General features: G+C 34.8%; 45 protein-coding genes, 2 pseudogenes and 1 riboswitch (1 of these 48 running past the window's edge). Of the genes and pseudogenes, 8 read left to right on the top strand and 39 right to left on the bottom strand.

The window, feature by feature from the left end:
- A pseudogene (locus ACQKMR_RS19385) lies at nucleotides 1–67 on the bottom strand (L-serine ammonia-lyase, iron-sulfur-dependent subunit beta); the annotation flags it as partial.
- A gap of 46 nt (nucleotides 68–113) precedes the next feature.
- Nucleotides 114–1,151: a PTS sugar transporter subunit IIC gene (locus ACQKMR_RS19390; RefSeq protein WP_427698777.1), complete on the bottom strand. Its 1,038-nt coding sequence runs from the start codon at nucleotides 1,149–1,151 to the stop codon at nucleotides 114–116.
- 674 nt (nucleotides 1,152–1,825) lie between these two features.
- Between ACQKMR_RS19390 and ACQKMR_RS19395 the strand changes: the two genes are divergently transcribed.
- Nucleotides 1,826–2,479, top strand: a complete 654-nt coding sequence (locus tag ACQKMR_RS19395) for a hypothetical protein (protein ID WP_427698778.1) — start codon at nucleotides 1,826–1,828, stop codon at nucleotides 2,477–2,479.
- Between the two features lie 46 nt (nucleotides 2,480–2,525).
- Here the strand turns inward: ACQKMR_RS19395 and ACQKMR_RS19400 are convergent, their stop codons facing one another.
- The 3 genes from ACQKMR_RS19400 to ACQKMR_RS19410 form a co-directional block, all read right to left on the bottom strand.
- On the bottom strand, nucleotides 2,526–2,780 hold the full coding sequence (locus ACQKMR_RS19400; protein ID WP_427698779.1) for a sporulation protein: 255 nt from the start codon (nucleotides 2,778–2,780) through the stop codon (nucleotides 2,526–2,528).
- A 135-nt stretch (nucleotides 2,781–2,915) separates the two neighbouring features.
- Nucleotides 2,916–3,122 (bottom strand): helix-turn-helix transcriptional regulator, encoded by a 207-nt coding sequence (locus ACQKMR_RS19405; RefSeq protein ID WP_427698780.1) that lies wholly within the window; start codon nucleotides 3,120–3,122, stop codon nucleotides 2,916–2,918.
- 10 nt (nucleotides 3,123–3,132) lie between these two features.
- Nucleotides 3,133–3,645, bottom strand: coding sequence for a DUF6773 family protein (locus tag ACQKMR_RS19410; protein ID WP_427698781.1), 513 nt, complete (start codon nucleotides 3,643–3,645; stop codon nucleotides 3,133–3,135).
- Nucleotides 3,646–4,197: 552 nt separating this feature from the next.
- Nucleotides 4,198–4,301: riboswitch (purine riboswitch) on the top strand.
- A gap of 292 nt (nucleotides 4,302–4,593) precedes the next feature.
- On the opposite strand from ACQKMR_RS19410, the gene ACQKMR_RS19415 reads away from it, so the two are divergent.
- Complete coding sequence (locus ACQKMR_RS19415; protein ID WP_427698782.1) at nucleotides 4,594–5,481, top strand: 5'-methylthioadenosine/S-adenosylhomocysteine nucleosidase; 888 nt, start codon at nucleotides 4,594–4,596, stop codon at nucleotides 5,479–5,481.
- Between the two features lie 373 nt (nucleotides 5,482–5,854).
- Here the strand turns inward: ACQKMR_RS19415 and ACQKMR_RS19420 are convergent, their stop codons facing one another.
- The 8 genes from ACQKMR_RS19420 to ACQKMR_RS19455 all read right to left on the bottom strand — a co-directional run bounded on the left by ACQKMR_RS19420 (nucleotide 5,855) and on the right by ACQKMR_RS19455 (nucleotide 13,026).
- Nucleotides 5,855–6,232, bottom strand: coding sequence for a hypothetical protein (locus ACQKMR_RS19420; protein WP_427698783.1), 378 nt, complete (start codon nucleotides 6,230–6,232; stop codon nucleotides 5,855–5,857).
- A gap of 146 nt (nucleotides 6,233–6,378) precedes the next feature.
- Entirely contained in the window at nucleotides 6,379–6,753 is a 375-nt protein-coding gene (locus ACQKMR_RS19425; RefSeq protein ID WP_427698784.1) for a hypothetical protein, read from the bottom strand.
- Nucleotides 6,754–7,075: 322 nt separating this feature from the next.
- On the bottom strand, nucleotides 7,076–7,216 hold the full coding sequence (locus ACQKMR_RS19430) for a hypothetical protein (protein WP_157444582.1): 141 nt from the start codon (nucleotides 7,214–7,216) through the stop codon (nucleotides 7,076–7,078).
- A 404-nt stretch (nucleotides 7,217–7,620) separates the two neighbouring features.
- Nucleotides 7,621–8,022: a VOC family protein gene (locus ACQKMR_RS19435; protein WP_427698785.1), complete on the bottom strand. Its 402-nt coding sequence runs from the start codon at nucleotides 8,020–8,022 to the stop codon at nucleotides 7,621–7,623.
- A 593-nt stretch (nucleotides 8,023–8,615) separates the two neighbouring features.
- Nucleotides 8,616–8,924, bottom strand: coding sequence for a S8 family serine peptidase (locus tag ACQKMR_RS19440; protein ID WP_427698786.1), 309 nt, complete (start codon nucleotides 8,922–8,924; stop codon nucleotides 8,616–8,618).
- 488 nt (nucleotides 8,925–9,412) lie between these two features.
- Nucleotides 9,413–11,014: a sodium:solute symporter family protein gene (locus ACQKMR_RS19445; RefSeq protein WP_427698787.1), complete on the bottom strand. Its 1,602-nt coding sequence runs from the start codon at nucleotides 11,012–11,014 to the stop codon at nucleotides 9,413–9,415.
- Nucleotides 11,015–11,155, bottom strand: coding sequence for a hypothetical protein (locus ACQKMR_RS19450; protein WP_157444062.1), 141 nt, complete (start codon nucleotides 11,153–11,155; stop codon nucleotides 11,015–11,017).
- 101 nt (nucleotides 11,156–11,256) lie between these two features.
- Nucleotides 11,257–13,026 carry a sigma-54 interaction domain-containing protein gene (locus ACQKMR_RS19455; RefSeq protein WP_427698788.1) on the bottom strand — a complete coding sequence of 590 codons (1,770 nt, stop codon included), beginning with the start codon at nucleotides 13,024–13,026 and terminating at the stop codon, nucleotides 11,257–11,259.
- 344 nt (nucleotides 13,027–13,370) lie between these two features.
- Here ACQKMR_RS19455 and ACQKMR_RS19460 point away from each other — a divergent pair, with 344 nt between their 5' ends.
- Nucleotides 13,371–15,329, top strand: a complete 1,959-nt coding sequence (locus tag ACQKMR_RS19460; RefSeq protein WP_427698789.1) for an FAD-dependent oxidoreductase — start codon at nucleotides 13,371–13,373, stop codon at nucleotides 15,327–15,329.
- Between the two features lie 452 nt (nucleotides 15,330–15,781).
- On the opposite strand, the gene ACQKMR_RS19465 is transcribed toward ACQKMR_RS19460, so the two are convergent.
- From ACQKMR_RS19465 to ACQKMR_RS19505, 9 genes are all read right to left on the bottom strand, one after another.
- Nucleotides 15,782–18,235, bottom strand: a complete 2,454-nt coding sequence (locus ACQKMR_RS19465) for a DUF2357 domain-containing protein (protein ID WP_427698849.1) — start codon at nucleotides 18,233–18,235, stop codon at nucleotides 15,782–15,784.
- Nucleotides 18,207–20,750 (bottom strand): MrcB family domain-containing protein, encoded by a 2,544-nt coding sequence (locus ACQKMR_RS19470; RefSeq protein WP_427698790.1) that lies wholly within the window; start codon nucleotides 20,748–20,750, stop codon nucleotides 18,207–18,209. The genes ACQKMR_RS19465 and ACQKMR_RS19470 overlap by 29 nt, the downstream gene beginning before the upstream one ends.
- Nucleotides 20,751–20,929: 179 nt before the next feature.
- The gene (locus ACQKMR_RS19475) at nucleotides 20,930–21,310 is read right to left on the bottom strand and encodes a hypothetical protein (RefSeq protein WP_427698791.1); all 381 of its coding nucleotides are present in this window, start codon (nucleotides 21,308–21,310) and stop codon (nucleotides 20,930–20,932) included.
- A 157-nt stretch (nucleotides 21,311–21,467) separates the two neighbouring features.
- Nucleotides 21,468–22,271: a hypothetical protein gene (locus ACQKMR_RS19480; RefSeq protein ID WP_375563582.1), complete on the bottom strand. Its 804-nt coding sequence runs from the start codon at nucleotides 22,269–22,271 to the stop codon at nucleotides 21,468–21,470.
- Nucleotides 22,272–22,283: 12 nt separating this feature from the next.
- A complete protein-coding gene (locus tag ACQKMR_RS19485) occupies nucleotides 22,284–25,724 on the bottom strand; it encodes a hypothetical protein (protein ID WP_427698792.1) in 3,441 nt (1,146 codons plus the stop codon).
- Nucleotides 25,721–26,599 (bottom strand): DUF4007 family protein, encoded by an 879-nt coding sequence (locus tag ACQKMR_RS19490; RefSeq protein ID WP_427698793.1) that lies wholly within the window; start codon nucleotides 26,597–26,599, stop codon nucleotides 25,721–25,723. Before ACQKMR_RS19490 ends, ACQKMR_RS19485 begins: the two co-directional genes overlap by 4 nt.
- Nucleotides 26,600–26,700: 101 nt before the next feature.
- Nucleotides 26,701–31,737 (bottom strand): FtsK/SpoIIIE domain-containing protein, encoded by a 5,037-nt coding sequence (locus ACQKMR_RS19495; protein WP_427698794.1) that lies wholly within the window; start codon nucleotides 31,735–31,737, stop codon nucleotides 26,701–26,703.
- Nucleotides 31,730–33,313, bottom strand: coding sequence for a hypothetical protein (locus tag ACQKMR_RS19500; RefSeq protein ID WP_427698795.1), 1,584 nt, complete (start codon nucleotides 33,311–33,313; stop codon nucleotides 31,730–31,732). Before ACQKMR_RS19500 ends, ACQKMR_RS19495 begins: the two co-directional genes overlap by 8 nt.
- Before the next feature lie 11 nt (nucleotides 33,314–33,324).
- The gene (locus tag ACQKMR_RS19505; protein WP_427698796.1) at nucleotides 33,325–35,007 is read right to left on the bottom strand and encodes a hypothetical protein; all 1,683 of its coding nucleotides are present in this window, start codon (nucleotides 35,005–35,007) and stop codon (nucleotides 33,325–33,327) included.
- A 1,492-nt stretch (nucleotides 35,008–36,499) separates the two neighbouring features.
- Here ACQKMR_RS19505 and ACQKMR_RS19510 point away from each other — a divergent pair.
- Nucleotides 36,500–36,658 (top strand): annotated as a pseudogene (locus ACQKMR_RS19510) (hypothetical protein); the annotation flags it as partial.
- A gap of 531 nt (nucleotides 36,659–37,189) precedes the next feature.
- Here ACQKMR_RS19510 and ACQKMR_RS19515 read toward each other — a convergent pair.
- The 7 genes from ACQKMR_RS19515 to ACQKMR_RS19545 form a co-directional block, all read right to left on the bottom strand.
- The gene (locus ACQKMR_RS19515) at nucleotides 37,190–37,624 is read right to left on the bottom strand and encodes an SMI1/KNR4 family protein (RefSeq protein WP_427698797.1); all 435 of its coding nucleotides are present in this window, start codon (nucleotides 37,622–37,624) and stop codon (nucleotides 37,190–37,192) included.
- A gap of 128 nt (nucleotides 37,625–37,752) precedes the next feature.
- A complete protein-coding gene (locus ACQKMR_RS19520) occupies nucleotides 37,753–38,367 on the bottom strand; it encodes an SMI1/KNR4 family protein (protein WP_427698798.1) in 615 nt (204 codons plus the stop codon).
- A gap of 106 nt (nucleotides 38,368–38,473) precedes the next feature.
- On the bottom strand, nucleotides 38,474–38,992 hold the full coding sequence (locus ACQKMR_RS19525) for an ankyrin repeat domain-containing protein (RefSeq protein ID WP_427698799.1): 519 nt from the start codon (nucleotides 38,990–38,992) through the stop codon (nucleotides 38,474–38,476).
- 194 nt (nucleotides 38,993–39,186) lie between these two features.
- The gene (locus tag ACQKMR_RS19530) at nucleotides 39,187–39,705 is read right to left on the bottom strand and encodes a SecY-interacting protein Syd (RefSeq protein WP_427698850.1); all 519 of its coding nucleotides are present in this window, start codon (nucleotides 39,703–39,705) and stop codon (nucleotides 39,187–39,189) included.
- A 182-nt stretch (nucleotides 39,706–39,887) separates the two neighbouring features.
- Complete coding sequence (locus ACQKMR_RS19535; RefSeq protein WP_427698800.1) at nucleotides 39,888–40,274, bottom strand: immunity 22 family protein; 387 nt, start codon at nucleotides 40,272–40,274, stop codon at nucleotides 39,888–39,890.
- 3 nt (nucleotides 40,275–40,277) lie between these two features.
- A complete protein-coding gene (locus tag ACQKMR_RS19540; RefSeq protein ID WP_427698801.1) occupies nucleotides 40,278–42,068 on the bottom strand; it encodes a ribonuclease YeeF family protein in 1,791 nt (596 codons plus the stop codon).
- 719 nt (nucleotides 42,069–42,787) lie between these two features.
- Nucleotides 42,788–42,937 carry an SDR family oxidoreductase gene (locus ACQKMR_RS19545; RefSeq protein ID WP_427698802.1) on the bottom strand — a complete coding sequence of 50 codons (150 nt, stop codon included), beginning with the start codon at nucleotides 42,935–42,937 and terminating at the stop codon, nucleotides 42,788–42,790.
- 68 nt (nucleotides 42,938–43,005) lie between these two features.
- Here ACQKMR_RS19545 and ACQKMR_RS19550 point away from each other — a divergent pair, with 68 nt between their 5' ends.
- The 3 genes from ACQKMR_RS19550 (at nucleotide 43,006) to ACQKMR_RS19560 (ending at nucleotide 43,987) form a co-directional block, all read left to right on the top strand.
- Nucleotides 43,006–43,233 (top strand): helix-turn-helix transcriptional regulator, encoded by a 228-nt coding sequence (locus tag ACQKMR_RS19550; RefSeq protein ID WP_427698803.1) that lies wholly within the window; start codon nucleotides 43,006–43,008, stop codon nucleotides 43,231–43,233.
- 17 nt (nucleotides 43,234–43,250) lie between these two features.
- The gene (locus ACQKMR_RS19555; protein WP_427698804.1) at nucleotides 43,251–43,649 is read left to right on the top strand and encodes a hypothetical protein; all 399 of its coding nucleotides are present in this window, start codon (nucleotides 43,251–43,253) and stop codon (nucleotides 43,647–43,649) included.
- A gap of 89 nt (nucleotides 43,650–43,738) precedes the next feature.
- A complete protein-coding gene (locus ACQKMR_RS19560) occupies nucleotides 43,739–43,987 on the top strand; it encodes a hypothetical protein (protein ID WP_427698805.1) in 249 nt (82 codons plus the stop codon).
- A 291-nt stretch (nucleotides 43,988–44,278) separates the two neighbouring features.
- On the opposite strand, the gene ACQKMR_RS19565 is transcribed toward ACQKMR_RS19560, so the two are convergent.
- The 7 genes from ACQKMR_RS19565 to ACQKMR_RS19595 all read right to left on the bottom strand — a co-directional run bounded on the left by ACQKMR_RS19565 (nucleotide 44,279) and on the right by ACQKMR_RS19595 (nucleotide 51,992).
- Nucleotides 44,279–44,611 carry a DUF1093 domain-containing protein gene (locus ACQKMR_RS19565; RefSeq protein WP_427698806.1) on the bottom strand — a complete coding sequence of 111 codons (333 nt, stop codon included), beginning with the start codon at nucleotides 44,609–44,611 and terminating at the stop codon, nucleotides 44,279–44,281.
- Nucleotides 44,612–44,756: 145 nt separating this feature from the next.
- Complete coding sequence (locus ACQKMR_RS19570) at nucleotides 44,757–45,716, bottom strand: DUF418 domain-containing protein (protein WP_427698807.1); 960 nt, start codon at nucleotides 45,714–45,716, stop codon at nucleotides 44,757–44,759.
- Between the two features lie 77 nt (nucleotides 45,717–45,793).
- A complete protein-coding gene (locus tag ACQKMR_RS19575) occupies nucleotides 45,794–47,641 on the bottom strand; it encodes an ABC transporter permease (protein WP_427698808.1) in 1,848 nt (615 codons plus the stop codon).
- Nucleotides 47,631–48,392 carry an ABC transporter ATP-binding protein gene (locus tag ACQKMR_RS19580; RefSeq protein WP_427698809.1) on the bottom strand — a complete coding sequence of 254 codons (762 nt, stop codon included), beginning with the start codon at nucleotides 48,390–48,392 and terminating at the stop codon, nucleotides 47,631–47,633. The genes ACQKMR_RS19575 and ACQKMR_RS19580 overlap by 11 nt, the downstream gene beginning before the upstream one ends.
- Nucleotides 48,393–48,504: 112 nt before the next feature.
- Nucleotides 48,505–49,503: a sensor histidine kinase gene (locus ACQKMR_RS19585; RefSeq protein ID WP_427698810.1), complete on the bottom strand. Its 999-nt coding sequence runs from the start codon at nucleotides 49,501–49,503 to the stop codon at nucleotides 48,505–48,507.
- Nucleotides 49,500–50,192: a response regulator transcription factor gene (locus tag ACQKMR_RS19590; RefSeq protein ID WP_328151556.1), complete on the bottom strand. Its 693-nt coding sequence runs from the start codon at nucleotides 50,190–50,192 to the stop codon at nucleotides 49,500–49,502. Before ACQKMR_RS19590 ends, ACQKMR_RS19585 begins: the two co-directional genes overlap by 4 nt.
- 843 nt (nucleotides 50,193–51,035) lie before the next feature.
- Entirely contained in the window at nucleotides 51,036–51,992 is a 957-nt protein-coding gene (locus ACQKMR_RS19595) for a patatin-like phospholipase family protein (protein ID WP_427698811.1), read from the bottom strand.
- An 816-nt stretch (nucleotides 51,993–52,808) separates the two neighbouring features.
- On the opposite strand from ACQKMR_RS19595, the gene ACQKMR_RS19600 reads away from it, so the two are divergent.
- Entirely contained in the window at nucleotides 52,809–52,925 is a 117-nt protein-coding gene (locus ACQKMR_RS19600; protein ID WP_427698851.1) for a biofilm-forming protein, read from the top strand.
- Nucleotides 52,926–53,158: 233 nt separating this feature from the next.
- Here ACQKMR_RS19600 and ACQKMR_RS19605 read toward each other — a convergent pair whose 3' ends face one another.
- The 3 genes from ACQKMR_RS19605 to helD form a co-directional block, all read right to left on the bottom strand.
- Nucleotides 53,159–56,329, bottom strand: coding sequence for an ATP-binding cassette domain-containing protein (locus ACQKMR_RS19605; RefSeq protein WP_427698812.1), 3,171 nt, complete (start codon nucleotides 56,327–56,329; stop codon nucleotides 53,159–53,161).
- 282 nt (nucleotides 56,330–56,611) lie between these two features.
- Nucleotides 56,612–56,746: a small, acid-soluble spore protein L gene (sspL, locus tag ACQKMR_RS19610; RefSeq protein ID WP_201186571.1), complete on the bottom strand. Its 135-nt coding sequence runs from the start codon at nucleotides 56,744–56,746 to the stop codon at nucleotides 56,612–56,614.
- Between the two features lie 145 nt (nucleotides 56,747–56,891).
- On the bottom strand, nucleotides 56,892–57,671 hold the 3' end of the coding sequence (gene helD / locus ACQKMR_RS19615) for an RNA polymerase recycling motor HelD (RefSeq protein WP_427698813.1). 1,560 nt of this gene lie beyond the right edge of the window; 780 of the gene's 2,340 nt are visible here — the last part of the coding sequence; its start codon lies off the right edge, out of view; the stop codon is at nucleotides 56,892–56,894.

The following is a 57,671-nucleotide window of genomic DNA, read 5'->3' on the forward strand; positions in this document are numbered from 1 at the left end:
CTGTATGTGAACTAGAAGGTCCAATCATAACCGGACCGATTATATCAAATGCAGATCTGTATTTCATTGTATAATGCCCCTTTTCCCGGCAAAAATTTTTCAACCGTCTTTCATTATGCTGCCTTTTGTTCTTCTTCTTTCACCCTTATTTGTGAAACGGTTCTAATTTTAAAATTCTTGAACACAATCGATCCAAGGAAACCGGCTGTTGCTCCTACAACTGCACATATCCCAGCAGTAATCGTCACTTTTATAGGATCATTGAAACCGTACATAACTGCTAATCCTGCGATTGGTGTTGCCGTACCGGTTGCATTATTCACCAAACCAAACATGGCTACAACTACGCCAGCAGCCGCTCCGCCAATGAAATTAGTTGAATATACCGGAATAGGATTGGCAGATATTATATCTGCTTGTGTCAAAGGTTCAATCGCAACCGCAATTGTAGTACTTCTATCTCCAAATTTCAAACGATCAAACAACACAAAATTCATAAAAGATGATCCAAATACAGCAAGTGCACCAATTGCCATAGGAAGTCCAGTCAATCCAAGCATTGCTGTCAAAGCCATTGAACTTAATGGTGCAGTAGCGACGACTGTGATGACTCCTCCAAGGATAATTCCCATTAAGATCGGATTACTGTTTGCCGTTTCCGTAATAATTCCACCAATATTCAAAAGTGTTGCATTGACCAAAGGTGTTAAATTTTCACCAATAAAACGAACAAGTGGTGCTGCAATAATGATGGTAACAATTAAATCTAATCCGGCTGGAACTTTTTTCTCAATGACTTTCACAAGAAAAGCAACAAGATATCCTGCGAAAAATCCAGGTAGCAAACCTAAACCAGCACATGAAACACCAAGTAATAGGGCATATACAGGAGAAACCCCTAACGCTAGCGCAACAAGCGAAGCCGCAGCGACGCCACCCATACTACCTGCAGCATCTCCAACTTCTCCAAGAAATTTAATATTAAATAAATCCCCACCAACATATCGTTGAAATGCTTCTACTAGAAAAGCTGCAACAGCAGCATTTGCAAGTGCACCCATTGCTTTCATCCCTTTTGGGGCTTTAAAACTAAATAATGAAAATAAACCAAGTACCAATAATAATAAGGCTGTTCCTTTTAAAATTTCCATTTACATCTCTCCTCTTGGTGATTAGTAAGTATACTTCATGACTTAATATATAAAGCGAGCTACTACTTCTTCTGCAAGTTCCCGATTAAAAATTTCATACTCTAATCGATTATCCGCTTCTGTTTCATAGTTTGCGTGTCTACAAGTTCTTCAATCAATTAAGAATTTAAACGAAAAATGAGGAATAGAATCATTTGCTTAAAACGAATTCACCCACAACCATTATACTAAAATATCATTATTTCCCCGGAAATGTAAACCCTTTCATTTGATACCCTATCTTAACACATATCATAGAGCATACCATACAAAAATTTAATTTTATGATAATCAGATTTTTCAGTATATTGAAATAACTATTCACAATTCTTTTCAATAGCTAATAATGAAAAATTTAATCGGTAGTACATGAGCTAAATTTTATCTCACATTCATAAGTGTAAATTTTTTACAAAAATGCACTAGCAAGAGATCTAACATCATCGGTTCCCCAACAGGAAATGTCCCCGGTAGCACCAGCCCTTAAGAATATTTTTTATATCTTATTTTCCCTTTAAAACATTTTTTTATGAGTTACATACTTTAGAAACCCCAATTAATGCATCTGGTTTTAAATGGAACGACAGGTTCGCTTTTTCTGGGAAATAATAATCATGAAAGGATGTGGATGTTGGATGTCTTTAGAATGGTTCGACAGAGTAAGCGGGGAATTACAGGATCATCTTAAATCAATTTGTGAAAAATACGATCGAAATGGCAGTTTGATCGTGGAGCGAGGAGCTAAACATCCACGTATCGAATTTTATACAGAGTTGGATGACAATGAGAGGGACTATTTTTCCACTTTGTTTTTCGATCCGTATAATGAAGAATTTTATATGGAATCCTTTGATCCGGATTTAGGGCAAGTTAGCAAGGTGATCCTATCTGATATTGAAGATATCGTTGATGCTGTCCATGAAAGCTTCCATAACTACTTGGAAGAGGACGGCATCGAATATGAATATGATCTCGACGATGAAAATGATGAATTGAATGAACTGTATGATTCAAACGGAAGCGAAGAGACTGAGATATACGAAATCGATGTGGAATGGGAAACACCTGAAGTAACAGCCTATATTCAAGAAAATGAAGTGGAGGTTACCTATCAATTCGGAATTGTTCAAGAAACCGGTGATGGAGTGCTAAAACGGATTAACCGCATTCGTACAGCAGATGATGATCTGATAAAGGATGAAACAAACTTTATATTTAGTAAGGAAGAAGCTAGCACGATCATCGCTATGATAGCAAGCCATATGGATTCCCTCAGCGAAATGGATTAAAAAAACCCACAAAACCTTGTCCATGATCAACATGGACAAGGTTTTATTAAATAAGAATAAGTTCGTATACCTCCGATAATTGAGTGACCCGCTCTGTATCACTAGCTACCTTTGCATGTTCAATTTCCCTAGGAAGAACTCGATTAAGGAGTCTCGCTTCTTTGTTGGTAAGCTTATTAACAAGTTCTTCTTCAGAATGAAAATGTCCATCCTTGATTTTATTATAAATTTCCTGCGCTTCAGGATATTGATCTGTATAGTTAGACAATATCTCACGTAAGTAACCAATCGTACGATCCATCAAAACATCCCTCTCATTCGGTTTAGGCTATACATACTCCATTTATACCTTCCCCCATTTAGTGATAATAAATTCCATGTTTTTAGCCTGTAATAAAAAAGGGATTTCCAATTGATGGATACCCCTTTACTAGCATTAATTTTTTATTTCTTCATCCCAAAACAAATCATTTAACGTCCTTGATAATGCCTTACAAATACCAATGCATAAACTTAATGAGGGATTGTACTTTCCAGATTCAATCAATCCTATCGTTTGTCTGGAAACACCGACAATCTTGGCTAGCTCATCTTGTGACAAATCCTTTTCCACTCTTGCAAGCTTCAGTTTTATATTTTTCAAAGGAACGCACCTACAATTTCTTATTATCTTCGCTATTTTTCATTCCAATTTTCTTCGCTAGCAAGTATATACCACCAAAAAACAGAAGTAAAATCGGCAAATAGATAATAACTGAAACAAGCCATACCATCACAAAATACCACAAGCCTTGTGAACTGCTATCCGCATAGGATACAGCACTATTCACTCCCATGATCGTAGCGATGATGAGAGCTAAAGCACCCGTACCAAAAATGGTCTTCCTGCTCATCGGTGTTTTACTAGTACGATCATGCATTTCAACTTCATCCCAGAATACCCCTAAGAAAATGGAACGAGCCAAGTAATACAGCCCTCCTGCAAAAAGGATCACTAATTCCAGATATAATTCCCCGCTGCCTACACCATATTTATATATCTTAACAAGTACGCTCACTAGACAAATTGCCATAATGACATAATACATTTCTTTATAAATTTTATTTCTTACATTCTCGATCCGTTCATCCTTGATTTTTTTCGTTCGTTTAAATACATTCATCATTGATTGCCCTCCATTTTATCCTACCGCTTACTCTTATTATATGATTTATTTAACTTTTTGCAATATATATATTACATTTAATAACGTATAAATTACAAAATGTATAAAAAAGGTGTCCATATTTTCAGTATGGATACCTTTTTAGGGGTTTACTCGTGAGTTTTTGGGGTTTACTCGTGAGTTTTTGGGGTTTACTCGTGAGTTTGCGCCATTTACTCGTGAGTTTGCTCCATTTACTCGTGAGTTCCAGTTTTTATACAATACCAAACCAAGTGCAGCTTATATCATAAAATTAAAAGATTGAATCAAAAAGCTAAGGAGACTCGCTATGAAAGCAATGGTATGTACAAAATACACCCGATGTACTGGAACTCAAAGAGGTAGCAAAACCTTCTCCCAAATACTACTTCCCTATAAACCCTTATAACATGAAAGAAATTAACGATTATAAAGAATTACATCCCCTTAAACACGAACATTAAATAATATTCCTAATTTAATATTCATCTTTTCATTGATTATGTTTTATAAGTTTGCTATATTATCAAAGTAATAATCTTAAATATCATTACTCGTATATCCTCAGTAATATGGTCTGAGTGTCTCTACCTGGTTCCCATTGAAAGAACTAGACTACGAGTTAAAGTATTCGGCTGTTCGGCTTTTTTAGCAGCTAATGATTTAGCATTATCTTCAATTTTTGCTAAATTATCTTTACTTTGACTTTTGTAGGTCTAGAAGGTAGAAATCACTCTACAGTTTCTAGACTTTTTTCTTTTGACCAAAACAAACAACAAGGAGGATACATAAAGCAACAGTTTTTATTAAGGAAAGAAGCAAAGGAATATGCAGCAGCATTAAACCAATTTTTAATATTATTGTTAAATAATTAAAATAATGATAGCAGTATTAATATGTAGGAAAATCAGATTATTGGAGAGATTATTTATGAAAAACAACATGTTAAAAAAATATTCTTTATTAGGAATTATTACTTTGCTGTTATTATCAGTAGTTGCAGGTTGTAATTCTACTTCAAAAAATGCAAATGCAACTGAACAAAAAACTGTTCAAAGGCCTATTATAGTTCAAGGTCCAATGCCAATCGAAGCTGAAAATTTTGCAAAAAAGCTAGAAAATGTTAAAGAAGAAAAATCAGGAGATTTTGTATTTTACATTGGAACTTTAGACAATTATCCTGTAATAGTTGCAAAAACAGGTAAGGGAATGGAAAACACAGCAGCCGCTACAGCAGTGGCAATTGAAAAATATAACCCTATAGCAATAATCAATCAAGGAACATCAGGTGGGCATGATCCAAGTTTAAACGTTTTTGATATTGTTTTAGGAGAAAGAACGGTAAACATTGGTTCATTAAAAACAGCTGAAAAGGCTGAAAAACAAGGAATTGATCCAACTATATGGAAACCTATGGACCTAATGGCTTCTGAAGGAAGTGCAGGAGAAGATCCTAATGCTGAAAAACCTCGTTTCTTTGAGGGAGATAAGAATTTACTCGCAGCTGCTAATGCCGTAAAAGATAAATATACTAAGGGTAAGGTTGTCGAGGGTACTATAGGTTCTGCAGACGTTTGGAATAATGAAGTTGATAGAATAAAATGGTTCCATACTAACTTTGGTACATCTGTAGAAGAAATGGAAGGTGCCTCCGCAGCACAAATTGCCAAAGCTTATGATGTACCATTCTTGGGTATTAGAGTACTATCTAATAATAAAGCGAATGGTGGTAAATACAACCCAAATACAGCAGCGGCAAATCAAGAATATGTTTATGAAGTAGTTAAAAAATATATTTCTACACTGCCAAGCAAATAATTTAAACGAATGCTTTAATTGAAAAAAAGAAGAGCACATATTATATATGACTAATATGTGCTCTTCTTTATTTAAGGATGTTTATAATTTAGATCTTTACAGAGGTCGAGTTGTTAAAACCCATTTCTAAAAAGGCTATCAGATCTATGTTAAAATACGCTTTGTATTGATGCTAGAAGGCTTTTTCAACCTATCCCAAAAGCAAAGGATTAGGATATCATCGTTAAAAATTGCCGAAAAAAGAACAGGTAAGAGTAAGAGGGTTGTATCATATACAACATGGAAATAATTATAAAGCAAAGCAAAAACATCATAAATTTTAGAATGGCTTGTCCGCTAGAACGGATTGAGTCTATACAATGCTAAACAATTCCTATATTACTGATACATGAGGTTTTCCTTCCTCTTTTTCACTAACCTTTTCAATTTTCTCAACAAACATTTGGAAAACTTTTCTCTTTTCTTCCAGTTCTTTTATTAATCCTTTTAATTCGTTCACTTTTTGTTCAAAAGGCTTATGATAGAGCTCGCGAATGTTTCGAATGATTTCATCATTAATCGTGGATTGTACAACTTGTTTGGTGATATTGAATTTGTAGGAATAAACCTTAAGTTCAAGTTTAACTTCTTCATATTCTTTTTCTATCGCATTTAATAAATCACTAATTTCTTCTTTCCATTCACCTAAAGACTTTTTCACATGTTCCTCCAACTTTACTCCCCCACTTTCACTGTAAAAAAACTTCTCCATAAAAACTCATTTTACCAATTGTTCATTTCGGTTTCTTTTCTGGTTAGTTACTTAACAAATAAATTTTTATTAAAAACAGATAACAACATACCGCAGTCTTCAAGAAAATGTTGAAATCCTTCTTATTTAAAATAGTACCTGCCATCTCATTGGTTAACATTTTGGGGGGATTTTTTAATAAATGTTAAGCTGAGGCTATTTAATGTGTAAAGTCTAGCGGTAAAAATGAATAAATCATTGTAGTTATTTTCTATGTATTCATCAATAATGCTCATTCCGTTTCTAAATCTATCAACTAATAAATGAGTGTAGTTTTCATCCCAAGTAAACCGATTAATTCTCAGAAGTTCATCTGCTAATACTTGAAACTTAAACTCCTCAACAAGAAGTTTTAATTGATACAATTTATCTGTATTTAAACAAAAGACGTTGTTTTTATTTTCATGATTTTTATTAACAAATTGTATAAAACCATTTATATTTTCAGCCAACATATTCGCTATTTGCATCTCGAAGTTCATTTCTTCATCTCCTCAATGTCTAAAATCTAATACATTATTATGAAGAGTGTATGTTTTGAGACGATATATTAACACCAACACTAGGAATAATGATGACAACTTACACTATAGTTTTTGATTACCAAGAAGGAGATTTTGAAATCTCAATAGAAACAAACCATACTTTTTTATGATGAAACAAGATAGCATACTAAATAAAAATAAACTCTTAAAACGCATGACAAAACCCCACCTGTTTCCATTAGCAACTGGTGGGGTTTCTATTTGGCTTCTACATCTACATCAACCGGGAGGTCCATCTTGTGCAATCACGTCCTTTCATTTAAACGGCTAATTTACTGTATTCATCCAACTGATCTTTGGTTAAATTTTTGATGAAGTGGTCGAAGTTGATTGACTCCATTTCATACCTTTCACAAATCTTTAAATAACTTTCATAGGCTTTATCATACATGTTCATCATCTTGATTCCTCCTTCTGTTATATAACAATAAATTTAACTTATTAATAATATATAACAACACAATTTTATTGTCAATATAATTTTCTGAAAATTCACAATAACCACCATTCCCATTAGTATTTCCCCCATTGTTCTTCGCTAACCGTCTCACTTAAAAAAAAGCCTGTTACAATGGGTAAAGTAATTTTTTGAATGGACACCCCTCTTGTGTAGCTTTAGATTAATTTAACGCTTTTAACCTGAATATAAAAGCAAATATGAAGAGCATGTTTTGAAAAAAGATTGATCAAAACATGCTCTTATACTATTTAATTGGATTATTCTTTTATAAAAAGGCGATGCTTTTAAAGAATGTTGCTTTATTACAAAGTTAAAGGACCCCTATATGAGGTCCTTTGGTTGATTTATAATGATTCAGTTAGCCCTAAAATGGTTTTGATACGTTCATTTTGTTCATTCTTATCCAGATATTCAAAGAAACCAAGACGATTCCCCCAAGGGTCTGTGAAAGTGCCCCATTTTACAGGCACTTCATCACGAGAAAATATCTCAAATTTTTCAACATTCAATTCTTCAACCACTCTTTTTTGTTCTGCTTCAATATCGTTTACTGCTAGACGAAAAGGTCCACTGTCTTCTGAAGGTGTCCCTTCTGCTACTTGTAGCCAACAAGCTGGTATAAGCTCCCACTCTATAAATCCTTCGTGCGGTATAAAGTCAGGTTCCCTATTTAGTAAAGATTTATACCAGCTATGCCCTTCTTTAATAGTAGGAACACGAATTTGTACCGTCATCTCAAAAAACAAATAAATCCCCCCTTAGAATAATTTATTATGTATATAAGTAAAAATTTTTCCTTCCGCCTAAATTTGTACAAATTTCACTACTTATTACATTTTTTGATGCGACAACCGTAGCAATTCAAACAAAAGGTAGCAGCTTATATTCATTATTACAATCACAAACAACGACTTAAAAGGCATGAGTCCAGTAGAATACCAGATTCATGCCCTCAAGGATGCCTAACTAAATAAAATGTCGACCCTTTTGGGGTCACTTCACATAAAGTAATGTTTTTTTATGTCTACTGGAAAAGGTTACGCGTAATCATCTAATGAAGGACCCCTATTTTAACTGCATATTTTTTAAAAAAATAATAATTACTTTTTTTTAATATTGAGCACTTTCCAAAAAAATAATAACCAGAGTATAATACAAAAAAGTAACAAGTATTTATGAAAATACTCAAAGTTAAGAAGAATGTAAGCAATACTAAATATGATAGGCAATAGCAAACTTACAAGTATAGTGGATTTTTTAACAAAATTATATTGTAGATAGCAAATTCCTATCATAATAATAATAAGTAAATAAAGCATAATATCAATCCCTAATAAAATTATTTTTCCATAACTTTTGCTTTTTCAAGACCTTTTTTAGCATCTATTATGTCATGAGTATCTGGGCTATCATTCGTTATAGATTTTTTACTAATTTTAAGTATTTGAGCTGAGTCATTACTATTAATGTCATTATACTCACTTATTACCAAGGTTGCTGCTCCTATTACATAAGCTGTAGCGAAAGATGCACCACTTGAATATAAGTAATCATTTTCTGGTAAAGCGCCTAATATAGTTTCACCAGGAGCAAAAATCAAATCTTCACTACCATAGCCTGAGTATTTATATATTTTACACGGCCACATAACATTAGCACCCTCAAGTCTTCATTGACCAAAGGGTGCTTTGTTTTGACTAGACTCAGTTGAACAATCGAACATTAGAGTATTCTGTGTTTCACTAATAAGTTGGAGCCCACATATCTGGAAAACCGGGCATCATGACTTAATTTTTGATATCGTTAAAACCAAGTCTGGGTTTATCCGACACAGGTATGAAACTGTTTTTAATGACGTTCCCCTCAGATATGGAAAAGATGGCAGGACCTGAAACCCCTCCCCAAAAGACCGCATTCCATATGGTTTTCCCTCATTTCCTTTTATATAGGATAGTACCCGGGTTGAAGTTGTGGTGAACAGTCCGGTTGGGAACGTAACATGGTTTGTGAAGGATTTTTACTTTCGATCACTAATGAAGCTTTTATTAACAAATCACCATAATAAAGGCAGGGATTTCACCTGCCAGCAAATAAGTATAAGTTAATTTATAATAGGCCAATTAATATGTCTACCATTCAATTTATATTTATCGGCCAATAATAAAATAGTAGAGTCGTTACGATTATCATAACTCCGCTAATCATTAAATAGGCTGGGTATCTGCGGGTAATATTCATTTCTTTTTTCTCATCTATTTCAATAGGAGTTTGTAATATATTTTCCTGAAATTCTCTTTCTTCTCTGGTAATCACTCCATATTTAGAGCCAATAATTAATGCGCTTATACTTAGCAGTAAACCAATAATCACAGGGTTGAAGTATACAGGAAGGTTAACTCCGAACATTCCCAAGCTTTCACCTAGAATGACTCCAAAGAAACCAAAAACGATACTCCAGAAGGCACCTTCTTTTGTTAATTTTTTTGAAAATACGCTTGCAAATGCTATTGGACCCCAAGAAGCCGCAAATAATGTAGCCGCAAAGTAGCCGATCCACATAACTGCAGGTGGTTGCAACAAGCCAATTAATAAAATAACTAAGCTTATAATAACCATGGAAATGCGACTGGCCCGTAATAGATGATGATCTGTATATTCCTTTTTTCGTGATTGTTCCATGATATCTCGTGTTATACTGCTTCCTATTATCTGAAGGAAGCTTGAACAGGAAGATAATGCCGCAGCCATGATTCCACTAACAATAATAACCCCAAGCCACGTAGGGACAATATTCATCGCTGCCCAGATAAATACCTTTTCAGTTGGTGCGATATCTGCTTTGATGGTGGTTATAGTTGAAATGCTAATATGGAGAAAAAGATAGACTGTCAGAATCGATATCGTTGCCCAAACACCGGCACGAATCGCTACGTGTTCATTTTTTGCCATTAAATATCGGCTACTTTGCCATGGGCTTACGGCAATGACTATTCCCCAAACTAAGCCCATAATAACTGCCCAGGCTAATGCTTCCCAAGGCGTTCCCATAGTAGCACCTGATCCAGTAATACCGTGCCAACTTAATAAATCAGGCCTTTCAGCTAGATTCGCTGCCTTTGTAATGGCATTAGGAAATCCACCCGCAGATTTAATAATATAAGGAAAACTAATATAAGTGGCGATTGAGAATAAAAAGAACATGATTGTATCATTTACCATAACCCCTTTCGCCCCAGAGAGAATCGTAAATGATGAGTAGACTAGCCACATGATTATCAAGGCTATTGGATATGAAACACCAGAAACCTCAGCCAATAAAACCGCAGCTCCTTGAGTAACAGCAACTAAGTATGCAGAGATTCCGAGAATTGTGGTAATAGCAGCTGCTAATCGTACTTTCTTAGAACGAAAGCGGTTACCAAAGTATTCCGGAACCGTTAGTGATTTGCTTCTTCTTAAATATCTTCCGAAAAGGAAAACCCCGAATATATAGCCACTGGCATTAAAAATAACTAGGATAAGTAGAAGAATTGGATACCCTTCATAAGAAAATCCTGCTTCTCCCATAAAAGATACGGTACTTAAGAAAGAAGCCACGAGAGTTCCGGTAATCATCAATGTGTTTCCACTTCGTCCTGATACATAGTATTCTTCTGAGCTTTTCACTTTTCTGAATAAAAAAATACCGATTGAGACATATACGCAAAAGGATACGATGATTCCTATGAGGAAAGCCATTTACATCCCCACCTTTTCAACCGGACTTTTTTCTTTTATGGCTTCTTGATTTCTCTTCATTTTTATCAGAAAAACGTTCGTAATCCACCCCATGACAATTAAGGAACCCCCATAACTTAAGCTGAAAATTAACTCTCCCATTTTCTTGACCCCCTTATAAAAATTGAAATAATCAATAGTGAAATATGCAATTCTCATACCACATTTTGAATTTTCAGAATTTATCAGAGGTTATTTTCTATTTACTTATTGTCATCATATACAAATTGGTATTTGCCAAGTTTGCGCATAATGGTCGTTTGGCTTACCTCAAGAGCTTTGGCCATTTTTCGAGTTGATTTATATGTAGACAGAGCTTGAGATAATAATTGTTTTTCTGTTTCTTCTAGTGCTTTTTTTAAGGGGATTATTCCTGTTAAATTGACTAGCTTAGTATCTTTGTAAGTTAAATCAGAAGGTAAATCTTCAATGGATACTATAGAATTTCTAGCCGTTACAACAATTTGTTCAATGATATTCTCTAATTCTCTAACATTACCTGGATATTCTTGAAGTTGTAAAATTAGCTTCGAACTCTCATCTATGCTAATTGATTGACCGTATTTTTCATTGAACTTCTGAAGGAAATAATCGGTTAATAATAAGATATCTTCTTTTCTCTCACGCAGTTGCGGAATTTCCAATGGAACAACATGCAATCGATAATATAGATCTTCGCGAAACTGATTATTCTTGATCATTTGTTTCAAGTCTTTATTCGTAGCGGAGATTATCCGGATATTAACCTTTTTCTCCTTAGTTCCTCCCACCTTTATGAATGTTCTGTCTTGGACCAGATGCAATATTTTCACTTGAATGTCGAGTGGCATTTCACCAATTTCATCAAGAAAAAGTGTACCGCCATCCGCCATCTCAACAAGCCCTTGTTTCCCATGCTTACTTGCTCCTGTAAAAGCACCGCTTTCGTACCCAAATAGTTCAGACTCAATTAGTGTGGATGGAATTGCCCCACAATTAACTTGAATAAATTGTTTATCCTTTCTTGAGCTTAGATCATGAATAATCCTTGCTAAAACCCCTTTTCCAACTCCAGTTTCTCCATGGATAAATATCGATGAATCCATAGGGGCCACCTTTTCAGTTAATTCTAAAACATTTATCATTTTATTAGAGTTAGTAATAAAGTTTTTAAATGACTTCTTACCAAGTAAATTTTCATTTTGTGTTCGTTGATTCCTAGTATTAACCTGATTTAATTTTCTCTTCATCTCAACTAATTCAGTGATATCTCTAGAGTTAGAAACAATTCTATACAGATTCCCTTCCTCATCGAAAATAGGCTTTGATGTGCAGAAAACAGTCACTCCATGCGGATATGTTTGTTCAGCTGAATGGATCGCTTTTGTTTTCATAGTTTTTAATGTAACCGAATTGACGATCAGCCCCTTTTCAACCAACTCTTTAATGTTCTTATTAATAAAGGCCTCCGGCGGCAGCCCTGTAAGCTTCTTACATGCTTCACTCACGAATAGCGTATCCCCGTTTGCATCCGTTACGAAAATTTCATCATAACTGGAATGTAAGATTTGTGTTAGCTCTTTTACTTTCTTTCTCGTCACCTCCAACTCTTCATTTAGTGATTTATTTAGACTTAGTAAGCTATTAAGCTTCTTTTTAAGCATGATTTCCCTGACTTCATAGATCGGATAGCATCGATATTGGTTATCGCTATGTTGAACCACGAAATCATAGTGGCCCATATCCTCTTCATTCAGCTTATCTAAATCATCTACAACAACAAACGATTGATTAAGATATTCAATGATTTTCTGATTTTGACCACCGCTATCTAATTTCTTCAAAAAGAAACCTTCATCTAAAATGCCCAGGATTTCCAAGTGATCTTTCATGACAATAAAAGGAGAGGAATTAATTTTCAGTAATGATTTTACATCCAAAATAGAAATATCGGAAAATACAATTAGTGATTCCTTTCTCAATTCAGTATTCATCCAATCACCCCTTCGTTTGATTTCGAACCGTTTTTGTTACACTTTTTTATTCGCAAAAAAATAAGTGACCCTCTCATATGTAACGGATGTCCATATACCAACCAAATTTGGACTGAACCTATAATGAATCACCATTTTCCAAAAAAGGTTCAGTTATATATATAGAATACTCGATTCATGAGCCATAACCTCTTAACAAAAGTAAAAAAAAACGTTTATTCATTCACATTCCCTGAACGGCATGATTATTGCATATTGAAACCTATATAGGGATAGTTAGAGGACGATTGGATAGATGCCCTCTATACTCTCATTCTATCTAAAATTAGGGAGTGGTCATGAATATGGCTCAATTCAAGAATTTATTTACCCATTTAACGATCGGTTCAACTGAATTAAAAAATCGAATTTTAAGTACAGCACATCAAACAAATCATGTGACGGACGGAATCCCCACTTCGGATATGCTAGCCTATCATGAAGCCCGCGCTATAGGGGGCGTCGGATTAATCATCCTTGAAGCAGCATCCGTACATCTATCCGGCATGCTTACGTCTAAAACGATTGCAGGATATGACCAAAGGATCGTCCCTGCCTACAAAGAGATTTCCGAAACGCTCCATAAATATGGAACGAGGGTTTTCTCCCAACTATTTCATGGCGGAAGGGAAGTAGTTTCGAGTGACTATCGAAATGCAGCATGGGCGCCATCCGCCGTTCCCAGCTTGCGCTTCGGTGTCATGCCAAAACCAATGAGTTTAGAAGATATTGAAGGAGTGATTGAAGGCTTCGCCCATTCAGCACAGCTGGCAAAGGAAGGCGGACTTGATGGAGTCGAAATTTGCTGTTCACACGGATATCTTCCTGCCCAGTTTTGGTCGCTACATACAAATAAGCGCACCGATCTCTATGGCGGATCATTCGAAAATCGGATGCGATTCATCGTGGAAATATTGGAGAAAGTATGGGAAAGAGTTGGGGAAGACTTTACCGTTGGCATTCGCATGAGTTCAGATGAATTGACGATGGATGGGACAACGATGAAGGATTCCGTGCAAATAGTCGAATATCTCGCGGAAAAAGTCCGATTGGATTTCATTAATGTCACAGCCGGAGATTCAAGTACCTTCGAGGGATCAACACATATCGTGCCGCCATCACCGATGAAGCACGCTTACCTATCTCCACATGGATTCAAAATCAGGATGGCAGGAGCTGTACCAGTCTTTGTCGGTAATAGAATCGTTGACCCGGTTGAAGCCGAACAGATCATTTCAACCGGAAAAGCCGATGTCGTCGGAATGACAAGGGCCTTAATTGTCGACCCTGATATGCCCAACAAAGCAAAACACGGCGACCTCCAAGCAATCGATGCATGCATAGGCTGTTTACAAGCCTGTATCGGTCACTATCATAAAGGACTGCCAATTGGCTGTGTCCAAAATCCAACAACAGGTAAGGAAGCATGGATTTTACCAGAATTAAAGAAAACAAGAAACAAACAGAATGTCCTAGTCATCGGCGCCGGACCTGGCGGATTACAGGCAGCCATAACAGCAGATTCACTAGGTCATCAAGTTACATTGGTCGATCAAAGTAAATCAATAGGCGGCCTGCTCCGTACCATGCGCAAAGCGCCCATGAGGCATGAACTAGCAGAATCGATGCTCGATAACTACTCCCGGAAATTAATGAGAAGCAATATAAATGTGCAATTAGGCAAAACGGCAACCGCCAAAGAAATATCCGAATCGAAACCGGACGCCATTATCTGTGCAACAGGCTCACGGCCCTATACACCAGCCATCGAAGGAATCGACGACCCACGGATCATCATGATGGATGACCTCTTCAGCTCAACTAAAAAAGTTGGAGAAAACGTATTAGTATTCGACTTTGGCGGAGACTGGCCGGGAATGGAAGCAGCCATTTACCTAGCCGAAAAAGGCCATGGAGTAACACTCATATCATCCAGACTGCACATTGGTGAAACCGTTCACCAATATCTCAGGAATGAATACCTAAAAAAACTATACAACCTAAACGTCACACTCCTTCCCCATTACGACATCGGGGCAATCAAAGACGATCACGTCATTATCAGAAATCTATTCACCCAACAAAAAGAAGAACTAAAGAATTGGGATTCTATCATTCTCTCCCTTGGCCGCATTCCCAACACAGAGCTATTCGAAGAAATGAAAGGTCATGCTCCCATCGTGAAACAGATAGGAGACTGTCTAGGACCGCGTACATTAGAGGAAGCGACACATGAAGGGATGATGAGTGCTATAAGTTTATGAAGAGAAGAGACATTCCTTTTGGTGGGATGTCTCTTTTTCTTATCATATAGGTCTAGTACGATCCTATTTTATTCTTACCTTTTTTTAAAATTGAGCACTTTCCAAAAAAATATTAACCAAAGTATAATACAAAAAACTAACACGTATATATGAAAATTATCAACATTAAGAAAGATGTAAGCAATACTAAATAGGATAGGTAAAAGCAAACCTACAAGTATAGTAGATTTTTTAACCATTTTATATTGTAGAAAGCAAATTCCTATCATTATTACAATAAGTAAATAAAACATATTATCAATCCTCTAACTCCCATTTTATATGTATATTCTTTTCAAAAGGCTTGGCATGCTTACACCATACCAAAGGTTCCTATTTGACATGAACTAGCAGAAACCATGCTCGATAACTATTCCCAGAAATAATGGGAAGCAAGGAAAAGGCTTGGTGGTTCAAAGCAAACCAAGCACTTCTCTAAATACTTTAGAAGGGTGATGGATTAATAAATCTTCACCCAATATTCGTTCCTGACTATCATTCCTAATGGATAAGCTTTGTTTCTCTTTGTCCAAATGGATTTCGATTCCTTTAAAAGAGTAAGTCCCTACTCCTAGGGCTTCGTCCAAAACCATGTTATCCAGGTTAATCTCTATCTGATCTGAAATCCTTCTCAGCATCCTCCAAAGAGTGGTTTCCTGTTTGTTTTTCATGTACAGCTCTGGCAGCTCTTTCGCCTCGTTTAGTAAAGATAGAGTTGTCATCATATACGTTGCTATGCCATATTTTACAGGCCGGATTACTTGCTTTGTATTCTTCCAAATTTCCACAAAGAAACGGACAGTATCTTCTTCAGTAGCAATTCGTATGATTTCTCCATACTCTCTAACACCATTCTCCCCAAGTTCTGAAGTCGTATAAAGTGCTACATATTTTGCTTCCTGCCAGCCCTTTTTTAGGCTATTAATTGGAATCTGATAGTAGCCCTGCTGAATAAAGTCTCTATAAACCGCTTCATTCGAAACCGTTCCGACAAGTACTTTTTCTTCTAATGTCGATTCCCATTCCTCTATTGTTCCCCTAGGTAAAATCCCTTCACGCTGAATTTCCTCAGGACTTTTTTCAATGAGGCACTCTAGGAATCGCTCGACCATATCGATAGCGTTTGGCAAAAATGGCAACCCGCCAATATTGACTTGTTCAATACTTTTATAAAAATGATGGTCTTCATAACTTTGCTCATCTGACCAGGGAAATAACACATACGCTCCAAAGGCTGTCTGTTCATATGGACCATTACTCATTGATACTAGTGAATCTCTATAGCGGTGCATTGTATTAATATCATCTTCCACCGGTCCCGGCGTTTTATAACGAGATTGATAATAGCTTTCATTTAGAGCGTAATCAATTCGGTATTTGGCATCAAACACATAATTATAGCGGTGATTCTTGCCTTTTTTCTCAATCGTCAACATCGAGTCAGGCTTTTGTGGAATGGTAGGTAAATCTTTCTCATATTTTTGATAGGTAAGTTCAATCTTTTCCTTTGTCACTGGGTGCTCATAGACTCGTTTTGCTGTTCGGTTCGCCTCTAAATTCACGAACAGCCCATCTCGGTTCACGCTGACAATATCCTGACTCAACAGGGTATACTTACTGCTCAATATTTGTCCTAGCTTTAAAAAAGTCCAGTATTCATATAAAATAGCGACATCCTTAACAGACATTTGATAAAGCTTTCCTTGCAGCATAAGGCCTTTTGAGACAGTTAAATAGATTTGAAAGGCATCTCGATAACCTGGTGCCATTTGCAGTACCAAACTCACCACCGATCTATCAAGTCTGCCAATCGATCGCCAAAAGACATTGTTCTTCCTTGACTCAAGCTGCTGTCTCATTTGATTCAGCCGTAACAGAAGTTCCGCATCAGGCTCTTCCTTCCAGCGCTTATTCTTATTCATCAAAGCGCCCAACAAATCATCAAACTTATGAATCAACCTGTCCATCATCCATTTCACATAACGATTTTCCATCGTATCGTAGCGCAGCTCTTTTTTAGCCTTAACCCCTTCACGCGGCATCATCGTTTTCCCATGAATTCTAATTCCATTCTCCACTTCCATAAAAGATTGACTATGTTTTTGCAAATACTTCCGTGTATAAGAATCAGTCTTGCTAAGCTGATCGCCGCGTGCTTTCACATATGTTGTTTCTAATATATGATGCGGCTGCCTCTCGATTCGGTTTACTGCCTGGATAAACTGCTTAAAATGCTTCGTCATCAAACGATAGAATTCAGCCCTGCTTGGCTTGCCCTCAAGCTTGACGCTCGCCCCTAAATACGTTTTCCGGATAAAATGAAAAGCTAAGTTATAAATCTCATCATTCACTTCCTCAAGCAGTTGCCGATAATCTTTCTGATAATCCAATTTAACTGGAAAAATTTCAAGTGTGACTTCCAATAACGTTTTTTCACCTAAACGAACTTCGAATGTCGTATATCCGACCTCATTTTGAAATTGAAGATTCCCTGTTAATAGCGACATTCCACTCAATTCCATACGAGATATTGCCTGGCGCAGCAAAGGATGTTCATGATAAAAGTCCAGTTCTTGATTTTGTTTTGAAATGACAAGAACTTGATATGTACCATTTTCGAAAAAAATCGGTCGAACCTGCTGGGAATCAGTTAATTTTCCTAATTCAATATCATAGACTTCAACACTTTGAACGTCTTCTCCTGAAACAGAAAATTGCATTACATCATGATAATCCATCTTACGATATTGCTTTAACCCCTCATACCGGTGATGATACGGCTTTCCCTTAATCACTAATGAAAATTCCGCTGCCTCTATTTTGACCAAGTCGATATCATCAGGAGATCCAGAAGGATGTGAAGCCATCATCTTGTAACCTCCTAAGCATCTCTACTACTTTACCAGCACTTTTCGGATACCTCGCTGTACGTATACTGATTTCATTAATTTCCTCATCATCAATATATTCTTTTGTAGTAAACAAACGATATAAACCCTCTAATAACCTTTCTACCCGGGTATCACTACCTGAAATACGCGGCAGGATCTTTTGTAATATACAATGATCAAATGCATTCTCAAAACTCATCAATTCACTGTCTTCGTTATAAGCAAGATAAAAACATATCTCATCCCGAACCCGATAACCGATATGGGCATTGGTTAGCTGCAACGATTTATTGACATCTTCCAATTCAGCGGTAACCTTTTCAACAAGCTCCTGATTCCCCAAATAAAGATCCTTTAAGTGCAAATATTTCGACCTGAACATATGATCCTGAACCAATTTTGGTTCCACTTCTGCCTGCTCTTCCAGAAAAGCAAGATTCGATAATTCCACCCGGTTGAACTCAATCGTATTTGCCCGGTCCAGCACTTTTTTACTAAAAGGATGTGTCGTTTCGTCCATATTGACCGTTCCAATAACATAAAGGTTCACAGGCAGCCTAATATCCCGCTTCGCCATTTCAGCTGAAAGAAGAGCAGACGTAACCATCTTCCCATCCTCCCACTTACGGCTCTCCATCACACTCAACACATCGCTAAAATAATGCTCCACCCGCGCTAGGTTCATCTCATCCAACAACACAAAATAAGGATCATCCGGATTCTGTTCCGCTTTTTCAATCACAGTCGTAAACGGACCTGCCTTAAAGTCTCCCTTAATATCCACATACCCAAGCAAATCCGACCCATCATTCCAATCCGGTCGAATCGGAATCAATGTAAATTGCCCATTCTCCTCAGTAGCCCCCACACTCTCCGCAAACCACTGAACAATCTTCGTCTTCCCTGTACCAGAGATACCCGAAAGGATTACAAATGGCTTTGTCTTAAGAGATAAGAACAAATTGGTGACTTCTTCTTTGGTGTAGTAGAATCCTTTGGCTGTAATGTAAGAATGGATGTGGTTGATTAGTTCTTTGTTACTCGCTAACCATTTTTCTTTTTCATATGTAATCTCATTACCTGGCTTCGAGTTATATGAAGTTTCAATTATAGGGTTACTTTTAAACTCTATATAGTCTTCATAATAACCAACCATCATTTTAAGATCTTCAACAAGCTCAGTTTCCGAAGGTAGGTCATCAAGATTATATTCAATATAAGCAGCAGTCGACTCTGCATATTGTTTTGCTTTATTGCTATCTCCTATAAACATGTTATCATCTTTTTTCACTGAAGAATCCATTGTGATATGTCCGCGAATATCCTTTTTTATCCTCGACATATCTTCTTTAGAGGTTTCTGTAACTCCCTGACTGAAAGACAAATAAAGACGCTTCATATCTTCACTAAATAGGTACACAAGGTAATACCCTCTTTGTGTAGAATTCGTTACCGCACGATTTAAAATTGAAATCCAGGGAACCGTTGCCCAATTCCCTTTACCAGCAGAACCAGCAACTGAATATTTTTCACGATCAAGAAACGATAACTTACTAATCTCCTTTGGTACATCATGTCTTATAAAACTTGCAAAAGCATTCCCACCAAAATCCCCACTTTTTGCTGCTAGATATTCACTCGATATTTTTTGAAAATACTGTCGTAGATTACTGTCCACTTTTTGCAACTCCTCATTAATAGGTATCCAATTTTGATCGACTAATTGAAGATTTTCAAGCCATGATAGTAGGTTACTTGTTCTTTTCTTGGCAACAGATTCAAGCATTAAGTTATCACCTTGAGAATTGCGAACTATTAACATGCCTATCTCAATAAGCGCTTTTCTTTTTTCAACTTTAGTAAACTTTTTCATTATACTCAAACACTCTAATACTACTTGAAAATAATCTTGCATTAATACCAATTTTTCAAGGTATTGTTTTTTATTCTTACTAGTTATGTACTCACTCATATAGTTTTGAACTGTTTCATTCTTCTCGTTTAACAAACCTATTAATCTTAAGTCTTGGCGACAGCGAGACTTAAGATGATATGAGCTGCCGCTTAATTGTTCACTTAAAATGCTAGGGTCATATTTACCGTTTTCTACCTCATTAAGAAAGCTCTCAAAGCTACCATAGTCTTCAGCTGGTAACTGGTCTGTTTTAAATTCTCGTAATGTTATAGATGAATTCCCATCTAAATTGTTTACTTTTACAAAGGGAAGCTTAGATATAAGAGCCATATTAAATATAGAAAAATCTTTGGTCATAACAAAGTCTGAAGGTGAAGCAGTTCTTACTGAAACAAACTCATACCAAGCTTTTAATATAGTATTGAAAGGGATTTGTTGATCCCGCTCTTTCCCTTCATTGACTGTAATATCTACTACATTTTGGTTGATGCTTTTTATGTAGATAATATTTGAACTTAATGTATGTACTTGTTTTAAATCTTTTATTAATTCTATTAATATCTTCTCAATAACCATAATTATCCCTCACAAGTCTCTGTCACTCTAATTTTGATCTCGTATAAATAGTACGAGATACCTTTCTTATAAATCATTTGTCTACCTGAAAAAAGCGAATTAAAACTGATGAATAGCATAATTCTGAGTGAATACTCCTTGAATTATTTATACAAATATAAATTATTTCAGGTTAAGATTCATTTTATATAACACCTATTATTTAAACAAAGACATAAATCCGATTTGTGAATTGGGTTTAATGATTTTAAATCGACAAAGTAATCAGTTTTATATGGATCATAAAAAATCGGGCTATATTCAGATGTTAAATTACATTCTTCATCAGAATAAGTTCCAATTACATAAGCATGAACCCTTTTGTGAAGAGTGTTTCTGACTCTTTCTTGTCCCTTTTTATATACTTTAAAATCAACGTCATGTAGGATAAATCCATCTCCATGAGCAATGACTATTTTGGTCTTTAAATCTTGAATAGAGAAGGTTCCTGTGTGTAAATTCCGATATACTCTTATTTTTTGTCCTATTTCTAGAATATGACCATTCTTGACATATAACATATTAACACCCTTGCAGATAGATTTTATATCTGGATATGTATTATTATTTATTCCCATTATATGTATGACTTATTCAAATGGTGAGTACAATAAAAAACCATGATTTACTCAATCATGGTTTTTTACTTTAATATCGTTTACAACAGTATCTTAATTGTTATGAGAAAGAACAAACACATGGAACTGTTTCATCTTTTGTTTTCAAGAATTTTTCTACACCTTCTCTATCCATTTGCTCTCTATATTCCCTTAATGTAAAGGGTCCTCCATCTTTTTTCAAGATAGATACGTTCTTTTCAAAGTTCTTACGAAAGTTCTCTTCCATCTCTTCTTGTAAAGCATATCTATCCGGCCAAATTTTGTATAATTGTGCGTAATGTTGATAACCGCCCCGTACACAGCGCCCCCCACAATTTGCATGTGAAAAGCCCATTTCATACATTCTTGGTAATTTTATTCGCCATTCTCCTTCAATGATACCTTTAGCATCAATATCCTCTCTAAAGGTTTCAATCATAGGAAACCTAGTTTCGATAGGTTCAAGAGGACGGTGGCTATAAAATTCCTTCAAATTATCCGCTCGATGAGACTCATGAGGACCAATTCCAAAGTAAAGGATCGGTTCTAAGTTATGTTGATCCCTAAGTTCTTCTAAGAAAACAATAGTTTGATAGACTTTTAGCTCTTCTGAACATTTCGCCAACCTTGAATTCCCCAAAAATCGATAGTCATAAAAAACTTCTTCTGGAGTTCTACCATCTATTCGTTCAGTAATTTCAAGTCCAATATAGTCAGAAACCTCATCCATAAATCTATAATTATCGTCATCTTCCCACAATGTATTAGTAAAAAAAAGAATACAATTTTCTTTCCCATGCGCTTGTACCATTTGATAAGCAACATAGGCGCTTGCAGCGCCCCCACTAAACATAGCTACATGTACTGGTTTTCTATCCAACACAAGTCACCTTCTCTATTCTACAAATTGATCAAACAAACTATAAACAAGATACTCTACTTCCTCTTTTGGTACATTACGCCCTGCATTACGAATCATCCGCTCAACATTTTTATATATTGTTTCGGACTTTGTTGATAAACTTACTTTATTAAGAGTCTTTACTATTCCATTATATTGGATCTCTATTTGATTACCAGTATTTAGATTGTGAATGGATGTGTCCTGGAAATCCGATTTAATCTGTCTAAGAAACATTTCTGTAGTGATATCAGACCAATTGGATAGTTCAATACCTAAGTAAGAGTAGGCAAACTCTTCAATCCAATTCTCTAATTGATCTAAATTAATTATACTTTTTACAAATTTATTTTTCTTCCTTACTTCTCCATTATTGTCCTGTGCCCATGAATGTAGTTGATCAAATGAGACTACATCTACTATATTAAGAACTTCATGACATAGGACTTTCTTAAATTCCGTATAAGCCGCTTCTATTTCTGTCTTTTCCTTTAAAAGTACGTCAATATTTTTATTATATCTCTCATATAACTTCCTAAAAGTTTCTTGAGGATTTATCTCGCTTTTTCTAATAATTTCTTTTAACCACAATATATTCTCATTAAGATTCGATGTAGTTTGAGTATATCTTGGTAGACTTCTAAGCCAAGAAAGCATTGCGTTATTCAAGCGAATAAATTTAGGCTTGTTCTTTATTAAATCATTCTCATAATGACTAAAGGTATTTTCTAATGATAAGAAGAACTCTTCATATTGCTGATCAAATTTATAATAAACAAATTCATATTCATTAGCTTCCTCGAACATTTTATATAAAATCTCACTTGTTATTCCAGCTATATACATATCATTTCTATAGAACATCAACTGGTCCCATCTATCTCTCAACAACGAAACAACAAATATAGGAATTAAAGGGGCCCTAATCCCAAATGGTTCTCTTTGTAAGATTGCTGAAAGGTCACTCAGACAACCATTTACATTGCACTCTAAGTAATCTACCAATTTTTCTCTTAACTCTCTTAATTCAATTGAACTTATATTATCTAGATCTCTTATATCAAAATTGTTATTTTTAAATACTGTGGCATAGATTAAATAATCAGGCCCTTGTCCTTCTATAGAAAGATCTGGTTCACTATAATTATTGATAACTTTATCCAGAACGGTATAACCTGCTTTACGCTGCATGTTATTAATTTTTCTTCTATTAAACGAATCATTTCTAACTTCTGGAGTTAGTCTATAATTTTGGAACATAATATTACTTAAAAGTTGCTCTAAAGCAATTTCACTATGAAGAGCAATCTCGTCGTTCTTATAAAGCCATAAACATTCAGAACTATAGCTCGTATATTTTTCAATAAAATCTCTGATTGAAAACTCTAGATCCTCTTTCCTTAATATCAATTCTTCCTTTAAAAATTTATCCTCTTTTAACAATTCAATATCATTCAGTAAGTCATTAATGACCACAAGTTCCGTAACTTGTTCATCTATTGGTGAAAAAGAATAATTAGAAATACAGTAAATAAAATATTCTTCAGAATTCTTTAATTTTTCTTTGACATATTCCAGATCACTTAAAGATTCGAGTATGATATAAAAAACTATCCCATCTGATTTCTTGGATTCCTTATATTTTCCTCTCCAACCTTCATCCTGTAAAATTTCTGAACTAAATAGAAACTCTATTTCAGCATATCGAGTCATACTTTTCTCATCATTATAATCATTTGATAAGAAGAATCGTTTTGTTAACAAGTTTTTTAAAATTGTTTCTCTTAAATTTCTATTAAGTTTAATAAAAGGCCGTCTTTCTTTTATAATTTCTTCAATAAAGAATGAACTACCCTCCATTAACTCCCAATACCCCATTACTCTATTAAATCTAATCGTTTTTATTGATGATAACTTTGTAAGAACATTGGTTAATTCATTTCTTGTTTTGTTCAAGGCAAACTGTAAAAAGTCTGTTGTCAGCTTAAATTTTGATTGTAAACCTGCCATTTCCCATAGCGTAATGAATTTTATAACATCCAAATTATTCTTATCCTCTAGTAATAAGGGGGCTTTATGAATAATGCTTTTGTATATCTTCATTGTTTCAAAGCCATCATTACTGGTATCTACTTCATGTAAGGAAGGGAAAAAGTAATTAAATAAATGAGATGGAAGATAGTATCCGTCATTTTTATCGAGATGATTAGTTAGACCACCAGTTTCACTACTTTCTAAAAATGTGAATAACGTTCTTTCATTTTGTCCAAAAAAACTAGATAAGTATGGTAATAAGTATAGAGTCACTGGATGTAAAGGATACGTTCCTTCTATAATGATCTTTTCAACTTCTTGTTGATTCAATTCTGGGAATAAAGGATATTTTCTTAATTGATCAATTAAATCCGGTATGTTTTTATTTTTAACTAACCTGTTACTGTTTATATTGTTAAGATAGCTATCTACAATCCGTATGAAAGTGAAGCGGTCACTTTCTACATAGTATGTTCTAAATCGCTTTTCAATTCTTTGAAATTCATTCTTAAATTCTTCATTTAACAAGCCTAAATATTGAGCTAAATTACGATGTGTAATTAATAGCAAATGCAAATTATCCGCTGTATTATTGGTCAACTCCGCTAGATCTTGTAAATCCTGCATGGTTTCATGTACAAGATGAGGTTCGATCGTTTGGAGCATCCTGCCAAACTCATCATAGGCAATAAATAACCCAATATTTTTTTTCTTTAATTCATGTAGCACAAACTTAATTTGATCAATAAAAGATTCCTTATAATCCACAACAAACTCAGAACCAGAAGTTAATGAAGGAAATATATCTATAAACCAATCAATTTCTTCTTTTTCTTGGTTTAATACTCCTAATCTCCAGGAATCTATATCTTTTCCTTTTTCTTTTAGGATTTTCTTAAATGCCCTATATGTTGTTGGAAACTGCTGTGACCATAAATCAACAGTTTGGATAATTTTCCCATTTTGGCCTGGAAGAGTAATATTAATCTTATTCTCATTAATAGTTCTAATTATTGAATTTAAAATGGACTGTCTAAATCTTCCTTCATTTCCGTTCAGTGCCACCGTTAAGTACGTTGTTTCTATATTATTAACCTCAAGTAATTCATCAAAAATATCATCATGTACCTTGTTGAATTTCTTTGATAAAGCATTGAAAGTTCTCTTATCGACTTTCTTTGAAACTAGCCCGGCCACAATGGTAGCAATTAGTGATTTTCCTGTGCCATAAGGACCAATAATAATATGTGATCTAATTTCTTTACCAGTAAATCCTCCTAAGAGGCCTAATAAAGATTCAGCGTGTGAAGGTGTAGGCAAGTATCGATTGATAAATTCCTTCTTCCCTAAGTCAAATTTTATATTAACACTGGTTTTAAATGGGGCATCTTTAACTATCATTTAATTACTTCCACCTTTCGTCTATACTCATCTTGTAAAAAGTTCTGTGGAGTAATATTTGGGATTCTAATTAAATCTAAATTATTTGTTCGAATAAAGCTTACTGGATACTTTGGATGTAATGTTAATTGATTCAGGGCATTCACAATTGAACTTCTACTAATATTGAAAGTTTTACCCCATAAGCCTATAGAATGAACTAAATCATCCACACTGACAGTATCAACATCATTTTGAAAACTGTAATCCAATAAGACATACATTAAAGCAGTTAGACCAATATGATTATAGTTAGATGCCTTTTTGTAAATAATTCCTTTTATCTCTTCTACTAAACCTAGTTTATGCAAGGGGCTTTGAATTACTTCTTCAGGGTCGTTCACATTTTGTCCTGCCGTATATAGTTTGACTAGACAATCAATATCACGCTTCAACGATTTCTCTGAAACAACCTTTTTCTCTGTATCCTTCACCCAGTTTATGAGCTCATTGAGAAGGGTATCCTTAGTTGAAACCGTTTCTTTATATACATTGAAATACCAATACCATGTAGAAGATGGCTCAATATCCTTAACCAATTGATAGTGTAAAATGGACGCTGTTTCAGGTAACTTTATAAATTTATCGTATTTAAAAACTAATTCACCTAGTTCAGTAATACGATGTATTTTCTTTCTTTCAGCATTATATACCTCTGAAACTACACCTGTAGCAACAACCCAATAGCGGAGAGATTGAACCATATTTTTTCCAAGTCCGATTTTTTCAAAAGCATCTTTATCATAGAAAAACCTTTCATCGGTAGCCAAATGCTTAATACCTTTATTTAACCATCTATCTCTTAAATAAAAGCTTTGATGTTGCCCATATGCCATATCACATCTAACGCCTTTCTGATTTTCACTGGAGAACCTTTTCCAGTAACTGATTTGTTGAAAAGAAGACATCTAGAATCAAATCTAGATGTTCTTCAATTTTATTCTTTTGAAAAGTAATTTAATAACGCTCTTCTCACTTTCGTCGTTAAGAACGGGCTCTTCCCTCTTACAACAGTACCACTTACCCTAGCAAGAAAATCTCCTTTTCCTGCCAATTTTTCTGCTCCAACTTCATCAAGAATAATACTAGAAGCATTTGCATCAACAGCTTTTAATGCTAGTCTACCAACTAAATTATTTCTAATATTAGTATTAATGATGTCCGCCTTAGGGGTTTGTGTACAAATAATTAAATGTATTCCTGCCGCTCTTCCTTTTTGACTTAGGAGTTGAATAGCTATTTCAACTTCCTTCTTGGTTTCTGAATCTCTAGTCATAAAATCTGCAAATTCATCAAAAACTAAAACGATTCTCGGTAGTTTCGGGTTACCATCTTCAATGTATTCTTCTAGATTTGTAACCTGCTTTTCAGCAAGAATGGTATACCTATTTTCCATCTCAAGTACTAATTTATTTAATTTCCCTACTGCTGCATCAACATCCGTAGTAACATCAATAGTATGTTGTTTATTTTCATAAATCATAAATTCTACTTTCTTAGGATCAATAAATAAAAATTCGACATGTTCCTTGGAATACAAACACATCATTCCTAAAATAATAGAATTTAAAGTTACACTTTTACCACTTCCAGTTGTCCCGCCTGTAAGTAAATGTGGAGACATAGAGCTCGAGAAATCCATAAATATGACATTATTTAAAGGATCTAATCCAAGTGGTGCAATTAAGTTTGTTCCAGAAATTTCATTTTGCAGTTGTTCTCGTACGATCTCCATAAACTTTTCAAAATAAACGGTTTCTGGATCATCTCTAATGACATCAATATTAATTCCGTTTTTATCTATAAAAATATGGGGTTCCGTACTAAGTCCCAACCAAATTTGAATATCATCGGATCGATTGGATATTTTTTTAAAAGAACCGGAAGGAAGCTCTAAGTTCAACCTTATAACTCCAGAACCTATGATAGACTTTTTAACATTGATGTGAATTCCCTCTTGATTCAACTTTAACTTTAATTTTTTTATATAAGAATTTTTTAATTCTTCGTTATCCTCCTTAGTATCTTCATATATTAGAGATACCTCCTCTAAAGCTGCTTGTTCAGGATAAAAGGAGGGGGAAGTCACTTTAGTTATTATATTTCTAGGTTCTTTGTCAGGCTCTTCATCTGATACTATGTCTAGTTCTTTGACTGACACCCGCTCTTTGTCTAGCTCCTTTTCTTCCCCGAAATTTTCATCTTCAGCTGGTACTTCGTGATCTTTTGAAACAATATCACCAGACTCTGCATCATTAATTAGTTCCGTAGAGATATCAAGAAGATAACCTTCATCCAACTCTTCATATTCAGGAGTGACTTCTTCAGTTGTTTGTAATTGTTTAAGAATGTAAGATCTTGTAAAGATAAAGTTGTCAGTCTGAGAATCAATTTTCTCTAAATAAATACCTTCATCAACACTTTGAAAATTCGATTCAGTTAAATTTGATGTATAGCAATAAACATCAGCACTTCCACTCATCGTTACGGTTATATCCGAAATATTTATATGTTGTAATTTTTTTAACAAGTAAATATGATCTGGTTTATATGAACTTTTTTCGATAAAGTACTGTACTAATTCTCTCCGCCAAAATTCTGTATCAAGTTTAGGGTAAGTAAAATCAAATAACTTTTCGTATAGGCTCAAACCACTTTTAATTTGTTTAAGTGCATCATATCTTTCTTTTTCAAAGATAGTATGGCTTACAAATTTCAATTCAACTAATTCAAAATGAATATTTAATTTACCTTCTTCTTCATTTATAGTAGTTAAAACCAAATCTGGTCTTCTCTTATTATTTGCAAACCATGGAAGATCGTCACATGAAGACCAAACTGATAAAGTTTTGGATTCACTATTACCTCTTTTTTTAGTAGTTAAATAAGTCGCTAGCATTTCATGTGCATATTTTCCTTTTCCAATAACCTTTAGTACTAATGCTCCAGAAATGTCTTTCACTTTATTAACTGCTGCTATCACTTCTTCTCTACTTACGTTTTCATTCTTTAAGATGGATACAAGCTTTCTATGCAAACGATCATAATAAGCATAATCACTTGTTTCTTCACTTATTTTCCTTATATATTTCGAGGACGATACAATTAACTTAAAGTTACTATTCGTACCAGTCTTGGGTTTATATTGTATGATGTTTGCCTGAGAAGAAGTTTTTATTAATAACGTTTTATCTAAATACCTATCGAGAATTACAACCCAATTGAACCTTTCATGCATAAAATCAATCAATGCATTATTACCCACATTAGAGATAGAAATCGTATTTTTGAGAACATTTATGTTATCTCTTTCAGGCATTTGATTTGTATCTATGATGAATTGGAGTTGATAAAAGGACTGTAACGCAACAGGCAAATATTCGCTTACAAAACTTATTCGTTTTACAGCTTCATCATCGTTTAAAGGTTCTTTATATAAAGTTTCAAACCAAGATGAACTTGTCGAAGGTGTAAATCTTTCGAAATTATTTTGAATTTGGTTTGCCTGTGAAAAGTAATCAGCCAATACAACTATATCCGCGTCTTCCATTCGGTTATTAACACTATCTTTAATAGACGAAATATTTTTTCCGGATATAACATTTAGCTCAAGTTTAGGAAACTTAGATCCCAACTGTGGCTTTATATACTCTTCTTTTTGTTCAATCCATTTATTTAATTTTCCATGAATTTTGGCAGCATGTTCACTATGAACTGTTAATCTAAGCTTATTCACCTTTGTCTTTTTAAATATTTCATCTATGCATTTTGTGACTATGTCAGCACTTTGACAATATAGCATCAGGACATCGAGTCCATCTTTTGAGTATGGATATACTTCTAAATAATTTTTAATCGTTTTCCCTAATTCTTCTGATAGCTCATTGACTAAAGTATCGGTTGATTGATGAGGCTTATTACTAAGGGTAAATAAACCTTCACCTAATCGTTCTTCCTGTTCAATTAGGAAAACCCTATCGCTATTAGTGGAGAAATATCTAGGTGCTAAATTACTTGTCTTTTCGTAAATAAAACCTAAGTATTCATCCAATTTTTCTACTTGTAGAGTGCTAGATGTAGCAGCAGTAATCCAAGATTCAATTTGATTACTTAATTCTTCATATCTTTTAATTATAGATATTAATCGAATTGGGTTAAAGATAGTCAATACTCTGCTATTAGGTATTGAACTTTCACCTTTATTTGTCTCAAATGTGTCAATGGCCCCGATAATATTTACATACTGGTATATATGCTTGGCTACTTGAGAGGACTCATATACATTTTCTAATAAATTTGTAACCTCAGCCTCTAAACTATTCACGTTTAATACACTTATTCCATCATCTACAGCAATTGTTAATAATTCACTATAGTTCATTAGGAAATTCGAAAATTTATGAAAGTGATCTTCCATTTGTTGTTGATTTCCTGCTAAATAGTATTTTACCTTTTCATCTACATAATTTTGTACATCAATTATTTCTATTTCATTTTCCGCATAATTTTGTAAGTATGGTATAGATTTTTTCGATACCTGATTATACAGGCTATAAATATCCAGACGATGAAGCCCTTTTATTTTAAATTTTTTGTTTTCAATAATTTTATCTTTAATATGGAAACTTAAGTTATAGGATACATCTGTTTCTTTACTTGAGTCATCATATTTATCTAATAATGACGCAATATCAAAATCCAGCCGTGGTATTAATTTATTGATATTATTCAAATATAATCTCTGTATGGATAATATATTTCCTGGAAGCTTTGAGTTTATAGAAAGTCTAAAATATAATTTATCAATATTTTCTCTTTGAGAATGATCTTCTAGAAATAAGAATATTTCTCTCATTAATCCATAGAAAAGATCCTCATATTCTGAAGGGTTTCTTAATTTTTCTACAATTCTAGTTAATTTTTTCACCAAACCTGGTTTGACATTTAGAATATCTTCACAATCGTCAATGAAATTTTGTATGGCCTCTGGATCATTTCCATCTAGTACGTCATTATATCCGTTTTCGAAATCCTCCTCTTCTCTATCATCTTGAAATGTATAAGTTTGTTTAATATCAATAAGCTGTTCAGTAATATTCTTTACTACTTTAAAACTAAATACTTTTTCTACCAAACTAAATTCATTAAACAAAAAGGTATTATCATTATTGTTAAGGAAATCTAATGCTTCTTTTGTAAACTGTTCGGAAGTCGTACTGTCCCAAATATCCTCTGCCCAATCAGCTCTCTCCTCTTCTTCTAAAAAAGAATAGAGTTTGTTTTGCAACTGTTCAGTATCTAAATTTCTATTCCCTGCCTGTAAATTGGCCAACTCATAATTTTTCTTTAACTTACCTTTATCACTTAGTGATAATTTTGTATCTTTAAATAGATTTAAAGAAGGTAAGTTTTTTTGAATTTTATCAATTACTGAAGGAGATTCATCATTAATTAACTGAACTAGAAATTGCAACACACTTCTAAGTTGCGGTTCAGAAACTTCCCTAAATAAGCTTATAAAGTCATTTAGAATTTCTATTTCATCTGCTGCCAAAATTCCATTTTCAGAAAAGAGATTAAAAAGAGAATCCAGTCCTTGCTTCGATAATAAATAGGATTCATCAATAGTAAAGATATTCTCTAAGCTTTGTGATTCTGGTGTTATTTCATTTATAACTAGTATAAGTGCTTGATTAGCTCGTGTATTATTCCTTAGCCAAGTACTTGTCTCTGCCCCAAAGAAAGAAAATTCTTCAAAGCTATTAATTGGAGTGATAGTACGAATAATAGGATCATATGATTGCTGTAAAATGTTCTTACTTTTCCTAAATTCATTTAATAAACTTATGATATTTTCTTGATTAAGACCGGTGATTTTCAAAAACAATTTTTCGGTGTGGTTTCGTTTTTCAGCTTTAAAATGGTCGCTTAGTAATTTATTTATCCATAATCCTATTAAATTGTTTTCATTCATACACAACTACTCCTTCTACTACATCATATGGATTCCTAATCATTGCAGTAGCATCGGAATATTCTATAAGTAAACCGTTTTTCTTTAGTTTACTTCTTAAGGCCAACACATTTTTATTGTAGTAACTTATATTTAACTTTGAGGATTCATAAAGCCCACTTTGCTTGGCTTGAATATCTCCGATTACGAAGCCATACTCTTGATATATAGCTTCTAAAAATTCGCTGAATTCCATTGTTTCTCCTGGCTTCACATTTGCAAATACTAACGATTGTATAAAATTATCAGTCATTGTATACCGATAATTGGTACCTGCTTTATAGTTTCCTAGACCCCCATCTCTACAAAGAGTTCTTACAATAGCTGTCTGTTGTCTCTTCAATTGATCTGATACAACTTCTCTAACTGTTTTTAGTAACTTTGTAGTTACGTCTTGATAGTTTTTACAAGAAAGCAATGATTTTATAACGGGTTGTTTTCTAGATTGCAGCTTGGAAAGACCTTGAAGTTCTAAAAAAGTGTTTGGATTATCTTTCCACATTAATAACTGATTATTTACTGCTTCTGCTGTTCCGATATTGTTCATAAACTCTTCAACGAAATATTCTTCTAACTTATCTTTTATAAGTAACTCATTACGCTTAAAAGAATTCGCTGAATGTTTGAGAATTTGACTATTTTGTCCATCTAAACAATCGAAAAAGTACAATGTATTATATGCTTCATATGGCTTAGACCGTTCATACATATATCTAGTAAGTTGGAAACTAACTAAACTTGTTAATAATTTAAACATTTCATATACATCGATGTTTAAGGATAATAATTGATCAAGTTCTAGAGCGAATTTATCAAATAATGAATGCTCAATAATTGGTAAAAAAGGATATTCATTATTTTCTTTTTGTTGGGTAAATTTCTTTAAAGGATATAAATCCTTTTCATTTTTTTCATCCCCTAAAGCATTTGAAATAGTATCTACGATTCTCTCAAGAGATACATTTTTTGTTAAAAGTGCACTTAATTTATCTTCTATACTGAGTTTTAACTTAGGGTCCTTTTGGGTTCCATATGAAATCATTAAGTAATATAACTCTCCGCCTCTTGCAAAAAAGTTACGTTCGTAGGAAATACTCTCTCCATTTTTGCGAAGTTCAAAGAATAATAGGCTTTCATGAAGTGGATATAAGGTTCTTGCGTACCAGGAACGATCAGCTTCTTTTCCTTTACCATCCACTAATGGGACTTCTAAATTCCTAAAAAACTCTCGAATTACTTCTACCCTTTCGGTCCCTTCACCACTAGTATCATATAATCCATAAAGGGAATTCTTTGACTCCTCATCTAATTTAGCAGTATCTCTTTTACTGCCTTCCTTAATACCTTCAAATATAAATTTTCTGAGATTGGTCGATTTTTTCCTGAAATACATATCCTCATTTAATTGATATTTTGTTCCGTAAATAACATTAAAAAATTCTAATACATATTCAGGTCCCCGTTGTCCATCCTTAAATCTGTGCCCCCAAATTTTAGCGGAAAGCTGTGAAGAGAACTGTTCTACATTATTAGCCATTTTGTCGCCCCCTATGGGATTAAAATTTCATCCTCTATATACATTCCCTTGTCATTATCATATCTAAGAATACTCAAGTAATCTGGATCTGGTTCAGAAAATTTTATCAACTCATTTTTAAATGTATCCAGCAAAATTTCTACATCTTCTCTTAATAGATTATGAGTATTTCCTGAATTTAACCTCATTAAATACTCAAACAAATGTAAGTCCATTGGTATTAAAATTTCATCTACTGACAAAAAAAACTTAGAAGCCCTATGATCCATTTCAGGGCGAGCATTTTCAGGTAATATTTTTAAATTTCTCATTTTATATGTCCCATGAATCATTAAGTTATCATTTGTAGCTAATAGGTCGCTTGAAGGATCCACCAACTTTTTAGAAAATGCTCTATTAAGTCCTGTTATAAGGGCTTTTTTTATCTTTCCCTGTTTATGGGCATTATCAAATAACTCTCCAAAATCTGTTATATAATCAAAAGGTATAAGACTTTTTCTATTAAACAGACTTTCCTCAGGAAACTCGAAGTAGAATTTTCTTCTTAATTTATTTATCCACTCATCGACGAAATTATCATTGCTTTCTTTGTTGTGGTTCCTATAGATATCTAATTTTTTTATAAAATAACCTAACTTTAAGTCAAGGTCGGCGTTAAAAATTTCTCTATGAATTTCTTCTAGCTTTTTATTACTGCTTAAATCTCCATTTACGATAAAATCATCAATATTTGAAATAGAGTAATTACCGGGGTCCACTTCTCTAAAAGCTTTCAATGCTCTCATTTCCGAAAAAGCTTCTGCTTCTATTCCATGACCATAAAAATTCTCATAAAAAGGTCTATCCATTTGCTTTGCCAATTCATCATGCCTTGCATTCTGAATATCTGAACAATCGAAACCACCGGTTAGAACATAACTTATGTGGATAAGCAATTCCCTCATTGTAATATGAGTACCTAGATAATCTAGCAATCTATATTGTTCTACTAATCTATCTTTTACCTGCTCTATAGATGTCTTTTCATGATTGAATTGTATAATGCAAGTTTTTTTTCTAGTACAACTATTACATAGCTCCCAATTAGATTCTTTATTCCATTCTTCGAGGACTTTATCTACATATAATGAAGAAGTAACATCTAATAGATTAAAAATACTAAATTGTTGAGTGTTATTTGTATAAGTCTTCAGTCTCTCCCTGACGCTTTCTTTCAAGTAATTCATCTGGGAATTTTGAGATAAAAATTTTGTTAACTTACCCTCATTTGCTGCAATTAAATAATAAATTTTTTCTTGATGATTATTTTGTATATAGCTCTGTAACTTTGATAATTCATTTTCAATAACCTCTTCCTTAAGCTCAGATAAATCCTTTACAAATCGAATAATACCTTTATCAAACTTAAGGTCAATAATGCCTTCGTCAGGCCAGTCATTCAATTCAGAAGTGCTAAAATTATTGTAAATAGAACGACAAAGTCTTGTTTTTCCATCTCCGGCATTCCCAGTTAAAATTACACTATGAGGCTCATTTTTAAATATAGAGATTAAATGAGACTCAATTTTAGTTTCTATGGTAAAAGAAAAATTATTCCCGTTGGCTTCATAAGTATACTCATCGTATATTTTTGAATGATTAGGTGACAAAACGTTAAATTGGTTAAGATAGTCCACGAAAGGATTCGACGACATTTTTTCCTAACATCCCCTTTTTTCTAATAAACAGATACTTTTATAAGTAAATCAAAATTCATGTATCTCTTTACTATTAATTAATACCAAATTAATGATTAATACTCATTTGGTTAGTCAAAAAATAATTTAATTTCTTCAACAAACTTTATAGGCTTCTTAGACTTTTCCCTGCAGATCTACTTGTAATCCGCCCTTTTCTGCCCTTAGTAACATTTTGTTTAAAACTGTAATGCTAACCACTTATTGTATCATCAAGTATTACTTTACTATCGCATAGTGTTAATATTATACAACTATCCATCTATTTTGTAAGCAATTTGATCTATTTCAAGGAAATTTAATATTAATTAAATAGGATAAAACAATTATATAAAATCGTAACTACACCCTTATTGGATATAATTAGTTGCCTAATTTTTTAAAAAAATGAAGTTAGCAGACAGAAGGGAACAGAATTGGGTTTTTATGAGTAAGAATATATATACTGAATTTTTAATTAGTAAGTAACAACCTAAGCGTAGACTACAGCGCTGGCGTGATACCTTTGAAAGGTTTGGTGAGGGAGGCTTCCTTACGGAACGCCGTGGAAAAGGAAGTACAGGACGCCTTTCTTCCAATTCACAATCTGTAGTGGAACAACTTAGGAAGGCCGAAGCGAGAATCAAATTCCTTGAAGCAGAAAATGACTTTCTAAAAAAGCTGGAAGAGTTAGAAAGGCGGGCGTTGAAAAAGAAATTATTCTAACTGCAGCTGAGAAGTTCTATCTGATTGAAAGAACGATCATGACATACCAGTTAAAGAAGACTGTTTCCTATCTATGCAAATTGGCTGGTGTAAGTCAAAGTGGCTACTACGATTGGCTAAAGGTGGCTCCAGCCCTTGAGCTACGCGAGGAACAGGATCATTTGGACATAGAATTAATTAAAAATATATTCCTCAGTAGAAAGGAAAAAGTAGGGCCCTCCAAAAATCAAAATGGTTATGTAAAATGATTATTCGACCGTCATGAATCATAAGAAAATCAGACGGTTGATGGCAAAATATAATCTCTTCGCAAAAATCAGAAGGGCCAATCCGTATCGAAAGATGGCTAAGGCAACCAAGGAGCACCTTACTTGCCCAAACCTTCTTAATCGTGAATTCAAACAGAAGGAGCCAGGGAAAATTTCTGCTTACTGACATTACCTACCTTTATTATGGAAAGGGTCAAAAAAAGCGGATTTGTCTTGCGTAAAAGATACAGCTACCAAAGAAATAGTGTCGTATCATTTATCCACGTCATTAGATATGAATATCGTCTATGCAACTTTAAGCAGGCTATGGCAGGCTGTGAATCAGAGTTCCATCCGAGTACAATCCTGCATTCTGACCAAGGATTCCATTACACCCATCCGCTATTTTAAAACAAAGTGAAGGAACTTGGGCTAGCCCAATCCATGTCCCGCAAGGGAAACTGTTGGGAATATGAGCTGATGGGAATTTTTTTGGCCACTTTAAAGATTTAGCAGAATATAAAACATGTACTAATTTAACGGATGTTAAGGACAAAGTTGATCGAGTTATAGAAAAATACCATGAGTGTCGTTTTCAATGTGGACTAAAGAAAATGGCCCTGGTACAATGCCAGTACCACCTATTAGCCGCATAAGCACTTTTTTATACTGTCCGAAGAATGGGGCATAGTTCATTTTTCAGGTCCTTTTCAATCCCTCATAAACCACTTCATTAAACCTATTCTTGATAATTCAGGCAGAAAAAAACTCCAGGCATTTGACTTGGAGTTTAAGTTCTATTGAAACTAATAATTTTTGGTTTTCGCTTCTAATTCGATATTGTAGTTATTAATTATCTTTTCACGCCATTGTCTACAATTTGTCAACAGGTAGGTGGCAGAGACGATCAGTTAAATCCATAATTAGTATATTGAGTCATCTAAATATTCTTTGATCCATTTGTTACACCTCTTTTATTATTTTAATGTCTATTTGTGATGTACTTTCCATTCTTTAGGGGTAAGACAATCCTTCATTCTTGCTATATCACCTTCATCTAAGCTAGCTTTTCCAAAAAAAAAATGGATAGTCCCTTTGATCTTCGAAAGGCACTATCCACTTCTTCTTATATAAAAACTTTTCTTACTTTATAACAAAGCAAGATAAATAACTATTACCCTCAACTTTTACCAATCTTCTTTTGCCAATTCAAGGCGTTCAATAAAATAGTCTAAAAAATTATCTGCAAGCTTTCGACCATAGCCTTCTTGATTATCCCACATTATAATTGGACATTCTCCATTTTTCATTTTATTAGTATCGAGGCAATAGGCAAATTCATCAATATCTTCTATAACCACAAGTCCATCTATTAAATCATAATACTTTTGATGACCTTTGGTAGCATCTACTACTGATGGACCTACTAAATCATACCCTATTATATCTACACCAAAAATTCCACCTGAGCCATAGTTTCTTAAAAACCACTTATAACTTTCCGGTAATGAGAACTGTAATTTTTGTTCAGTTTCTTTTACTTTGTCTTCACTTACTCCACCTGTAAAATCATCATCTTCGCCATACTGCTTTATAAATTCCTGTAAAGCTGAATATTTCACCAAAATCACCTTCTAATACTGAATTTAAAAAGTCCTTTTAATTATATTGGTTGGTGCTATCCATTTAAAATGGTAATCATAATAAAACGGTTAACCATTTATGGCTGACCGTATTTTCTTAAAATAATTTAATCATCTAATAAATCATCATCTAGCCACAGCTCTACGTCATCAACATCCATCTTCTCAGTTTCATTATTTAATTCTAATCCACTTAAAAAACCTATGAACGTTTCCGCTACAAGATGTATATTTTCCCAATATGAGTTAATGTCATCTGAAGCCACTTCTATTCCTACCATTATTTTAGCTTCACGTTCATTTTCATGGTTCCAGAAGTAAACTTTACCTATAAAGCTTTCCTTTACTCCTATGCATATTAAATTTCCTCCTGGGCTTTCCCCAATTGGAATCATACAATCGGGCATCCGATTTAAATAACCTTCGATTTGATTGAATAAATTATTTTCACCAGCTAATCCATAAAAACCTTCAAATACTTGAGTACCCTCCTTAGAGGTCCAAGGTGATGTCTCAATCGGTTTATACGTTACCTCATTTTCAAAAAAAGTTTCAACATAATTAAGAAGAAACACCCTATAATCTTTTGGTATGTAAATATCATACATCTTCTCTATATCTTTAATCTGATTTTCTCTTGAACTTAAAGAAAAGACTTCTTGTTTCTTAATATTTAAGGTGTTTAATTTATTTTCTATTTGATCTATATAATTGTTACCCAAAAATCAAAAACCTCCTCTTAAACCTGATGCAGTACCAATGTGTGTTAGCCAGTTTTTGCCTAATTTTGACTATTACACCCTTTGGCATACATTAATTTTTCATGGACTAACTTGAAGTCCCCTTCAGATCTATTTTCTCCTTTAAATATTCAGCTATTTCTGTTTGTCCTCTTTCAATGGCAAATGTATAAGCATCCATATCTTTCATGTTGTCACCAGAGTATTTTATAGATATATCTATATTATTCTCAACTAACAATTTAACAATCTCAAAATGACCACCATATATTGCAGCAAACAGAGGATTTCTATCTGGTTCACTAGTATCAATCTCAATATTCTGGTTAATGAGATATTCGGCAATATCTAAATGCCCTTTTGTAGCTGCTCTTTCAAGGGCATTTGCAGAAGAAGTTCCCCCCTGTGCATTAGTATCTATCCCGGTATTTATAAGATACTCTATTATTTCTAAATGCCCATGAGCTGCTGCTATATGTAACCATGTACCAAAGGATGTCATCCATGGTAACATTTCTGGTTCTTTCTCAAGTAAATCACTTACCGTATCCAATTGGCCATTTTTTATGGCACCTCTAATGTCTTTCGCAATTTGAATTTTATCCATTTAGTTTCTCCTTTATTTCCAAGGTCTTCAAATATATCAATAATATCATCTAAGTCTGAACCTGCCTTTGTTCCTTTATTTCGGCCTTTAGGAGGGGATATGGGCGTACATAAAGATTTAATATATTTCTTCAAATTAAAAAGTTGATAGAACCACTTACCTCGGTTTTATCAACTTCTATTGTCTATATACGATTATCTTTTTAACCTTAGTTTAGAAATTAATGCTTCAATATTTTCTGAAATAACCTCAAATGAATTCCTTTCGAAATCCTCTAACTTTACTTTACCGTTCAAATTATCAATTACCACTAGCAAACCATTCCCTTCAATACCTAAAGGGATATTTTCTAGTCTATTGTTATGATTGCTCTTATATCCCTCTAAGGTTCCCCGGAATGAATCAAATTCGAAGTTTGGCAAAACCGCCTCTAATTTGATATAGAAATCATTTATAAACCCGTCTAAATCAGCGAACCAATATGAATTAAAATATTCAATAATTGATTTATGGAATACCACTTCTAAGTTCTCTTCTAACTGCTTTAAGTCATGTGAATTAGTTTTTTCTACAGGTTTCCATGTAATATAATCTTCTTCGTCAACTTCACCTTCACAAATAATTGAATTAAGCTCTTCAGTGATTGAAGTCTTAAATAAAAAGTCCATTCCTTCATCCGCAAGCTCTTGTCTCATTCTGAAGTATTGGCCCATTGATTTTTTAATAGACAATAATATCACCCATTTCGGTAATTTAATAAGCTAATAGAATTACAACCTAAAAAGTCGGTCTCCTCTATGTTAAAGAATCGAGGCAACCCTCTATAACTTTGAACTATATATAATACATAAAAAAACCTTGAAAAGCTTAAGCCAATCAAGGTTTTTTATCTGAATTAAAAGTATTCTACTGCACCTAAAAACTCTAAATTACTATTATTAATTGTAGTTTTCTTTTTAATTCCCTCATATTTAAAGTTGTATAGAAGAATTACAACATTATACTCACTTGTCAACTGTGCGCCACACAATGAAGAAAATTTAGGAATAATATCATCATCGTAGGAGAACCCTTCTAATAATCGACTAAGCAAGTTATCAGCTTCATCATAAAAATCCGCTTCTCTAACAGCGTCGTCATATCTATCGATGCCAAAGCTTCGAGCAAACATTGATGGAATAAAATCCCCATCCTCTGTATAAGAAATTTCAAGTAAATTGTCTAATTCCTCTGATGTGTTAATGTTCCCTACCCAAAATGATACAAATCCTTCTTTTTGCATAAGCTACCTCCTATTTGGTTTCAATCCACCTGGCAGTGCATCAGAACCACCCTCAAAACGATACTCCGCCCAATTTTGTAGGCGCCTTTTAAACATATCATAATCTTCAGATGTATCAATTATTTTTAATAGCTCATTATGTGCTTTTGTCGAGCCTTTTCCACCATGTTTTCCAGTTGGATTAACAAACTTCGTCTCACTTATCAGTGTTCTCATTTCTACAATTTGTTCGGCAGTTACCCCCCAGTATTTAAAAGTATCAGCACGGGAAACCAAGTGCCATTCGTGCAACCCACCTGGATGGCGCAATCGGTCTTTAATTGACTCTCTTAGCTTAGGGTCTGCCCATACTTTATCAAATTCTTCTGTAGTTAAGGAATTAAACCAGTTTTTGAATTCCCCATTTCTTACTGTTGGTACAGAGTCAAGAACTTTACCCGTACCCTTACCACTAATTTCAGACTCCACTCTCGCCATAGAAATTAACTGATCCTTCACCCCCGCACCATTAACCACATTATAAGGTACTCCACCTGCCAACGACAGTTGGTTTTTAGGATTGTATGGCAATAGGTTAGGAATTGAGACTAATTCTTTTGCTTTCGTAACGCCTTTTACTGCTGCCGCTTTTGTAGTGGCTACCCCAGTCTTCGTTACGGCTCCTGCACCTTTTGTTCCTACTACTGATGTGACGACTGTTCCAAGGGCATAAGTTACCCAATGAGACCGCGAATAGGCATCTCCATTTACCATATCCCGCTCATATGAATCAGATATTGCCTTTGAAATATATTTGTAGGTTTTAACTGGGTGCATAATCGAATTTGCTACGCCTTCAATCGCTTCCCCAGGATCTGTGACCAGACCCCAGATTCCTGTCACAAAGTCTTTTCCCACATCAAAAAGTCCTAGGCCAATTCCTTTTGCAATGTCTGCCGTTTGCTTAGCCGCTTCTAGCTGCATAACATATTGCTGCTGGGTGGGTGCTAAGTTTTCGTATCCGATTTGCTTGGCGATTTTGAGGAATTCATCCGGATTTGTTACATGATCGAGTTGTGCCTTTAGTTCTTTGATCCGGCGATTCTCCGCTTCCTCTTGCTTAACCTTCAGATATTCTGCGGTCTCTTTCTTCCTTACTGCTAAGTTTTTATAGGCTTCACTATTTTTATAAGCTGTTGCATTAAAATAGAGGGGGGATATTTCTCCTCCCCTTGTACTGGATACTTTCAATTGCTCCATGAGTGCCGCCACTGCCGCTTGGTCCTCTTCGGATTTAGCATATTCAGTCGTCCACTTATGATCGATTTCGTTTACTTTGTTTATCGTTTGGGTCCGTTTCTTTTCAGCTTTCTCGATATTCTCATAGAACTCATCATCGGAAAAAGGTTCTAACTGAATGATATCATCAATTTCAGCCAATATTTTTTTCAAATCATTTTTTTGGGCTGTGACCATTTCCTTGGAATTTCGACTGGCGTTTTCAAGCTCTTCCTCTAAAAAAGGGACTGTAACCACGGTCTCACTAAGGTTCGCTTCGATTGTATCTCCTTGAATTCCACTAAAAAAGGCAACATGCCGATTGATCAGGCGCAGCCAAGCATCCACGACATCGATTTGTGCTTTATAAAACCCTTTGATGGCCTCTGCGCCTTGACCTTGTAGCTCATCATCCAAATTAACGATACTCTCAAATCCTTTTTTTAATTCCGTGAGCTGTTCTTTTAGGTCCTTATATTGTCCGACACGCGTTTGCATGGCAGAAACTAGTGTTTGAGATTCGTAAATCATAGACATTATTGAAAGTCCTTTCAACTACTTTTCTTTTAAAATCTTAGAGATTACCAGATTTCTTTTTTATGTAATATTTTTATTTACTGTAAAATTATGGACTAAATATATTTTAGAAGAGTTTCTACTTTTATTCAAGAATTGAAGGGGATTTCATTAAACAATTGTTTTATCGAAATCAATAGGTTCATTCTTACCAATGTGAATGATTGATGCAAGTTCTTACACGACAAGTGAAAAGACGCGCTGACCAAAAGAAAAGCTGGGTGATTAAAAGCCGGTTTTCTAAATAAAAAAGACCCCAAACCAACAAGGTTGTGAGCTCTTAAACCTAAGCCTTAAACAATATGAGACGCTGTAATGATGTCTAGCGACACTGACTATCAATGCGAGTTCTTTAGTTGCGCAGGTTAGGAAGTGGTTCATTTTTTTCACATATTTACACTTTATATTTAATGAGGTTAATTAAAAATTAGATCCAATATTAACGTGATGAGATTGTAGATAATTATGGAAACCACACCCATTAAAATCAACGCAATTAACAGTGGTTTTCCGTTATGTAAGTAATATCTATCATTAGGGATTTAGAGGTGTAATAGCCAGCGATGAAGATATCGAGAAGGCAAAGCATTTTATTAATATGAGTTATGACGCAAGTTAACGGGCAAGCATTACGCAAGCCCGTTGATTTTTATGTAGTGCCAATTCAACAGCTTTTAGGATTACATCCCACCTGTAACGCCGATTTCTTCATCAGTGATGGCTGCTGCACCTTCTGATGCTAAGAATACGGCTGTTGCACCGATTTCTGAAGGGTCTAGTAAACGTTTTATCCATTGTTTTATAGGATGTAGTGGTTTAAGCTTATCCAATTTAATTCCTTTTTTTCTTTAAATGTATTGTTTTCAATCCATTTTGTATATAATACTATACATAAGAGGTGAAATATTTGAAAAGAGAAAAAGTAAAAAACAACGTGCGATATTTTCGAAGATTACATGATTTTACTCAAGAAGAACTTTCGGATCGAATAGGTGTGCACAGACAAACCATTGTTGCTTTGGAAAAACAAAAATACGAACCCTCAATAGGAATTGCTTTGATGCTCTCAGCTGTATTAAATGAACCAATCGATAAATTATTCTTTTTAGAAGAAAAAACAGATTAAATTCAGGAGGGATCTTTATGCGTTTGAAAAAGTGGTTGATTTTAGTTGGTTATATTTGCTTATACTTAGCCTTTGGATATTTATGTTATTCAAATTTTGTAAATATATCAGGTAGCAATATATGGATTTTATGGGGAATAGCTTCTCTTGTTATTGGTTATCAAGTAATTAATTTCTTAGTCAAGAAAAAAAATGATAAATGGAACAGTAGTTACGTTGTTGGAGATCAACGTATTTTTCGTAAAATTCTAGTTTCTCTCTCTATATCATATGTTTTTATTCTGATTTTTTTATTGATTGGAACAATTGGATTCTATAATGATTTCATTTCAGGCTATAATATTTTGGTCGGAGCTATTATTCTAAGTTTGTTGGTTTTTATGATTTCCCAAATTGTTCAAAGCTTTGTAAACTAATCTAAATAAAACTTCATATAGGTTGTAAAAAAGTTAGTAAATCCTCCCTTATAGAATTGTAAGGTAAAAAATTATAAGGAGGATTTTAAATGACAATCATTAAATCATTATCTTTAAATGCGCTAGAAAAACAATCTTTTAAAGAGAAAATCCAGGAAAAAGTAACAGCTCAATTTAATCTTGCAGCTGACTTTGGTAAGTTGCAGGCAAACGAAGTTGATTATTCCGTGTTAAATGAAGGCAAAGTTGCAAAAATGGAAAGTACGATTGGTAAGCAATTTACTATTCCTGTGAAAACAACGAAGCATTTGATGGTGAAATACATTACATCGAGGTAAATGGGGCCTCAACCCATTCCCCTGAAAACCACAAAAAGAGCTCCCATATGTAATTCACAAAATGAATTTTAGAAGCTTTTAAAATATATGTTTTTCATTTTGTGGATACTAACTACAGAAGAGCCTTGGCCTACATCCGATTAAGTGGGCTTACACATTTGATTTGGCAAAACCCAGCTAAGAGAAGGATTTCTCCTCCTCTCTGTGCTTCTAATTTGCGCTGTCAAGACTGGGTACGGCATAAGAAATGTTTTCTGAATCCCTTTTAAGATTAATCCTTGAATCTAGTTTTTATAGATTTAATTTCTTTTTAACCTCTTTAGACAAATCATCAGCTTCAATCACCTCAGGATCTCCGGTATATCCATCGAGACTTCTAGGAAGACGTAAAAGCGTTCCTATTTTGTATGGTTCTTCAACATAAAAATATACAACCTTTTCGTTCCCATTCTCATCGAATCCTTTTAAATTATAAACATATTGCCCCTCATTATTAGTTTGTTCTGCTTCTTCATCGATTTGCACATAATAATCTTTTTCATACATCACTTCTTTTTTACCACAACCGACTAACATAAAAGTCGCTAGACAACTAAATATCGCTAATGTTTTAATAATTTTCATGTTTACTCCTCCTCGTATGATAAGCTTCAAATGAAGAATGAATTACTTTTAACTTCTTTAATAGTCAGATGCTTCATTCAGTAGCTACTGCTGAAAACCATATTTTTATTTCTCAGTAATCTCACTTTAAACCAGATTTCCGCTGTTAGTAGCCTTTTTTGTGGTGCTGAGGCACTTTTCCATATGTGCCTATACGCCATAATAACTCGATCGGACCCATCTTAAATCGCTTAAGCCAAATGGTACTATAAATCATTTGAAGAATTAATATTCCTACAGAAATCATTATTAATGTTGTTAAATGAACATGATTGTTCAAATTAAATATAGAGTCAATGCAAATAATCAAGAAAGTTTGCATTAAATAATTTGTCAATGCCATTCTCCCTATATTCTTCAAAGGAGAAAGCCATTTTTTTACTGTTGCATGCTGAAGAAGTAGGGTCAACGTTGTAACATAAAACAGGGTGACAGCGAGTCCGCCAACAGTACCAGCCACATCGATCATACCAGTGGTTGATGTAATCTTGTACTGCAAGTATAAAGATATTGGGATAGCTGCCAAAGCTATCATTTGCAGTCGGCGAATGGTCTTTTTATACCTATTAAGACTCTCAAGAACTTGTAATTGCCCAACACATAAACCAAGTAAAAACATTGTAAAAATCATAAACACATAGCCGATCCAAAGAGATGGAATCAACAGAATGACTGCGATTATAAAATTTGTTTTAGGTTTGAATTTATAAAATGGAATTAAAATAAAGCCGCATATGGCATAAGGAAGTAATGCTTCACCTGGTTGGAAGAGATGATGAATAAATCCAATAGCTAATAAAATTAGCAACCGACGGATAAATAGTTTTCTTCCATTGTTCCCATTTGAGTTGGCTCGGAATATAAACAGATAAAAACCAATTCCAAATAAGAAAGAAAAAATCGGGAAAAATCGCTGACTCACGCCATAATCCAAAACGACCCTTACAACATAATCAAGTGTTCCCTGTTCAGGGATAAGGTAGTTAATCATTTGTGTAATGTTAATCAGAATAATTCCTATTAAGGCAAAGCCGCGCAAGAAATCTAATTCATCTATTCGTTTCATAAATTTCACTCCGCCTATCAAGTAGTCAGTATGGAAAGAGGATTAAAAAGAATCCTCTTCCATTTGCTGTTTGCGTATTAATTTGCCAGTTTGTTTAAATAACTCCGTCGAACAATGAAAAAACTTATAACAAATAGCAGTAAAAATATACCTACACCGAGCGCTGTCATTTGATAGAATGTAGATGAAATATAGTTGCGCATACTAAACATCCCTACAAATAAAACAATAGCTGCGATGGTAAACGGGATAAAAGTTAAAGTGGCCAACTCCCTCGTTACAACAGAAGATAGTTCTTTAACAGAAAGACCAATTTTTCGAATGCCCGCATATTTTTCCTTTTCTTCTGCGAGTGACGTTTGCAGGTAGAAATAAAGAATACTCATTGCTGCGCTCAAAAAGATCAAACTCAACATAAATCCGATGAAAAACATGATACTCTTCACAAATTTTTCCGCATCATATAAATCAATTTTAGAAGCTGTTAGGCGAATATCCTGCTCTGTATGAACCCGTGATAAAATGGTTTCAGCTACTTCTACCTTGTCCGTCCAATGATCTACCTCATAAGCAAACACTTTATAAACTGGATAATCAATTGTTTCATATACTTCATCAGGAACGATAAAATATGCATTTCGTATACCTGTTGATAAAATATTTTTTTCTTCTAGACCGGCATAATGAAGTTCTCCAAACGGGTAATCATGAATGATTTCAGTATTTGGACGTACACCCTCATTACCGGCTGCAACATAATACTCGTTATCCCCTAGTTTTATCGGCTTATGCAGACCAAGAGCATTATAATTCGAAACGGACATAAAGCCAATCCGATGTTCATCATCGGCTTTGAAGGCTGAATAATCGGCAGTATACTTACCTTCTTTGCCTAATGTTTCTTCAATAAACGTAATATCTTCCTTCTCGGCCTCCGATGTGTTACTAGGAAGGGAGATATATTGGAAGCTGTAAGGATATAGGGCCTCAGTATTTTCCTTCACATTATAGTAGGAGCTATATAGAACGCTTGTACATACAAAAACACCAAGCAGTAAAACCGTTAAAAGGTATATGATATGCGCATGGGAACGTCCTTTTGCCTTTAAGTTGGAAACAAACAGCATATTTGTTTTTCGAAAATATGATGGTCTTCTTTGCAATAGACGAATGGCCAGTAGCGCACCTTGAGTAATTATGAAATAAAGGGTTAATAATAGGCTGGCAATTAGAGCAATATAGCCGAGCGATTCAAAAGACTTTACCCAACTCATTTCCTTGATTATTGACACGAGTAATAAGGCACTGACAATAGTGGATAGCACTAGTTTCAATGGTGCTGATGCAATGAGCTTTTCCTGTGTCACATCTGATTTTAAGAGCTGTACGATTTCTTCTTTTTTAATAAAGCGTGTCATCCATTTTGATACTACAATAAATAAAATAGCAAATAGAACAATCGTTAACATGATGGATTGTAAGGGTACATACATACCAAAGCTATCCGCACGTAATATCCTTTTAGCCACCATTAAAAATAACGGCGCGATAATAAGTCCGAGTGCAATCGCTGTGATAATTGCTGCTCCGGCAACAAGCATATTTTCTCTAAAAACCATTTTGCGAATTTGCTTCATGGAGGCACCCGTCATCATAAATACGCCAAGCGTTTTTGTTTTCTTTTTTAAAAAAGCAAACAGCGAATAAATGATAAAGACAAATGAGAAAATATAAATAAAGAAGCTGGCAAGCATCATTGTTATTCCCAGTGTGCTTGTGGTATCAACTTCCGCCATCATCGGATGGAAAGCTGTTGTCGAAAAAAGAAAAAAGATGAGAATCGAGAACACACTGCTTAAAAAGTAAGAAATATACGTCGATTTGTCTCGTAAAATATTTTGGACGACAATATGATTAAAACTCATGCCGACCACCGCCTAGAAACGTGAGGGTATCCATAATTTCTTGATAAAATTGCTGTTTGCTTTTACCCCGATGTATCTCATTAAAAAGAACACCGTCTTTTATAAAAATGACACGCTGAGCAAAACTGGCAACATAAGCATCATGCGTCACCATTAATATGGCTGTGTTAAAAGACTTGTTAATCGATTCAAACAATCCCATCACATTATTTACGGCTTTAGAATCTAAGTTTCCAGTTGGCTCATCTGCTAGCAATAAGCTTGGTTCATGAATGACCGCTCTTGCAATCGCCACACGTTGCTTCTGTCCTCCTGAAATTTCAAATGTACGCTTTTTTAAAATCTCTCCAATCCCCAAAAAATCGATAATATTCGTTAAACGCTGTTTCATTTCTTTCTCATCTATGGAATCAAGTGTCAATGGCAATAAAATATTTTCTTCTACTGTTAATGTATGAACCAGGTTAAAATCTTGAAAAACAAAACCAAGTTCTTTTCGTCGAAATTTCGCCAATTCATCGTCATTTAACTCATATGGATTTTTGGAATTGATGGTAATAATCCCATTGGTAGGCCGATCAATCGTGGAAATACAATTAAGGAATGTTGTTTTCCCACTGCCAGATGGTCCCATCACGGCAACAAATTCATTTTCAGCTAAATGAAAATCGATCCCTTTTAATGCCTTATATGTGATTTCTCCTGTGTATTCTTTTTGAAGTTGCTTTACGCCTAAAATCGTGTTTGCCATGTGCAATTCACTCCTTTGTATCTTTCGTTGCTTTTAGTATAACCACTCCCCCCTGCTCCCTAAAATCTTTGAACATGACAGCAAGATGACAAAATTGTCATATTTAAAACGGCTAACCTTTGGCAGCCGTTTCTAAATTTCCCGAAAAATCAATGATAAAAGTTGTTTCATGATGGGCGGAATATAACTTGTATGGATGATTTAATGTTGACAGAATTTTTTTTACTAAATAAAGCCCGATACCAGTCGCTTCAACCTTAGTACGGCCTTTCGTACCTGTGTAAAACAATTCAAAAACACGGTTTATTTCGTTTGCAGCTATCGTTTCCCCTTTGTTTTTGATCAATAGTTGACCATTGTCATAATGAATCATTACGGAAGATTGCTTCTCTCCATATTTGACAGCATTACTCAATAGCTGGTAAATCACAACCTTTGTCCATTTACGATCCGAATAGATCCATACGTCATCTTGTATCGTAATTTTTGGAAAGATTTCTTCCTCAATAAAATAATCCTTTAAATCATTAACCACTTCCTGTATGACACTTTTTAATGGAATCGGCTCTATCTTTAGATCTGCTAATAATTTCGTGGAGCGGCTATAAGTCAGCAGCTGATTTAAAGAGAAATTCAGTTTATCGCATTCTGCTTTAACCTTTAGCCATTCCACAAGTAAACCTGGTTCCTTCGACTGATTGGATTGTACTAGCAATTGAATGACAGAAAGGGGCGTTTTCATTTGATGAACAGCATGAGAAATCAACAATTGCTGTTCATCTAAGACATCTTTATGCTCGGCTTCTTTTGAAAGGAGGAGGGACTGTATAGATTGCATTTGTGCCGCATATTCCTTTTCAATTGGAGCAGCCGGCTGGTAAATCAAAAGGCTGTCTGTCGTCATATTATTGCCATTTAAATGTAGATACATATTTTTCCGACGTACATAACGAATGGACAGGAAAATGGCTAGGAATGTAAGGGATAAAAAGACAAAATATGCATAATGATTTTCCAAACCATCCAGCCGCTGAATGACAATTGGCAAGCTAATAAATGAAATAATATATAGGGTAATAAAGCTTAAATGATCCCGTAAAAACAGCTTCATATGCTTTTCTCCCTTAACTGATAGCCAATTCCCCGGATTGTTATAATTTCAAGTGAAGAATTAATCGCTTCTAACTTCTTTCTCAACCTTTTAATATTAACGGTAAGCGTATTTTCCTCTACAAACGCCTCTTCATCCCAAATAGATGTAAGCAACTGTTGCCTTGTGACAACATTAGGGAATGTTTCAAGAAGGATTCTACAAAGCTGAAGTTCCTTTACAGTCAATAGCTCCTCCCCGTCAGATGTATATAATCGAACAGTATCCAAGTTTAAAGATGTGTCTCCCTTTTTTAAAATGTGAGTTTGCGATTCTTGTGCATATTCACCGTATACACGACGAATTTGGCCGTTTATTTTTGCCACTACAACATCCATTAAAAAAGGCTTTGTAATGAAATCATCTGCCCCATTTTCAATTCCATACACTTGATCCAGCTCACTCATCCTAGCTGAGAGAATTATGATAGGACAATTCGATACCTTTCTTATTTTACGAGACCAATAATAGCCGTCAAAGTAAGGGAGGTTTATGTCCATTATGACAAGGTGCGGTTGAAAATCTTGAAAAACATCGAGTACCTTTTCAAAATCTACTATAATGTGGCAGTCATATCCGTATTTCCCAAAATGGTTTTTTAATGCATTGGCAATATGCATTTCATCTTCAACAATTAATACCTTATACATCAAATCCTCCTTCAAAAAGTTACCCAGGGTTTTTATTATTTTTAACTACCACTTTAATATAATTTTCTATAAAGGTCTTTGTAAAGAGGAACAGCGTTTTGAAGTAATAAAAGAAGAGTGGAGAGGTTACTTATCTAGGCAGGAAGCTTTACCGAAAGATTATTTTTCAGAGCTAGATAAATTAATTTTTTTTGAAAAAGAGTTCCTAAGTTTATTAGAAACTTTTAGATTCTCCAGTATTAATACAAATGAAATTACGATTTCTCACGATAAATACACTATCACTACATAATCAAAGTAATTTAATCTTTATTCTTATTTTTATTCTTCCTCTCCTAATTCTAATTTATTAAAGTGTTAATCCAATGAAATATATCTACCAATTTAATATCATCCCGAAACTCAATAGTCGAACCATGATTATTGACTATTTTTATAAAAACATCTAAAATTTGGTTAATGATATTAATTGGGCGGTGTGTATTTATTGAGTAATATAGGTATTCCAGGATTAATTCTAACTTCTCTTTTCGTAATATTAGTTTTGTTTTTACTAAAAAAACTAGTGCAACCGAAGAAAGAACTTCAACAAAAAATAGATAAACTAGAAGAAGAGGTTCGAATATTAAAAAATCACAAATAATAAACTATGCTTTAATGTACTAACAGGTGCATTAGCTGAAGATCAGAGCTGTCTTTAAGGCAGCTTTTTCTTTATGCAACTATCGGGGCAGTTAGTTGAAGAAGAACTGAATAAATAAATAAATAAATAAATAAAAACCCAAATTATTGCAATGAGAATAAAAAATTCAATCGTTCAATCAGATTTATCGGATAATTTTATTAATTCCAGTTTTTCTCTATAAATTGAACTGCAGGTTGTAAATTTGTTTTGTTAGCAATTGAAATGACAGCGGGAACCACAGAAGGGTCCGTTTTGGAGAAATTAGGGATCCGTGGATTTAACCGAAAAAAACGATTTCCTAGAAGCAGAGAACTGACCATGGATTCATAGTAACCGGATCCACTAGAGATAATCTGAAGAAATGGCAGTAAGGGTTCATTGGGCGATCGGTCCAAAAGAACTCCCCAATTTGGGGGAAGGTTCTTCATATTTTCGGGGCGTATGTTATCTGCACTCACCATCCCCCACCCCTTCGTATCTCTTCTCAATTGAGTCGGCTCTTCACCTGTTCCAATGGATAATACCGCAATTTGATCCAACGGCTGTTTGGCTTTCCCCACTGCAAACGCGATACTGGCTGTACTGGGGTTAGTTGCTACTGTATACCCATCCACGTAGTTTTGATAGGCTCGTTGCGTCGCGGGAGCACCACTGCTCCGTAGTATTACATCACTCGCTTTCTCATTTAAATAGGGAGAGCCAGGAAAGTTGTGGAATAACACAGGAGTCCAACGATTCAGCTCCGGTGAGAATAAATGAAATGCAGGGACAACAATTCGTCTTTTTAAGTCTTTGAGGAGAAGATCTGGTGGAAAAAATGTTTGTACCGCTTTAATGAAACCAGAGTATGGTAATTGTTGGTTAAAAATAGGTCCACCTGGTCGGGAAACGCTGAATGCTGGCAGGATTTTATCCTTAAAAAACTGGAGTGTTTCCTTCGGCGATCTTCCACTTGCTAACGCAAGGGCAGTGAATGAACCGATTGAATTTCCTGAAAAAACATTGGTTCGACTAATTAATTTTGGGTTTTGCTGAGCCAGTCTGTTCAAAAGTTGTAAACTTAAAGCACCTAAGGTACCGCCTCCATCAAAGGACATAATCCGATATTTTGTCAAAGCTGATTTCTCCTTTCCAATCTGATCACAAGTATCATTAAGTATATGTTTATTTTTTGTCTGTAGTATGGGTAATGAATACCTCTTTGACCTAAAATCCTTCAGGAGCCGGATTATGTAGCTAAACATCCAAGGAAAGACTCCATCGATTATATAAAAAAATACTACGACGAGGATAGAGGAGACTACGTTTGAGTGGCAGTACAGGCAAGCGGAATGGGAATTTATTATGCACGTACTTTGTTTGTAATGGGTGAAGAGAGTCAGAAAGTACAACAAAAAAAAAAGCTTTTAAAAAAATAAAAAAGCCATAGCAGTGGGCTACGGCTTCCTAGCATGCAAGATTTTAGCGGGGTGACAATCCCGATCTCCAACGAGGGTGACGGCTGCCTGTTCCTTCCTCAAACAGGTTATTGATTATTTTTATTAAATATCGTGCGATCCTTCAAGATGGAGGTCGCTTTTTCCAACAACAGGATTGTGAAGAATTGAATTTAAACTAAAGGGTGCGTTAGTTGAAGATAGGAGTTGTCTTTAAGGCAGCTTTTCCTTATGAAACTAAAGGGGCAGGATAGTTCAACAAACATAGTGTCTTCGTACTGTTCATTAATATTTGTTTGAATTATTTATTGATGAAATTGTCATCTTATTTTTTATGAATGGTTCTAGAATTGTTAGGCAAAATAATTACGAATATTAAATAAGGTGGTGAATAACTCTGAAAGCAAAAGCACCAACACCAGCCAAAGCACCAACACCAGCAAAAACAACACGAGCAAAAGCACCAACACCAGCACGAACACCGGCAAAGCATCAATGACAAAGAAGAGAATTCAAAATTCAAGTATTGAACAAATCAATAAAGATCATGAAACCGAAACTGCTTTCAAAGTAGACAATCCTAAAAAACATCAAATAAAGGATAACAAGTAATGATTAGGAACCTTTTGATTCCTTTTTTTGTTGCACAGTTTGTGTCAACTCTATAATAATCCTACTGAACTAACAGGAGCGTTTGTTCAGTAAGGATCATAAAAATGATCAATCTTTTTTATAAAAGATTAATCCAATTAAATAGTATAAGGGCATGTTTTGATTAATCTTTTTTCAAAACATGCCCTTTCTATTTTACCTTTGAAATGATTCAGAGAAAACATCAGTCAAATTTATTTATTCTGTTCAAGGCATTGATAAACCGCCATCATATCTCGTTTATTCAATTCACGAATCCGAGCGAAAATCGGAATATCGGCAACGGCCTCGGTACGTTCTCCTTCAGCCACAGCATCGCTTACTTTCCCTGTCAGCCAGGTCTGTACGTCGATGTCTTCGACGATTGCTTTACGCCCTTCATCATTGATGCCACTGGCATGACAACTCACACAAGGTATCGTTAATTTATACACACCGTCATGGAGGTTATCTTCTGAAATGACTTTCTTCCCATTACAGAATGGGCATTTATGACTTGCTTTAATTTTATTGATTTGGGTAACGATTTTTTTGTAGCCAAATGCTTCATAGACATAGGTTAGTTTTTTGTATTTGCCATTGGAGAAATATTTATCAATAATGGTTTCCCTTGTTTCGTTAATATTGGCAAAGTCACAGATGGTGATCTGATTTTTGCTGCTGATTGCTTCGATATTGCCTTTAATGCTGTCCCAGAATGGTAAGGTGTTTTGTAAAACCACTTCATAGCCAACGAAGCTAGCTAGTTCCAGTTCGAGCATTTTCAACGCTGCTTTTGTTTCCCGAGGAAGGAATGAGATATCATCAGTGAGTGCGATATCGCCGCCCACAATCGCTTTTAGTTTTTCCAGCTCTGGCAGCTTCCCTACGATTTCGATAACTTGATCAATTGGCTTTTGGATGATTTCACGAATATCTGTGTCACCAAATGTTAGTTTTTTATGATGGTTTAGGACAGTTCCTTGACAGACTGGACAGGTAATCATCTCTTTTGATGCTTTCATCTGCTCTTTAATGATCGATTTTGATATAAACATATAACGCCCGATGATGATATTGAATCCTTCCCATGTTCGTGACGCCTTGCCTGCTTTATCGTAAAAGGACTTTTCCCAATATCCATATAAAAAGGTCTGCTTTTCTGCATCTGTCATCTCATTATAGCTTTTACTAATATCGTGACCGAGTTCATTCTTGATCTCATCAAATAGGAATTGCAGTTTTGGGTATTGATAATATTTTAATACTTCCATCACGTCTGGATGTAATAAGCCATCCCAGAATGGCACGGTTTTGTCTTGAATGACGACATCAAAATCAAATTTTTCAATGCCCCTGCGGCCCGAACAGCTTGGACAATGATTTTCTGCAGAATAGAAATCGAAGCTTCTTGTATCTTTATTGGTCGGATGTGCAGCGACTAGATGGTTGATCATTCCGCCCAATTCATAAAGAAACGTATATTGACTGTACAAGTGCCGTTCAAGATCGATAGCGATGACAGGTGCGATCGTGTCAGACTCGTACTCACCATAAATCACACGAGCGATTGGTGATAAGCTTTTTAAAATGCCGCCCTTATAGACGTTCTCTGCCTTTTTAAAATAGTCCAGATGATTTTCCTGTAAATAACCTACGCCATTTTTTGACCGAAGTGTGGAAGAGATATGCAATGGCTCCACTCGATCTCCACTGTCTTTTTGACGATAGTGATCATCATGACTGACAACGTCAAGATGTTTGACAGGTGCAAGCTGTCTTTTACCAAAATCAACAATAAAATCCGAGCTTTCCAACATATAACCATTATGTTCAATCATGATGATTGAGACCGATTCATCCTCAAGAATGACTCTGATACTATCGATGAATTGGTTTAAAATGTTTTGCGATAACCCTTTTGAAGGCTCGTCAAAAATGAACAGCGTATGTGGGTTTCTTGTGTTCGCAAACAGCTCAGAAACTAAATGGACACATTGAAATTCACCCGTCGATAAGGTTTGTGTTTTTCTTTCTAGCGTCAAATAACCAAGCCCGAGTTTGATCAATAAACTCAAGCGTTTATGAGCGATGTCTTCAGTTGGCAGTTCTTCGATAATATCTTCAATCGAACGCTGAAAAATACCATCAATTTCATCACTGTATTTGGTGAGTTTCTTTTTAATATCAAGAAACGTCGCAACAGTTGATCGACTGGTAATCGATTTGTTTCGGTCCTGCCCGACCATGACCAGTTTATCCTTTGGATACCGCTTCTGAAAATCTTTAGCGATACATTCATTGACAAGTGTAGATTTACCGCATCCAGACTCACCCGTAAAGGTAACGAGTCTATTCTTGGGAATCCGGATTTCTTCCATTTGAATATTACGGCAGTAAAGATCCTGAAATTGATAGTATTCCGTTGGCGTTGCTTCATTTCGTTCCCAGCTAATTGGTTTGAGACGCGGTGATTCCTCAACAATTTTCCCGCCATATTTCCCGCTGCCAGGTCCAAAGAACAATTGTTCATCTGTGCTATCTAACACCGTGTCTGAATGATCAATGAGCCAAATTTGATTCTTATAACCTAATTGTTTAATCTGTTCTAAAATTTTCAAAAGTGTTTGATGATCAAGACCGACAGAGATTTCATCAATGATAATCACGGTATTTTCACTTGTTGCCATAAATTCTGCCAAATAAAGCCGTGTTAATTCTCCCCCTGATACTGTCCCCATAATACGATTTAAACCTAAATAACCAATATTCATATTGATTATATTTTGGAGAATATGCTGTTTAGCTTCACTAATATGTAATGTCTCTGCAAGTGAAAGGATTGCTTCAATGCTTAAGTTGTTGATATCGGAAATAGTATGCGGACGATCTAATAATTCAATGGTATATTGCTCGACTTCTTGATTGTAGCGCTTCCCCTCACACTTTGGACATTCGACATTTTTCGTCGTACCGCGTCCTTTACAAGTGGGGCACCAGCCTAAGGCATTATTAAAGGAAAAAACTTCCGGAGAAAGATTGAATTTTTCAGCAAGACAAACACGAATCTCTTTAAACACACCAGTATGTGTGCCAATGGTTGAACGAGGATTGGCTGAAATGGATGATTTGCCGAGAAAAAGGACCAGCGGCATTTCCTCCATCTTGATGGCGCTGAAGTTGGTTTCCATAATATTAGGAAATAAATACTGATATTCAGACTTCGGCAATAAGGAAACGAGACGCTTCTTGGATTCTTCTCCAATGGTTTGACAAAAAGTAGTTTTCCCAGAACCAGATAAGCCAGCAATTCCTAATGATTGATCGTCTGGTAGTGATGAATCTAAATGGTTTATATTGTTCGCTATTAATCGATTTATTTTCATTTGTACTTCCTCTCGATTTTATTAAGCTCAGTCTTTCATATTAGCACAGCGACAAATGTATTTGGTATTTTTTTAACGGTAGCTCCACCCTTCTATTCTTTCACATTCCACTGCTCCAAAAACGTATGATTCATCGACAAAAATCGTGGATTAGGATTGGATTTTTTTTCAAAATCTATAATACAGAGGATGATTAGAGCCTTCTTATAGATTATAAAAGCCCCTCTCGTTTAAGAGAAGGGCATTTTTTATGAAGTATGACCATATTTTTGCCCAATACGCTTATTTTGTATTGGACTTTTTTGCCTTGTTTTCAAGCTCGCTTTTTGGCTCAGTGGCGAATTCCACATCTTTTCCATGTCCCTGCGGATTAACACTTGGTGCGATTTGGCCTCTTCCTGCTGTCTTTTTACTCATTTCCTTCACCTCCAAGTATATTATGTCCGAACTGTTCCAAATTAAAAAAACTGCATAGTATTAAATTCTACACAGGTTTCAAAAATTCCTGAATGGTTGATTCACCAATCATATGACTTTCATCCATTACCACATGCCGCCTTTGTTATTCCAAGGTCCGAAGTAAGCTCTCCGTTACAACGTTGAGCAAGAAAGGACTGGGTTCGCCAACCGTATAAATCTGCAAGTTATGCATAGCCCGGGTACATGCGGTGTAGAACAATCTTCGCAGGCTCTCATCACCGTATGTTTGCAAAGATGCATCATAAATAATGACAGCATCGAATTCGATGCCCTTGGCCAAATAAGCCGGAATGACAACAACACCCTGTTCATATTCATTTGTGCCTTTCTGTACGAGTTTAATTTCACCGAGGATACTAAGGGCATCGTATGCAGCAGCACTTTCCGCAGCGGATTTACATATTATTGCGATTGTATTATACTCACGACTTTGAAAGTCTTTGACTTTCGCCACGATTTTGTGGTGCAATTCATCACGGCTAGACACTTGAGTCAGTACAGGCTTCTCGCCTTCACGGTCGAATGCCTTTATTCGATGGCCTTCAGGAACTAGTTCACGTGTAAATTCTATAATCTGCTTTGTGGATCTGTAGCTTTGATCCAAGGTTATACTCTCGGTTTCACTTACTCCGTATAAACTGGTAAGAGTCTGGAAATCCACCCGTTCGCTGGCATGTGCAAATATTGCCTGGTTAAAGTCACCGAGCACGGTCATCCTTGCAGATGGAAACAACCGTTTCAAAAACTCGAATTGAAATGGAGAATAATCCTGCGCTTCGTCTACAAGCACGTATTTTATAGAAGTATTCGTCTGAAATCCTACAATTAGCTCCTTCAGCAGCAAAAATGGAGTCGCGTCTTC

This window comes from Peribacillus sp. NPDC096540 (assembly GCF_050278525.1).
Classification (GTDB): Bacteria; Bacillota; Bacilli; order Bacillales; family DSM-1321; genus Peribacillus.

What these genes read in the sequence shown, in the direction of transcription:
- ACQKMR_RS19390 (WP_427698777.1), bottom strand. Translation starts at nt 1,151, where the DNA reads ATGGAAATTTTAAAAGGAACAGCCTTATTATTATTGGTACTTGGTTTA.
- ACQKMR_RS19395 (WP_427698778.1), top strand. Translation starts at nt 1,826, where the DNA reads ATGTCTTTAGAATGGTTCGACAGAGTAAGCGGGGAATTACAGGATCAT.
- ACQKMR_RS19400 (WP_427698779.1), bottom strand. Translation starts at nt 2,780, where the DNA reads ATGGATCGTACGATTGGTTACTTACGTGAGATATTGTCTAACTATACA.
- ACQKMR_RS19410 (WP_427698781.1), bottom strand. Translation starts at nt 3,645, where the DNA reads ATGATGAATGTATTTAAACGAACGAAAAAAATCAAGGATGAACGGATC.
- ACQKMR_RS19415 (WP_427698782.1), top strand. Translation starts at nt 4,594, where the DNA reads ATGAAAAACAACATGTTAAAAAAATATTCTTTATTAGGAATTATTACT.
- ACQKMR_RS19420 (WP_427698783.1), bottom strand. Translation starts at nt 6,232, where the DNA reads ATGGAGAAGTTTTTTTACAGTGAAAGTGGGGGAGTAAAGTTGGAGGAA.
- ACQKMR_RS19425 (WP_427698784.1), bottom strand. Translation starts at nt 6,753, where the DNA reads ATGAACTTCGAGATGCAAATAGCGAATATGTTGGCTGAAAATATAAAT.
- ACQKMR_RS19430 (WP_157444582.1), bottom strand. Translation starts at nt 7,216, where the DNA reads ATGATGAACATGTATGATAAAGCCTATGAAAGTTATTTAAAGATTTGT.
- ACQKMR_RS19440 (WP_427698786.1), bottom strand. Translation starts at nt 8,924, where the DNA reads ATGTGGCCGTGTAAAATATATAAATACTCAGGCTATGGTAGTGAAGAT.
- ACQKMR_RS19445 (WP_427698787.1), bottom strand. Translation starts at nt 11,014, where the DNA reads ATGGCTTTCCTCATAGGAATCATCGTATCCTTTTGCGTATATGTCTCA.
- ACQKMR_RS19450 (WP_157444062.1), bottom strand. Translation starts at nt 11,155, where the DNA reads ATGGGAGAGTTAATTTTCAGCTTAAGTTATGGGGGTTCCTTAATTGTC.
- ACQKMR_RS19455 (WP_427698788.1), bottom strand. Translation starts at nt 13,026, where the DNA reads ATGAATACTGAATTGAGAAAGGAATCACTAATTGTATTTTCCGATATT.
- ACQKMR_RS19460 (WP_427698789.1), top strand. Translation starts at nt 13,371, where the DNA reads ATGGCTCAATTCAAGAATTTATTTACCCATTTAACGATCGGTTCAACT.
- ACQKMR_RS19465 (WP_427698849.1), bottom strand. Translation starts at nt 18,235, where the DNA reads ATGGCTTCACATCCTTCTGGATCTCCTGATGATATCGACTTGGTCAAA.
- ACQKMR_RS19470 (WP_427698790.1), bottom strand. Translation starts at nt 20,750, where the DNA reads ATGGTTATTGAGAAGATATTAATAGAATTAATAAAAGATTTAAAACAA.
- ACQKMR_RS19475 (WP_427698791.1), bottom strand. Translation starts at nt 21,310, where the DNA reads ATGTTATATGTCAAGAATGGTCATATTCTAGAAATAGGACAAAAAATA.
- ACQKMR_RS19485 (WP_427698792.1), bottom strand. Translation starts at nt 25,724, where the DNA reads ATGATAGTTAAAGATGCCCCATTTAAAACCAGTGTTAATATAAAATTT.
- ACQKMR_RS19490 (WP_427698793.1), bottom strand. Translation starts at nt 26,599, where the DNA reads ATGGCATATGGGCAACATCAAAGCTTTTATTTAAGAGATAGATGGTTA.
- ACQKMR_RS19495 (WP_427698794.1), bottom strand. Translation starts at nt 31,737, where the DNA reads ATGAATGAAAACAATTTAATAGGATTATGGATAAATAAATTACTAAGC.
- ACQKMR_RS19500 (WP_427698795.1), bottom strand. Translation starts at nt 33,313, where the DNA reads ATGGCTAATAATGTAGAACAGTTCTCTTCACAGCTTTCCGCTAAAATT.
- ACQKMR_RS19505 (WP_427698796.1), bottom strand. Translation starts at nt 35,007, where the DNA reads ATGTCGTCGAATCCTTTCGTGGACTATCTTAACCAATTTAACGTTTTG.
- ACQKMR_RS19525 (WP_427698799.1), bottom strand. Translation starts at nt 38,992, where the DNA reads ATGGATAAAATTCAAATTGCGAAAGACATTAGAGGTGCCATAAAAAAT.
- ACQKMR_RS19530 (WP_427698850.1), bottom strand. Translation starts at nt 39,705, where the DNA reads ATGGGCCAATACTTCAGAATGAGACAAGAGCTTGCGGATGAAGGAATG.
- ACQKMR_RS19535 (WP_427698800.1), bottom strand. Translation starts at nt 40,274, where the DNA reads ATGCAAAAAGAAGGATTTGTATCATTTTGGGTAGGGAACATTAACACA.
- ACQKMR_RS19540 (WP_427698801.1), bottom strand. Translation starts at nt 42,068, where the DNA reads ATGTCTATGATTTACGAATCTCAAACACTAGTTTCTGCCATGCAAACG.
- ACQKMR_RS19555 (WP_427698804.1), top strand. Translation starts at nt 43,251, where the DNA reads ATGCGTTTGAAAAAGTGGTTGATTTTAGTTGGTTATATTTGCTTATAC.
- ACQKMR_RS19560 (WP_427698805.1), top strand. Translation starts at nt 43,739, where the DNA reads ATGACAATCATTAAATCATTATCTTTAAATGCGCTAGAAAAACAATCT.
- ACQKMR_RS19565 (WP_427698806.1), bottom strand. Translation starts at nt 44,611, where the DNA reads ATGAAAATTATTAAAACATTAGCGATATTTAGTTGTCTAGCGACTTTT.
- ACQKMR_RS19570 (WP_427698807.1), bottom strand. Translation starts at nt 45,716, where the DNA reads ATGAAACGAATAGATGAATTAGATTTCTTGCGCGGCTTTGCCTTAATA.
- ACQKMR_RS19575 (WP_427698808.1), bottom strand. Translation starts at nt 47,641, where the DNA reads ATGAGTTTTAATCATATTGTCGTCCAAAATATTTTACGAGACAAATCG.
- ACQKMR_RS19580 (WP_427698809.1), bottom strand. Translation starts at nt 48,392, where the DNA reads ATGGCAAACACGATTTTAGGCGTAAAGCAACTTCAAAAAGAATACACA.
- ACQKMR_RS19585 (WP_427698810.1), bottom strand. Translation starts at nt 49,503, where the DNA reads ATGAAGCTGTTTTTACGGGATCATTTAAGCTTTATTACCCTATATATT.
- ACQKMR_RS19590 (WP_328151556.1), bottom strand. Translation starts at nt 50,192, where the DNA reads ATGTATAAGGTATTAATTGTTGAAGATGAAATGCATATTGCCAATGCA.
- ACQKMR_RS19600 (WP_427698851.1), top strand. Translation starts at nt 52,809, where the DNA reads ATGACAAAGAAGAGAATTCAAAATTCAAGTATTGAACAAATCAATAAA.
- ACQKMR_RS19605 (WP_427698812.1), bottom strand. Translation starts at nt 56,329, where the DNA reads ATGAAAATAAATCGATTAATAGCGAACAATATAAACCATTTAGATTCA.
- sspL (WP_201186571.1), bottom strand. Translation starts at nt 56,746, where the DNA reads ATGAGTAAAAAGACAGCAGGAAGAGGCCAAATCGCACCAAGTGTTAAT.